The organism is Consotaella salsifontis (genome assembly GCF_900167365.1).
In the GTDB taxonomy this organism is placed as follows: domain Bacteria; phylum Pseudomonadota; class Alphaproteobacteria; order Rhizobiales; family Rhizobiaceae; genus Consotaella; species Consotaella salsifontis.
This window is the reverse complement of sequence record NZ_FUXL01000002.1, coordinates 56,012-111,277: the sequence shown is the minus strand read 5'-3', so window position 1 is coordinate 111,277 and position 55,266 is coordinate 56,012. Positions and strand designations below refer to the sequence as shown.

The following is a 55,266-nucleotide window of genomic DNA, read 5'->3' as shown; positions in this document are numbered from 1 at the left end:
CCGGCGATGAAGCCGAGCACATGGTCCATGATCTCCTTCTGCTCGTCATGGCTCATGGTGATGTTTTCGCCGGTGCTGCCGCAGATTGACAGGCACTGTGCGCCCTGCTCGAGCAGCCAGCGGAGATACTTCTCCATCTTCGGCTTGGAGTAGCTCTGATCGCTGTTCCAGATGGTCATGCACGCGGGCATGAGGCCGACGGCCTTTTTCATTTCAACATTCTCCTCGAAGTTTAAGGTTGCTTCACGGGGGCGGAGGGAAGCCGTCACCATGAAGATTGGAGGGGAACGCAGTGTCCATTTCGATCCTCGAAGAAGAAATTCGAAAGCCTTCAGTGGACACTACGTTCCCGTCGCGGCAACGAAAGCTGCCGCGAGAAGCTGGTGATATCGTCGAGTGTGGCGGGTGACGGACCTCTCCCCCGGAAACCCTGTCTTCCGGGGGAGCCCTGCCGGTCTTTACTTGCCGGCGCCCGCACCAAGGCCGAGAGCGTTCATGACCTCTTTGGTCTGCGCCTCGTGTTGATGGAGAAAGGCGGAGAAATCCTCGGCTCCCATGTATTGGGTGCCAAAACCGCGATCGCTCATGCCCTTCTGAAAACTCTCTGTTTCATAAGCCTGATGAATACGCCCCTCGATCTGGGAGACCAGCGCGGGGTCCATACCCGCCGGCCCCGCGATGCCGCGCCATGTGCCGCCGGTCACGTCCTTGCCAGTCAGCTCCTTGGCGGTCGGCACGTCGGGATAGCGCTTGAGACGCTCGTCTGCGAGGACGGCGACCGTCTTCACCATGCCGGCGGCGGTCAGCGCATCCGTCTCGGGAACCGAGCAAAGCACCACGTCGACGCCGCCCGAGGCGAGCTCCTGAAGGCCGGCCGCAGACCCCTGCGCCGGAATGAGATTGACCTTGGCGACGTCTATGCCCTCGGCCATCATCAGCGAGATGAACGGGATGTCCCAGCTCGCGCTGCAGGTTCCGCCGCAGGAAATCTTGAGGCTGGCCGGATCCTTCTTGAGAGCGGCGACAATATCATCAAGCGACTGAAGCTTGGAATCCGCCGCAACGTGAATGGCCGAAGGATCGACGTTGACGAGAGCGATGGGCGTGAAGCTGTCGGCGGTGAAATCGGCCTGCCCGAGAATCTTGAACTGCGCGAACGGGGAGAGTTGTCCAAGCGTATAGCCGTCGGGCTTTGCGGTCGTATAGGTTGTGTATCCGACGATGCCGCCGCCCTGGGCCTGGTTGATGACGTTGATCGGCTGGCCGCCGCTCGTCTCCAGCTCTCTCGCGATCAGACGCATGGTGTAGTCGCTGCCGCCGCCGGCGCCCGCCACGACAATGAGATTGACTGGCTGCTCAGGCCAGTCGGCGAGTGCATCCGCCGCGAGGAGCGCATTCGCCGCGACTGCGCCGATGAGGGCTCCGGCGATCCTGGATGTGGTTTTCATTGATGCAGCCTCCCTGTAGTTTGGTGATAATACTTGTTAATACGAAGTATAATCTAGTAGAATTATAAGTGACAACCGTTAATTCATGTCGATGATTGGAATTCACACCTGATTGGTGTCGGTTTGTAATTCGCCTTCGCGATTTGCCGAGTTGAAAGCCTTGAGAGCGACCGTCAGCGTCCAGATTCCGAGAGTCAGAACTCCGATCGTGCCGCCGATCGGGCGGTTGAAGAAGGCGATGAGATCGCCCTGGGACTTCAGCATGGTCGTCATGAATGTCTGCTCCAGCAAAGGCCCGAGAATGAGCCCGAGGATTGCCGGGGCGAGGGGGATGGAGTTGGCCTCCATCACATATCCAAGCAGACCGAAGACGATGATCAGCCCGACGGCGAAGAGTGTATTCTCGACGGAGAAGGCACCGAGGACGCAGAAGAGAAGAATGACGGGTGAGACGAACTTCGCCGGCATCCGCAGGATCAGGCCGAACGCATGGATGCAGCCGATGCCAAGCGGGATCATCAGAAGGTTTGCGACGAAGAAGATCGCGAAGATCGTGTAGATGACTTCCGGCCGGTTGAGGAACAGCGTCGGGCCGGGATTGATGCCCTTGATGAACATCACGCTGATGACGATGGCGGTGATCGCGTCGCCGGGGATGCCGAACACGGTGGCCGGGATGTAGGCGCCGCCGAGACTGGCATTGTTGGCCGCGCTCGCCGATACGATCCGCTCGACCGCGCCTTCGTCCGTATCGGCCGAGCCGACCTTGGAGAAGCGCCGGCCCATGGCATAGGAGATCCATGCCGCAATATCCGACCCGGCGCCGGGCAGCGCGCCGACGATCGTGCCGATGAAGCTGCCGCGGAAGATGGCCGTCTTGTGCCGAGGAACGACCTCCCCGATGGTGGCGAAGATCGAGCCACTTCGATTGGCCTTCTGCTCGCCGACGAGATCGACATTGGCGTTGCGCAGGAGCTCCGATATGGCGAACAGGCCGATCAGCACCGGGATCAGGCCAAGCCCACCCATCAGGTTGGTCGAACCGAAGGTGAAGCGGGGCATTCCAGACACAGGGTCGAGGCCGACCGTCGCCAGCAGAAGGCCAAGCAGCAGGGACGCCATACCCTTGAGCAACGAGGGGCCGGCGACGAAGGTCGCGCAGGACAGGCCCAGCACCCCGAGCCAGAAATATTCCACGCTGGAGAAGGAGAGGGCGATCCGCGCCAGCCACGGAGCGCAAAGGCTGAGGACGGTTGCGCTGATCAACCCGCCGGCGGCCGAAGCGAACAGCCCCGCGCCGAGGCCCAACGAAGCCTTTCCTTTCCGCGTCAGCCCGTAGGCGTCGTCGGCATAGGCTGCGGAAGCCGGTGTTCCGGGCATTCTCAACAGCGCTCCCGGAATGTCGCCCGCGAAGATCGCCATGGCCGACGCGGAGATGATGGCCGCCACGGCGGGCAGGGGCTTCATGAAGATGATGAAGGGAACGAGCAGCGCTGTCGCCATGAGCGCCGTCAGGCCTGGAATGGCTCCGATGATCAGGCCGTAGCAGGAACAGACGAGGATGACCGCGAGCAGATAAGGATCGGCAAGCTGAGCGAAAATGGCGAGGGGGTCTACCATATGAACCACCCCGAGATCGGCGTCAGAAGCCCCCAGGATAAAGGCACGTGGAGGAAGGACGCGAAGATGATGTTGACGACCATCGCCACCGCCAGAGAAATCCCGATCGCCGGGAGCGGCGACACGTCGTTGACCACCAGGATCATCGCGAGAAGGACGGTTGCCGTGCCGAGGAAGCCAAACGGCCCGATCGCCAGCATGTAGAAGGCGATGCTGAACGGTAGCACCCAGAAGCGAAGGAACGCCTTGCGCGAAGCCAGCCAGTCCGGCGCGACCAGAAAGGGCGTGGCACGAAGGCCGCGCCAGCTCTGGATCACGATGCCGCCGCCGACCAAGGCAAGGCCGCATCCCACGAGAAACGGGAAGAAACCCGGACCATAAGCAAGATGACGGGGAGGAACCAGCGTCCTCGCATAGATGACGACAGCAATCCCGATGCAAAGGAAGATCGCGCCGATGATGGCATCGTGGATTTTCATGACTGGATTCCGCGAATGACTATTTCTGGTAGCCGAGGGCGGTCATGACGCGCTGCGTCTCTTCCTCGTGCGTATGCATGAGGGCAGCGAGTTCTTCAGCGCTCATCCACTTCACGCCGAAATTGGCGGTGGCCATGGCCTGCTGAAATTCATCGGATTCAACGGCCGCCCTGATCGCGGCTTCCCAGGTCGCGGCGGTGTCTTCGGGAATACCGGCCGGCCCACCGATGGCCCGCCACGTTCCGCCGTCGACCGGGTGGCCAACTGTATCGCCGGCCAGTGACACGTCTTCGAAGCCCGGAACCTTTTTCGGACTGAGGACGGCCAGCGGCCGCACGACGCCCGCCTTCATGAGAGACGATGCCTCGGGCAGCGAGACCGTCTGGAAGTCCACCCCGCCGGACGCCAGCTCGGTGAGGCCGGTGGCAGCGCCTTGGCCGGGAATCCAGCTGATCTTGTCGACGGCGATGCCATAGTCGAGCATCATGGCCGCAACAGGCACGTCCCAGACGCTGCCGCAGCCGCCGCTGCAATGGATCTTGTATTCGGACGGCGATGCCTTCAGCGCGTCGAGCGCTTCCTTCAGCGACTTGAACGGTGAGCCGGAGGCGACGACGATGGACGATGAGTCGCCGTTAAAGTTGGCGATGGGCGTGAAGTCTGACGCAGAAAAATCCGCCTGCCCGGTAAATCGGTATCCCGCATAAGGGAATAAAAGGCCAACCGTATAGCCGTCAGGTGTCGCGTTCTTGATCGACGTCAGTCCGACGACGCCACCTCCCTGGCCCTGGTTGATGATGGTGATCGGTTGTCCGAGCTGACCTTCGAGACTGCGAGCGAGGAGACGCGTCGTCGTATCCCCGCCACCGCCGGCTGCAGCCGGTACGATGATCGTTACCGGCCGCTGTGGGAATTCAGCGGCGAGCGATCCTCCCGCACTCGCTGACCCAGCCAGAAGAACGGCAACGACGGATTTCATCAGCCTCATCGGTAGCCTCCCAACTCCTTTGATGGGAAGGGACTAAAACTATTGCCTCAGGCTGTCAATCCCATAATTCGGAACTAGCATCGAAAATCGGGCGCTAATTCCTACAGGTTGTTCCACCCCAACCGCAGCGAGATTTCATCGGCTGTGCGGATGACCGCAGGTGCCAAGCCGTGAATCCTGCTCAAAGGCATTCGTGCACTGGTACCGGATACGCTGATGGAGGCGAAGACTCGCCCCCTGGAGTCGCGGATCGGCGCGCCGACGCAGCGGATGCCAAGCTGGTTTTCTTCATCATCAATCGAAAAACCCCGGTCCCTGATCTGGGCAAGGTCGGCCTGTAGCGTCTCAAGCGTCGCCAGCGTGTGGGCCGTGCGCGCCTTGAGCCCTTCTTCGACTGCGATGCGAGCGATGAGATCGCTGTCCTGGAAGGCGAGGAACGCCTTGCCGACCGCGGTGCAATAGGTTGGCGCCGCCTCCATGGTGGTCAGCGTCGTCAGGCGTGTTTCGTCCATTTCCTCGCGTTCGATGCACACCATCTGGCTGCCATCGAAAATATGGAGATGGACGACTTCTCCGGTGAGCTGATGCAATTCCAGAATATGTTGGTGTGCGTGGCGGTTTAAGTCCAGATTCGCGATCACCACGTTGCCGAAATAGAACATCTTCAGGCCCAGACGATATGTCTGGCGTCGCCCGTCCTGATCCAGGAGGCCAATGTCTCGCAAGGATGCAACGATCCGGTGGACCGTCGTCCGCGGCAGACTTGTCTCATCCATGATTTCTGAAATGGAAAGCTGCCCCCGTGCCCGAGTGAAACAGTCGAGAACCGCAGCCATCTTGTAGAAGAGCTTTGCGCCGCTGTCGCCGCCGTTCTCCGCGTTATCTGCTTCAGCCGAGCCTGTTGCTGTCATTGATTTGAAAAGTGGATCTGCCATTCGTGTAAATCCCAAATGCCGCAGCCGCGGAAGCGGCTGAGGCTGGCGGCTCCCTTCGCGACCTCCCATACGGATCGCCACGCGCTCGCCAACTGCCATACCATACTGCTTAATCCGCAAGGCGGAATAAAGCAAGCCGGAGAGCGGTGGCTTCCCTGGTTGATCCTGTATCAGTCTTGCCCTGGCTCGGCTTGGAGCAGGATCCAACCTTCCGGGGTCCTGAGGGGTGCCGCCGATTCACCTTCCCGCTCCATCTGCGTGGAGAGGCCGGAAAGCCTCTCCACTTTTCACGGAGCGCCCTAACCGGCGAGATTGGGATCGATGGTCGCCAGATCAATCTCGACGCGGCAGATTTGCGGATCGTTCTCGTCGACATGCCGGCTGAAGCCAAGCCGCCCGGCGAGGTCGATCATCCCGCGATTCTCATAGAGCACGTCGCCGAAGACCCGCTTGAGCCCCCGCGCCTTGCCGTAGACGAGGAGATGGCGCATCAGCGCCGAGCCGATCCCGTGGCCCTTCATGTCGGAGCGAACCATGATGCCATATTCCGCCGCCTCGTTGTCCGGATCGGCGATGATGCGCGCCGCGCCGAGGATCGGCGCTTCCATCGACGCGTCCGGCTTGATCACGAAAGCCATCTCCCGTTCGTAGTCGATCTGGGTCAGACGCGCGACGAAGCTGTGATCGATCCTCTTCACCGGCGCGAAAAAGCGCAGCACCAGATCCTCAGGCGAGGATCGCTCCAGCATCTCGATGAGCGCCGGCTCGTCCTCGGGGCGGATGGGGCGGATGTGATAGCCTGCCCCGGCGCGCAGCGTGATGTCGCGCTCGAGCTCTTCGGGATAGGGGCGAATGGCGAAGCGGGCGGTGCCCGCCGCCGGCTTCGGGCGCACCACGACGCGCCCGTCCAGGGCGATGACCCCCGAATGGTCGGCGAGAAGCGGGTTGATGTCCAGCTCAGCGATTTCGGCGAAGTCGGCCGCCATCTGGGAGAGCTTCACGAGCGTGTGCGCGATGGCGTCCATATCGGCGGCGGGCCGCTCGCGATATCCCCTGAGAAGCCGCGAGACACGCGTTCTTGCGATCATGTCGTGGGCGAGAACCATGTTGAGAGGCGGCAAGCCAACTGCGCGGTCCGCGATGACCTCGGCGGCTGTTCCGCCCTGGCCGACGAGCACAACGGGGCCGAAGTTCGGGTCTTCGGCAATGCCCACCAGGAGTTCGTGGGCGTGCGCCCGCACGATCATCTGCTGGACGGTGAACCCGTCGACCTGTGCCTTCGGTTTGCGCTGGCGAACCAGATCGAGCATGTCGCTCGCCGCGATGCGCACCGCCTCGGGCGAATCGAGCTCCAGTTGGACTCCGCCGACCTCCGACTTGTGGGAAATGTCGCGTGACAGGATCTTGAGGGCGACCGGGTATCCGATCTCCTCGGCCGCGGCCGCCGCCTCCTGCGGGGTCGTGACGATCCGGGTGTCGACCACGGGAATCTCGTAGGCTGCCAGCAACTGCTTGGCCTCAGGCTCGGTCAGGACATCGCGTCCCTCGCGGAGTGCCTCCTCGACGAGCACCCTGGCGGTCTCCCGGTGAGCCGGATTGACCTTGAGGGGCGGTGGCGTCTGCATCAAGAGGTCCTGATTGCGCCGGTACTCGACGAGGTGCATGAACGCGCGAACTGCGCCGTCGGGGGTCTCGTAGGTCGGCACGGCCCTCTCCGCGAACAGGCGGCGCGCCGGCTCGGCCGTGCTCGCGCCCATCCAGCAGGTGAGAATCGGCACGCGACGGGTGCTGCCCAGCGCCGCGACAGTGGCCCTCGCCGCATCAAGCCCGTCGGTCGTCGCTGTCGGGCAGTTCATGACGAGAACCGCGTCCTGTTCATGGTCTGGAAGGATGGCCTTAAGAGCCTTTTCATAGCGCTCGCCGGTCGCTTCCCGCAGGATTTCAACCGGGTTGCCATGCGACCAGTCGGCGGGCAGAAGCGCTTCGAGCTGTGACAACGTCTCTGGCGCGAGCGCGGCGAGGGTGGCTCCATGATCCTCCAGCGCGTCCGTCGCCAGCACGCCCGCTCCGCCGCTGTTGGTCAGAATCGCAAGCCGGTTTCCCCGAGGGCGCACCTGGCAGGCCAAGGTGCCGACAGCCTCGAACAGCTCGCGCAGTGAGGCGACGCGCAGCATGCCGGCACGCCTGAAGGCGGCATCGCAGACCGCGTCGGAACCGGCGAGGACGCCGGTGTGTGACATGGCGGCCCGCGCGCCAGCCTCGGTGCGCCCGCTCTTGATGATGACCACCGGCTTGATGCGCGCCGCGATCCGCGCCGCCGACATGAACTTGCGCGCCCCCGTGATCGACTCGGCATAAAGCAGAATGGCGCGCGTGCGCCCGTCCTGGGCAAGGTGGTCGAGAAGATCGCCGATATCGACATCGCTCATGTCGCCGATCGACAGGAGATGGGAAAAGCCGACGCCATGGGCGTCTGCCCAATCCAGGACGGCAAGCGCCAAGGGGCCGGACTGGGAGACGAAGGCGAGATCACCGGCGCGTGGCGTGATATGCGCGATGGAAGCGTTGATGCCGCGCTGCGGCGACACGAAGCCGACGCAGCTTGGCCCGACGATGCGCATGAGGTGGGGGCGGGCGGCGGCGAGAAGCTCGTCGCGCAAGGAAGGGCTGAAGCCGGAGGAGATGACCACGGCCGCTCGGCACCCCCGCTCGCCCAGCTCCGCGACAAGTGCGGGAACCGATGCGGCGGGTGTTGCGATGACGGCCAGATCGGGGTCAAGCGGCAGATCCGCCACCGAGCGATAATTGACCGTCGAGCCGATGACCTCCTCGTGGGGATTGATGGGCATCACCGGCCCCTGGAAGCCTGCCCGGAACAGGTTGCGTGCGAGCACTGAGCCCACTGTGCCGGGGCGGTTGCTCGCCCCGATCAGCGCAATGGACTTGGGAGCAAACAGAGCGTCGAGGTTTCTGACGGTCATGGCGCTTCACGGTCCTCCCATGGTTCGTTCCGGCAATCCGCTTGACGATCTTATGAGAGCGTTTAAGCGGAAGGCGTCCCTGTGCGGGGATGATACCGCGATGTGAGGCGACGTCGAGCGCAACCATCGCTTGCCGCGACGTCAGGGCGCATCATGCGCCGGCGAGGCGCGAGGTGCCGCGGCGATGGGCGCGACGGACGAAGCGGCTGTTGAGGCTCTTTCCGCTTGGTCGCGAGTTCCCCTCGCGGGAGGATTGGTCGCGATCCCGACCGTCAAGCCAGGCGAGCGCGCGGCTCGTCGCGATGTGTCGATTGACGTCGTAGGCGGGATGGCCGCTTCGCGCGAGGCGCAACAGGCGCGCCATCTCGGCGACTACCGCCTGGCGCAGACGAGCCGCGAGGGCGGAATCGATTCCGCTCGCCAGGACGGGCCAACCATGCGCCGGGGGAGGATATCCCAACCGGGCGAGCGCGGACGCTATGTATTGGCCGTATTCCGCCTGGCGCTGGGAAGTGCGCAGATTCTCGATGTAGCTGCGAGCCGCAGCGCGCAGTGCCTGCTCCATCCCCGCCAACGCTGTTTCCTGGGTCACATTCGCTCTCCTGCCTTGGACGTCGACAATGATGGGCAGCTGTGCGGGGAGGGGAGGAAAATAAACGCATGGCTCATTGATGGTGGAGGTATGAGCCCTGCATCCTAAGGGATTTTGGCAGAAGTATGCGCTAGCAGATGGAAGGAAGTTATTCCTATATCCTCAGGGTTGCGCTAGACAGGAGGCATCGCTGACAAAAGGTGAAGTCATGCAGCCGAGCCCCGTGAGTACCCCCCAACACTCTTTCCAACGCCGCGAGGCGCCACTTCCGAGGCCCGCGATGCCGCCTCGCGCGGCAGGCCTTCGATGTGTCATGGCCCAGGAAATCGTCAGCGCCTGTCTCGATGTGCCGGTGGCGGAGATCGTCCAGCCGCAACGCAGTCTCGCCGAAATATGTCTGGCGCGGCATGTGGCGATGTATCTGGCCCACGTCATATTCCAGGTGCCGCTCGCCTCGATCGCTCCGAACTTCGGCCGTGACAGAAGCAGCATCGGCCATGCCGTGCGCCGGATCGAGGATCAGCGCGAGGACCGTGACTTCGACGCTCTTCTCAGCCGTTTGGAGCGACTGGCGACGTCCTGCGCCGAACTCATGCCACCGCCCGCTCAGGACCTCGACGGAGATCCGCGATGACCGCGCTCCGGCAGACCTTCAATCAGGAAGAATCGCCGCTCTACCGTCTTGCCACTCGTGCCGCGCGCGATGGCCGACCATTTCTTGCGCCAAGCGAGGCGATGGCCGGCGAGCGCTTGCGCGCCGATTTCACCCGCGCCGGATTGACGCCCGCTGTCAGTCAGCGATGGGATTTTGGCGCGAAGGCGAGCGAGGGATGGCGCGGCGCGAGCGACCTCTCCGAGACGGCCTTGGACGCCAAGGCCCGCGTCAATTCGGCGATCGCCTCGGTTGGCCCGGAACTGTCGGGCGTGCTTTTGGACGTGTGTTGTTTCCTGAAAGGGCTGGAGACGGTCGAGCATGAGCGCTGCTGGCCGGCCCGGTCCGCGAAGCTTCTCTTGAAGGCGGGACTCGGCATGCTGGCGCGCCATTACGGATTCGACCGCGAGGCAGGCTCGGGCAAGAGCGGACATATCCGGCGATGGGGCGCTGCCGATTATCGCCCGACCATCACCGGAGCGGACCGCGATGCGGCGGGCAACGGCTGATCCGGCCGCCCGAAAACCTCAGACCGCTTCGAGAGCGTGACGAGCATCTTCCTTGATGCGCGTGACCATGGCCCTCAGGCCGTTCGAGCGCTGCGGTGTCAGATGCTCCTTGAGGCCGAGCCTTGCGAAGGCGGCCTCGGCGTCGATCTCCAGGATCTCCGGCGCGGTCTTGCCCGAGAAGAGCGTCAAGGCGATGGCGACAAGGCCGCGCACGATATGGGCGTCGGACTCGCCTTCATAGGTCAGGTGGGGCGGCATGGCGCCGTCTTTGTGGCTGATCAACCAGACCTGACTGACGCAGCCGCGCACCTTGTTGGTATCGTTCTGCGCCTCGGGCGGCATCTCCGGAAGCTGCCGGCCCAGCTCGATCAGGTAGCGGTAGCGATCCTCCCACTCATCGAGAAACTCAAACTCGGCAGCGATATCTTCGAACGTCGGCATGATGCATCCGCTTCCAGAATAGCGTGGAGCACCGGATGGGCATCCGATGCTCCTATTGCCGATATAGTAGGATTGAGGGCCGGTGTCAGGTCCGAGGCGGATTCTGGGGCACAGGAATACGCTTGGGCATGAGCGGTACGGTGGCCGGGCTCGCGGGAATGGCAGCACTTTGCTGCGCGATTATCGGGCGTCGGTATTCGGTCGGCGGCGCAATCTGCGGCGTTTCGACGATGGGGCTCTCGTCGACGGCGTCGATCATCTTGCCGATCGGATCGACGGCTGGGGGCTCGCTCTGGATGGCCGAGGTCATGTAGGGATCGACCACCCGTTCCTCGCCCGATCCGTCCCGCATCATCCGATAGGCGAGGCGGGCGCCGTCGCTGATGCGATCGCCTGCGAAAATGGCAACGCTCTGCCCCATGGCGCACGCATCCGGCGCTCGCTCGCAGAAGCCCGAGAGGTCGGCCACGGCCTGCTGAAGCCCCTGAAGGCCCTGATAGAGGTTGAAGCTCGATGCTGCGTCCGGGCCTTCGCCTTGCCTCGGCGACATGAAGAAGGCGACCAATCCAAGCAAGAATGCCGTTTTGATAATGAACCGCATGACGTTCCCTGTCTGCCGTTTGCTTGGGGCTCGCCTCGTTGATTGGGCGGCACCTCTTTTCGACACGACGACCATAGAACTGATGCTCAAAGGCCGCGTTTCAGCCATTGCCGGCATTCGATTCAAGTTGTAACGATACCTGTCTCGGCAAGGGGGCGATATGGCCCCGCGGGTTTTGAATCGCCTTCAAAGCCGGCTGCCAACCGGACGTTAACCATGATCGCATCCTTGCGGACCGCCGATTGTGGAACAGCCCGGATTGCCGGGAAACGCCATTGGCTTGCAAGCCGGGCTTATGCCTTCCTTAAAGTGTTAAGCGCATCGTTCGATCGATCGCCGCCGAACGTCGTCCGCCTGCGGATGTCTCGTCTGTCGGCCGCGGAACTATCGGTGGAAGTGGCAATGAAGCAACGAGACGAGCACTGGGCGGGGCGGCAATCGATCGACGCCCGGAGTCTCATTGCTCTCGCGAGGATGCGGTTCTCCGGCTTCGTCTGCCCGGCGGTCACGGCTCGCGAGGAGCGCGAGACTCAGGCCCGCGCCATTGGTGCACTTGTCGTCGGCGGCCTCCTCGTGGCTCTTGCCGCACCTCTTTTCGCCGTTGCAGGCGGAGGATCGCTGGTTGCCACCGTCCCTCTATTTGTCGCCGGCCTTCTGCTTGGCACCGCAGCCGCACTGGCGGTAACCGGATGCTTCGATGTGGTGGTCGGCGGTCTTTTCGTTGTGATCATCCTTGGCATCGGCGCTGTCGTCTCGGGCGGCGAGGGATGGCATTCGCCGCTTTTCTGGCTGATCAGCCTACCCATCGCCGAAGCGATCGCGCTGAAGCGGCGCCCCGTTCTGGTGGCGAGCCTCACGAGCGCTGTGCTCGTCGTCGTCGGCCTTCTGTTTTTTGCGAAATCGCCCGCTCTCGTGGAAACCGGCGGAGCTGATCGCTCGACCATGATCTCGGCGCTCGTCTTCGGGCTTTATTCTCTTGCCCTTGCCGCGCGGCGCGCGGCCGGCCGCCAACCGGATACGGCGCCTTCGACCCTCGATGAAGCCGAGACGGCCGCGATCGAGTCGGCGACAGACCGAATCGTGCTGCGCTTCAACGGCGCCGGCCGCCTGACCGGTTCTTCCGAGGCGCTGCGGGTTCGGCTAGGCTCTTCCTCCACGATCGCCTCCGAGGCCGATCTTCTTCAGCGCATCCATGTCACCGATCGGGTCGCCTACCTGAAGACGTTGAGCGACATGGCGGCCGGGCGCGACGAGGCGGATGTCGGTCTCAAGATGCGGGTCGCCGAGGACAAGTTCGCGCCGTTTTCCATGAAGCTCATCGGTCTCGACGCCGAAGACGGACAGCGCCGGGAAATTCTGGGCGTGCTCTCAGAGGAGCGGCCGCATGACCGTGACGAGCTCGAGGCGGCACTCGATGAGGCTCGTCACGCCTCGGCGGCGAAAAGCCATTTCCTTGCTGCGGTTAGCCACGAGTTGAGAACGCCGCTCAACGCCATCATTGGCTTTTCCGATATTCTGGAAATGGAATATTTCGGGCGTCTCCAGAATCCCCAGCAGAAGGAATATGTCGGCCTGATCCGCCAGTCGGGACAGCACCTGCTTTCTGTGGTGAACAGTCTCCTCGACATGTCGAAGATCGAGGCGGGGCGCTACGAGCTTTCGCCCGAATCCTTCACGCTGTCGGAGGTCATGACGGCGACCGCCGACATGATCCGCCCCGAGGCGGAAAAGAAGGGCATCACCCTCGATCTTCGCCCTGGCTGCGGCGACACGGCCATCGTCGCCGATAAGCGCGCATGCCAGCAGATGCTGATCAACCTTCTGGCCAATGCCGTGAAGTTCACCGACAAGGGGATCGTCACGCTGGAGAGCCGGATCGAATCGGCCGGCATAGCGATTACCGTGACCGACACGGGCATCGGCATTGCCGAGGCCGATCTCGCCCGGGTTGGAAAGCCCTTCACCCAGCTTTCCACCGGGGTCGCCCGGCAGTATCCTGGAACGGGGCTCGGCCTGTCCCTGGTCAAAGGTTTCTGCAATCTCCATCATGGTACGATGAAGATCAGTAGCCAGACCGGGGTGGGCACGGCCGTGACCCTCCGCCTACCTTTCGACTGCACCGCCATCGGCGAAACCGCCGAGGCTTCCGAGGAAAAGATCGTACCGCTGACCGATGCCCGCAAGAAGACCAGCTCCCGCCCGCACGACATCGAACAGAAGCGCGCATCGGCCTAAAGGCCTGATCCGCGCCGGCCAGTTGGCGGTTGTCGTCCTGCGTCCTGCCGCCGGCTTTGTGCTTCGCAATCCCAAGCCCACGGCAATCGCCGCAGGGCTGGCGACGCTGTTTGCCGTCGTCGCCGGCAACGCCTTCTATGGTCAGCCGGGGCGTCATCCTCATCCCATGCTGGTGACGCGCGCCGAGACCGGCGCTTCGACCACGGGCAGCCAGCTTCGGGTTGCGACGAATGATCCGACGCTGGCTCCGGTGCCTCTCGTTCGCGAACTCCAGGAGGCGTTGGCCGAAGCTGGATATTACGCCTCGCCCGTCGACGGCCGGCCAGGACCGGCGACCGAGGCGGCCATCAAGTCGTTTCAGAGCGATAACGGACTGAGGGTCGACGGCGAGCCATCACCCGCGCTGCTCTCGCGGCTGCACCAGGATATGGCGAGTGCGGCGCCCGTGCCGCAGGCCCGATCCTCCGCCGCTGGTCGTGGAGGACGCGTGGCGCAGTCGCCAACAGAGGAGACGACCGGCGCCATCGCGGCCGTCGTGCCTTCCTCTCGTGAGACCCAGCCCGCTCCGGCGGCCTCTTCCACTGCCGAGAACCTTTCGGAGAAGGAGCTGGTACGGCGCATCCAGGAAGGGCTGTCGGCGGCTCAGGTCGCTTCTCTCGATGCCGACGGCATCGCGGGCGACCAGACGCGCGCCGCCATCGCTACCTTCGAGGCGCTGGAAGGGCTCGAGGTGACCGGTGCGCCGCGCCCGCAGATCCTGAAGCGGCTCATCGAAATCGGCGCCGTGCATTGACGAGGCACCGGTGACAGCCCGCATCACCAGTGCGCTGTTCGTGGCGCAGCTCACGCGTCGCGTCTTCGCGGACGGAAGCTTCGCGGCCGTCGAGCGCAAGGGAGCGGAAGCCGCCGGCGCGATTTTCATCGTGACGCGCACAAGGATGGGCGAGGTGAAGCTGTTCTCGCCCGCCATTCAGGCCCTCGCGGGCGATGATGGCGAGCGTCGCTTCATGGCCGAAATCATCGCGGACGACGCCACGCTTTCCTTGCGATGGGAACGGGAGGCGCGGTTCGATCCTGATTTCTGGGTTGTGGAGATCGAGACGGATGCGCCCGAGCGCTATCTTCTGATCGCCGAGGACTGAGGCTGAACGGTCAGGCGCGGCCTGTGCCTGTGCCCGGCTTCTGCTGCGGCGCGATCCTGCGGCGCCCGAAGGCCGGACGCGGTGCCCCGTGCGAAGGGCGGGCGGCATCCTCGACCTGCGCCTGATAGCCGGTGCGCCGGGCCGCCGGCCCTGCCACAAGACGGCGGCAGTCGTCGCGCGAAAGAGCGCGGTAGAACGTCTCCATCTGTGCGAAGGTCTTCGCCGTCCGGCCGATCCGGGGCTTCAAGAGAACGAGAATTGACATGGCTTCGGCCGGCGTGGTGCCGAGGGCCTTCAGCGCGACCGCAAGACGCTCGCCCTGCTCGTCCTCTTCCACAAGCGCCATCATCGAGGGGTCTGCGTCCAGTGCCTCACCCAACCGGCGGTAGCAGGTCTCGAAGTGACCATCCATCGCCAGCTCGATCATCATGCCCGCGCTGAACGGCTCGGTTCGGCCGCGTACGCCGGGAAGTCCGCGCATGACCAGCCGCTCCAACGTGCGCCGCGCCTGTGCGGCCCCCGTCGTGGGGGGCGGAACCGCCACGGGAGGGGCTTCCGGAACGAGCTCGGGCGCCAGGGGAGGTGCCTGGAGTTTGGGGCGAGCGAAATCTTGAGGCGTTGTCTCATTCTCCGCACGAGGCGCGACTTCAGGGTCGCCTTGTTGTGTCGGCTTGGCGGGTGGTGCTGGCTGGGGCGAAGGCGACGCCTCGGCCGAGCGAAGCGCCTGACGCTGCCTCAACAGCCGATCGATGCCGGTCTCGCCCCGCGCCGCGAGCGCGGCAAGATCATCCGCCTTGAGTGTCGGGCTTGCGACGAGGAACGGTGCGGCAACTTCGATGGGCGCCGCCAGGAACGCCTTCACCAGTGCGCGCGGGACGAGCGGCGAGCGGCTGAGCGCCGCGGCGGTTGCGCGGCGGGTATCTGAAGACAGCTTTTCCCACGCCGCCATCACCAGCCGATTCAGGTCTTCGGCTTGTCGTTCCGAGGGGGCGCGCAAGGCGGCATAGGTGGCGACGGCCGCCGACACTGCCGCGTCGAGGCCGCCGCTGCCTCGGGCATACTCCAGATCCCGAAAGATGCGGGGGGCGGCGTCCTTCATTGCCAGTGTCCAAACACTCACTGCGAATTTCAGTCAGAGGCAAGGATGCGCCGATAAGAGTTAGAAACCTATTAACCTTGACCAATCTCAAATGCGCGGCGGAAGGGAGAGCATAGACCTCCTCGGTGCCCAAGGCCCTGAGGAGGAGGCGAAGACCATGGCAGTCATTGTCGCATTCCCAAGGCGTGGCGCGTCGAGCGCGTCGATAAAGCGAGAGGGCCATGATGAGGATCGCCACGGCTTTGGCGAGATCATCATTCTGCCTTGCGTTCGACGGGAAAGGCTTGATGAGCAGCGTTGTGAGTTGGAGGATCTCCGGCCACAAGGCCAGCTGTTGACGTCACGCTGACGAGCAGATCCTGACTGCTGGCGGGCGGAAATGCCCGCTGGCGCGTCGGCGCACACTCGTCGCCATTCACACATTTAGCCGTTGAGCGGCTCGCAATGCATCGACCGCGAAAAGGCGTTCACGCTTGCCCGTTCGCTCTCATGTTCGATCAGCGCGCGCAGGATGACGTACCCTTCACTGAAATCCGCTTCGACAGGGATCTGCGTCTCGTCCTGATCCGCAGAGTTTACCCTGCTTTCCAGAAGCTGGTCAGGCGTACCGACAATGAGGTCGAAGGCGCCGCCGACCGCGGAACGGTCGCTGATGCTGTAGCGGTTGTTGCCCTGGCGATCATAGACAGATGCCGACCAGAAGTCTGTTTTCTCCGGCGAATAGAGATGCGCCGGGCCGTCCCCCAGGGCAAACCGGCAGCTGGCGATCGCGAAGGCGGGGTCGAGGAAGGCAAAATGCTCCGGTCCTTCCCGCACGCCGGCGACAGTGCCCGTCGCGCCGTCGATCTGAATCACCTTCCACAGGTCGCCCAGGCCGGAAAGACGGCCCCAGGCGTCGCGTTCGGCGACATGGGGGATGGTGAGAATAACGGCAATGTGGACGATGGCGGCACCAACCAGACCAACGAGGATCGCATAAAGCAGCTTAGCCACGGCCCCGGCCTTCCTCGATGCAGGTTTCGCGCACGATGTCGGGAAGCTGCAACCGTCCGAGGCCGGTGGTCGAACTTGCCGGGGTGTCATAAAGCGTCAGCACCAGGGTAAAGCGGCCTTCGCCGCTCACCGAGAGCCAGTTCCCTGCGCGGGCCCTCGGGCTGACGGCGACCTCGAAGCTGTTGTCCTCGTGTCGCATCAGCGTGGACGACACCAGCCATCCCGGCCGACCGGCCCCGGGGGAGACGAGACGGCCACGCGCGTCGTAGGCGGCCAGCGACCAAACGCGCGCCAGGGGCGTAGACCCGGAGAGGCGATAGGCGCAGGAACGGGATAACGGGGCGCCCGCGGCGTCATGTGCCGCATGAAAGGAGATGCCTTCGCCAATGCCCAAGGTGAGATTGCCCGTGCGTGCCAACAACGCCTTGGCATAGGGATCGGCATCGGGCGAACCGGCATCGGGGTCGGCCATCCAGACGCCGACCGTGACACTGCCGCCTCCGGCCTTCGCATCGAGCGCTTGCTCGGCGGACCATCCGCCGAGGCCGAAGGCAATGGCAAGCGCAATCACGAGAAGAAGAACAAACCGCATGGAGGACGCTGCTTACCGGGTCGCCGGAAGATCGGTCGCCGCGCGGGAGGCGAAGACCTTCTCGGGATCGAGCGGAGGCGCCTCCGCAAGAAGGGTAGCGATGGCCGACAGAACCTTCTGCGCATCGCCGGTCAGGGTGGCGGGGCGCTTGGGCAGCGCCGGGCCATCCTTGTCGTTGGCGGCGATGGACGGGTCCGGCTTGGGCAGCGGCGTGTCCAGATAGGGCAGGGGCTTCAACTCGATGCCCTGGTGAGCCGCCTCCATAAAGCGCTGCCATGTCATGGTGGGCAGATTGCCGCCCGCGACCTTGTTGGTCGGCTGGTAGCTGTCGTTGCCGAACCAGACGGCGGCTGCGAAATTGCCGGTGATGCCGCAGAACCAACCGTCGCGATAGCTCTGGGTGGTTCCTGTCTTGCCCGCCGCAAGCGTCATGGAAAGCTGCGCCTTGCGCCCCGTGCCTCGTTCGACCACCGCCCGCATGATCTGGATCATCGAGCGGGACGCGTCCTCCGACAAGACGCGATGCCGGGGCGGCATATCGCGCTTGGCATCCCACATCACCTCGCCATCCGGCCCCATGAGCTGAAGAATCCCGTGTCGATGCGCATCCATTCCGCCGGCAGCCAACGTCGCGTAGCCAGTCGCCTGATCGAGCACCGTCACCTCGGACGTGCCGAGCGCCATCGTCTTGTCGCCCCGCAGCGGAGACTCGATGCCCATCGCCTTGGCGATGGCCGTCACCTTGTCCATGCCCACCTGCTGGCTGAGGCGCACCGCCGGGACGTTGAGCGACTGGGCAAAGGCGCTTTCCAATGTCACTCGCCCATGGAAGGAGCGGCCGTAGTTCTGCGGCGACCAGCGGCCAATGGTGATTGGCGCATCGAGAACCGTGTCCGACGGCTTCATGCCCGCTTCCATCGCCGCCGAGTAGACATAAGCCTTGAAGGACGAGCCCGGCTGGCGCAGCGCCTTGGTGGCGCGATTGAACTGCGACAGGCCATAGTCGCGCCCGCCGACCATCGCCCGGACCCCGCCTTCGTCGTCGAGGACAACCATGGCGCCTTGCCCCACGCGATAGGTCTTGCCGAACTGGCGCAGATGATACTCGACCGACTCCTCGGCGAGCTGCTGCAGGCCCATGTCGATGCTGGTGCGTGCCACAAAGGTGCGCTGCGGCAGGTCGGCCGCGATCCTCTGGACCTCGCCGAATGCCCAATCGAGGAAGAAATCCGGCGAGTTAATGGTGGACCGATCGACCGCCGTCGCCGGATGGCGGCGGGCCGCCACCACCTGCCCTTCAGTCATGAAGCCGGCCTGCACCATGTTGGTCAGCACCTCGTTGGCGCGGGCACGGGCGGCCGGAAGATTGATGTGCGGGGCATATTTCGCCGGCGCCTTGAACAGGCCGGCGAGCATCGCCGCCTCGCTGAGCGAGACGTTGCGCAGGTCCTTGTCGAAATAGAAGCGCGCCGCCGCCGCCGCGCCGAACGTGCCGCCGCCCATATAGGCGCGGTCGAGATAGGTCTGGAGGATCTGCCGCTTGCTGAGATGGGCCTCCAGCCAGAGCGAAATGAACGCTTCCTTGATCTTGCGGTCGATGGTGCGCTCGTTGGAGAGGAACAGGTTCTTGGCAAGCTGCTGGGTCAGCGTCGAGCCGCCCTGGACGACGCCGCCGGCCTGGGCATTCACCGCAATGGCGCGGAAGAGGCCGAAGAAGTCGATGCCGACATGCTCGAAGAAGCGCCGGTCCTCGGTGGCCAGGACCGCCTTGATGAACGGGTCCGGCATCTCCTCGATCGGCACCTCCTGCGAGCGCAGCACACCGCGCCGGCCGATCTCATTGCCGTGACGGTCCAGAAACAGAACCGAATAGTCGGACTGGCGGGGAAGTCCGTGGGCCGTCACCTTCATCGCCGGCTGGGCGAGGGCGAGGAGCAGCACAAAGCCGGCGAGCCCGAGCGTCAGCCCCTCGCAGGTTAGCTCGACGACCAGCTTAGTGAAACCTCGCGCGCGAAACCGGCGCGAGAAAATGGTCAGGCTTTCCCAAAAGGCGGAAAACCCGTGAAACGCACGCCAAAGGCTGCTGTCGATCCAGGCATCGACCTCGATCAGGCGGGAAGGCGCCCTGCGTTTACGTCTCTCGCTCAACGACTTGTGCCCGCTCGAATCATTGACTTGAATCCCTGCACCGCACACTTGACGAAGCAGGTGGTTCCGGCCGACTGGCGCCCTTCCAAGGGCCAACCGTGTGTGCGATCTATGCCAGCATAACAAGAAATGCAGGGTGAAGGGCGATAGACTTTTCCGTGATGCGTGATTTCGGCAACAAGCCCTTTTGGCAGACCAAAACCCTCGAGGAAATGACCGCCGGGGAGTGGGAATCGCTGTGCGACGGCTGCGGCCGCTGCTGCCTCAACAAGCTCGAGGACTGGGACACCGGTGAGATCGCCTGGACGAACGTCCATTGCCGGCTTCTCGACGCCGGCACCTGCCGCTGCTCCGACTACGAGAACCGGCAGGCGAGCGTGCCGGACTGCTTGCCGCTCGATCCGCACTCCGTGCGCACACTGACCTGGCTGCCGCCAACCTGCGGCTACCGCCTCGTCGCCGAGGGCCACGACCTCTACTGGTGGCACCCGCTCGTCTCTGGCGATCCCGACACCGTCCACGCCGCCGGCATCTCCGTGCGCGGCAGGGTGATCAGCGAGGAGGGCATGGAGCCCGAGGACCTGGAAGACCACCTCGCCGACTGGCCGGGCGAGAACCCGGAGGAGGAGTGAGGCATGTCCATCCATCGAAAAACGGACGCGCAGGCGTTTGGCCCTGGTTCAAGGGGAAACAGTAGGATGTAACGCCAAAATCCGTTTCAGCCGTCCAGACCCGGATGGGCCTCGGAGCCAGAACGGCGGCAGAGGTATCCACGCCAAGAACAATACATGCGTGGCGGTTTCAATTTCTAAACTTTCCCAGACGTAAAGTTGCACGAACGTACAAAAGGGCTGCAACGTGCGACACGGGGCAATAGCGCGATTTCTCGGCGCTTCTGAAGGCAACATTCCCATCCTGACCGCAGCGTTGCTGGTCCCGATGATGTTGATCGCGGGAGGAGCTATCGATCTCGTTGCCTACCAGACCAAAAAGATCACGCTTCAGGATGCCTTGGATCGCGGCGTTCTTGCTGCTGCGGCACTTTCACAGACAAAAGACAGCAAAGACACCGTCATCGAATACCTTAAGGCATCGTCCTTAAGCAATGCCGCGGTCTCGGTCGAAGACGATCACTCAACCAACGCCAAGGCAGTCAACGCCACGGCGCGCTTGATCTATAATACGACCTTTTTGAAGATCGCCGGTATAGACAAGATGAATATCGTCGCGCAGGCCTCGGCGGAGGAGCAGCGCAAAAACATCGAAATCTCATTGCTGCTCGATATTTCCGGCTCGATGCTCGATAACGGCGGAATCTACCAATTGAAGCCGGCGGCCAAGGAATTCATCAACACGATCCTAAAGGAGGACGTGCGGGCGATGACCTCGGTCAACCTCGTCCCTTATGCAGGGGAAGTCAATGTTGGCCATGACATGTGGAATTTTCTCGCCGGTGGTAGCTATAAAAGGGCTCACGCATACCCGTCCTCGTGCTTCGAGTTCCTCAACGGTGACTTCAAGATCGGCGTCACCGAGCTTTCGAAGCGGGACCAGGTTCCGCATTTCACCTACTACAACTATAAGAAGTCCGGAAAAGAACCTTGGTGGTGCCCGACCGACGACACTCCCATTACCTATTTGTCCAACGATCCCCAAGTGCTCGGCACAGCGATTGATAATCTCAAGGTTTTTGACGGGACGGGAACAGCCTACGCAATGAAATGGGCGACGATGCTCCTCGATCCGGCCATGAGGCCCACGTTGAACGCAGCTTCTTACAACGGATTGATATCATCGAGCTTTCCTGACCGGCCCGCGGACTATGGCGACCAAGAGACGATGAAGGTCATTGTCTTGATGACGGACGGGCAGATCGGCTTCCAGCAACGCCCCACGAACAACCGCACCTTCCTTTATGAGCCGCAGAACGCCAGCAATTTCAAGGAACTGTTTAGTCAGTCAAAGGCACAGGCCCAACTTGACTCATTGTGCACGGACGCAAAAGGCAAGGGCATCAGGATCTTCACGATTGGCTTCAAGCTGACCAACTCAGTTGCCGCGAAGCTCGCTACCTGTGCAAGCAGTGCCAGTGACGCCTATCGGGCGGACGGCGTCGATATCGCGGATGCCTTCAAGTCGATCGCCACATCCATTCAGAAGCTTAAGCTGACAAAGTGACAATGAGTGTGCGGAGTCGCATCAAGGGGGTCGGGCGCGATCGGGGGGGAGCAGCGGCCCTTGAGTTTGCTCTCGTCGCTCCGATTTTCTTCGCGCTCGTCTTCTCCATTTTCGAGGCCGGCTGGCTGATGACGCAGTCGATGATGCTGGATCAGGCCGTTGAAGGAACCGTGCGGCTTCTTCGTTTGGGGAAGCTGGGAAACCCCTCACAGAAGAGCGTCAAAAAAGGAGATATGCGACGAAGCCCGGATCCTTCTTGACTGCGAAGGCTCGCTCCTCGTCGAACTGATTCCAGTCGACACTCCAAGCGATTTTCCCGACGACAACGCCAAGTGCGTCGATCGAGGAACCAAGATCAGCCCCACCATCAGCTTTGACGCTGGAGCACGTGCGGAAGTCGTATTTCTCCGCGCCTGCATCGTGGTCGACCCATTTACGCCGCTGATCGGATTTGCCGCCACGTTGCCGAAGGACTCGACAGGGGGAACATTCCTCGTCGCGACGTCCGCCTTCATGAACGAACCAGAATAGGCCACCATGTCGAAGGTCCTTCAAACGACCAGGCGATCTTTCGCAAACGACGATGGAGGGGTTTCGGCTATCGAGTTCTCTTTCATCGCGCCGGTCCTGATCCTGCTCTTTCTAGGAAGCGCAACGCTCTTTTTCTCCTTCCAATCGGCGCAGAAATGCGAAAAGGGCATCTTCACCGTGGCCGACATCATCTCACGTCGCAGCGAAGTCAACGATGACTTCCTCAAGAAGATGTATGCCATGTTCGAGCACATGATTCCGCCCACCAAGGAGCCTGTGAAGCTGCGAGTTACGAGCGTCTCAAAGGCTTCGGGAAAATACAAGGTGGACTGGTCGTATGCGGTCGCGCCCTGGCCGAAGCTTGCCACCGCGGCTATCCCACCGGGCGCCTTGCCGGAAATTGCCGATGGAGACTCCGTCGTTCTCATAGAGACCGAGGCCGTGATCTCGCTCCCCTCGGCCATTTTCGGCAGTGGCGAAATCAAGCGGGAAAACCAGACTGCGGTCCGCCCCCGTTTCGTCTCGGCTATCGCGAAAACAGGATAGGAAGAAAGTCCTTGACACCGTCGCGGTGATCGGGTAGGGTTCAGCTACAGTCGAGAAAGTGCGGGCGGCGGGGCGATGGGCTTCGCCGCTTTTTTGTTGGCTGCGGGCGGATTGGAAGCAAGGCGAATAGGTTCTTTAACGTCGCGGCTCAACCGGCTGAATCATTTCCTGCAAAGATCTTGTTAACCATATGGATGAGCGGCGCTTATCGCGGGCGATCAGGCAGACTGCCTGATCGGATCGGCGGTTGCGGTTGCCGTCCCATGTTTCGGAGGCGGGCGGCATGGACGAGGGCACTCCTCAGAAAATGGATGAAGCTCTCCTTGCCGATCGCCTGCTTGCCGTCCTGAGGATCGAAATGCGGCAGCTTGAATCACTTTATGAGGACTTTTGTCCTGATGGCATGAGCGACGACGCTGACGAGCCGCCCGCCGCTTCTGTCGCGGAGGACGCCCCGGCAACCACCGCGAAGGGCGTCAGGCGCGGCTCGGCAAAGACCAAGAGAGCGGCTCCCTCCACCGTGGCCGAAGGACCCGTGAAGGCGGCTTCGGCGCGCACCGTGCGCCGGCCGGCAGGGGGCGACCTAAAGGGGCGCATCGAGGCCATCGGCCAGATGACCCGGACGCTGGAAAAGCTCCTGGAGCTGAAGCAGCTAGAGGCCCTGACGATGCGTGGCGGAGGAGCGGAGGACGACGCCGAGACGGTGCGCCTCCGCGAAGAGATGATGAAGCGGCTGAAGGCGATCGATGCCCGACGCGCCGTGGGGTCGAGCCTCTTTGCCGAAGTGGCTGGCGAACCGGCCGCCGGCATCTGAATGGCGATGGAGGGACAAGAGGACAGGCTGGACGAGGCGGCGGCATGGCGCGCCATCGAGGCCGAGATCGCCGGGCAGGCATCCGGCGTGCTTCGCGGCGCGATGCCCCCATGGCAGCGTCTGGCGCGGCCTTCCCAACTGCCGCCGCCGGGAGACTGGCGGCAATGGCTGCTGATCGGCGGGCGCGGCTCCGGCAAGACGCGGGCGGGCGCGGAATGGGTGCGGGCCATGGCGCTGGGGCTCGCGCCTTTCGCCCGCCGCCCGCACGGACGCATCGCCCTGGTGACGGAAACGCTGGCCGACGCCCGCGAGGTAATGATCGAGGGCGAAAGCGGCCTCAAGGCCATCGAGTTCGGCGCCAAGCCGGTGTTCGAGGCGAGCCGCCGCCGCCTGACCTTTTCCAACGGAGCGGTGGCGCAGACCTTCTCTTCGGAAGACCCGGACGCGCTGCGCGGCTATCAGTTCGACGCCGCCTGGGGAGACGAACTCGGCAAGTGGACCTATGCCGAGGAGACGTTCGACAATTTGCAGCTGGCGCTACGGCTGGGCGAGCGGCCGCGCGCGCTCTTCACCACCACGCCGCGCCCGCTGCCGCTGCTGAAGCGGCTGATGAGCGAGGGCGGGACAGCGGTCACGCATATGCGCAGCCAGGAGAACGCCGCGAACCTTGCGGCCGGCTTCATGGAGGCAATGGCAGCGCGCTACGGCGGCTCGCGGCTGGGGCGTCAGGAACTCGACGGCGTGATGATCGAGGAGCGCGAGGACGCGCTGTTCGAACGCGCGGCGATCGACCGGGCAAGGGTGCGCGCCGCGCCGGAAATGCGCCGTATCGTCGTCGCCGTCGATCCGCCGGCGACCTCCACCCACCGCTCCGACGCCTGCGGCATCGTGGCGGCGGGGCTCGGGGGGGATGGCACGATCTACGTTCTCGCCGATGCCAGCCGGCAGGGCGCGAAACCGCCCGAGTGGGCGCGCGCCGCCGTCAGCCTTTACGAGCGCCTGGAGGCCGACCGCATCGTGGCGGAGGTGAACCAGGGCGGCGACATGGTCGAGGCCGTGATTCGCGCTGTCGCGCCCGACGTGCCGGTCAAGCCGGTGCGGGCAAGCCGGGGAAAATGGCTGAGGGCCGAGCCCGTGGCGGCGCTCTATGAACAGGGCAGGGTGCGCCACGCCGGCAGCTTTGCCGAGCTGGAAGACGAGATGTGTGATTTCGGGCCGGACGGATTGTCGGGAGGGCGCTCTCCCGACCGCCTCGACGCCCTGGTCTGGGCGGTGACGGCGCTGGCGAGCCCGCAACGCGAACCCAGGGTGCGCGGCCTTTAGGGCCGGCGGCCACTTCCTTTTCAAAAGTCAGGAGACTTTCATGGGACTGCGAACACAGCTCGCGGCCGTCCTTGGCGTGGCCACGGGGAGGGGTGCGGCACCGGGGGAGGCCAAGGCCGCCCCCTTGGCGGGAGGTGCGTTCCTGTTTTCCAACGGGGACCACGGCGCGCCCTGGAGCGAGCGTTCCTATTCCGGGCTGTCGCGGACCGGCTTCATGCAGAATCCGATCGTCTACCGCTCGGTTCGCCTGGTTTCGGAAGCCGCGGCGGCGATCCCCTTGCTGCTTTATGACAAGAGCCGGGAGATCGAGGACCATCCCATCCTGGCGCTGCTGCGCCGGCCGAACGGCGCCGACGCGACGGCCCTCTTGGAAACCCTGTGCGGACATCTTCTGCTCTCGGGCAATGCCTATCTGGAGGCGGCGCTTCTGGACGGGCAACCGCGCGCGCTCTACGCGCTTCGACCCGACCGAATGCGGATCGTCGAGGGGGCGGACGGTTGGCCGGAAGCCTACGAGTACCGCGTGGGCGGCGCCGTCAAGCGCATCGCCGTGGAGACGGGACCGGACGAGACGAGCCCTCTGCTCCACATCCGCCTGTTCCACCCCTTGAGCGACGGGGAGGGCTACGCCCCGCTTTCAGCCGCGCAAGGGGCGCTCGATCTTCACAATGCGGCGGCGCGCTGGAACAAGGCGCTGCTCGATAATTCGGCCCGGCCCTCCGGCGCGCTCGTCTATTCACCCGGCGACGGCGGCAACCTTTCCGCCGACGCCTTCGACCGCCTGAAGGCGGAACTGGAATCCGGCTATACGGGCGCGGCGCGCGCCGGGCGGCCCATGCTGCTCGAGGGCGGGCTCGACTGGAAGGCCATGGCGCTCTCGCCCAAGGACATGGACTTCATTGAGGCGAAGAACCAGGCGGCACGCGAGATCGCGCTCGCCTTCGGCGTGCCGCCGATGCTGCTCGGCATTCCGGGCGACAACACCTATGCCAACTACGCCGAGGCCAACCGTGCCTTCTTCCGTCTGACGGTGCTGCCGCTGATGGGCCGCCTGACGGGCGCCATCGGCGGCTGGCTCGCCGCTCATTTCGGCGAGCCAGGCCTGAGGCTTGGATTCGACGCTGATGGCATCGAGGGGCTGGCCGAGGAGCGCGCGGCTCTCTGGAGACGGATCGGCGCCGCGTCCTTCCTGACGGACAACGAAAAACGCGAGGCCGTCGGCTATGGGCCGAGAACGGTGGCGGCCGGGGCCGCCGCGCGCGGCTGACACCAACCAATCGACGAGGACAGCCATGAACGAGGGACGTTTGACGATCCAGCGATCGGGAAGGGTGCGCCATGACTGACCAGGGATCCGCCGCCGCGCTGGCGATCTGGAGCGCCAAGCTGGCCGGAGCCGCCGCGGGGTCGGCCATCTCCGTCGCCTATCTTCTTCCTCAGGGTCGGCGCGAGGCGGCGCTGCGCTTTTCCATCGGCCTGACGACCGGGCTCGTGTTCGGCGCGCCCGGCGGTCTGCTCATCGCCCAGCATCTCGGCATCGAGGAGATGCTGTCCAAGAGCGAGCTCGCCATGATGGGCTCGGCGGCGGCGAGCCTCTGCGCCTGGTGGGCGCTCGGCATTCTCTCGCGCTTCGCCGAGCAGCTGTTCCGCGCACCGATGAGGACCGGGCGCGGGGAGGGCAGGCGATGAAGGGCGCCCTTGATCGCGCCGAGCCGCCGGCACCGATAGGTGTTGTGCGTGGCTATGCCAGCCTCTTCGGGCGAACCGACATGGCCGGCGACCGCATCGAGCGCGGCGCCTTTCTCGCTTCGCTCGCGCGGCGCGGCGCCGCCGGTGTCAGAATGCTCTGGCAGCACGACCCGGCGCAACCCATCGGCCGGTGGACGGCGCTGCGCGAGGACGCGAACGGCCTCTTCGTCGAGGGGCGGCTCGCCATGGCCAGCGGCCGGGCGAGGGAGGTTGCCGCGCTGATCGCCGCCAAGGCCGTCGACGGTCTCTCCATCGGCTTCCGCACCCGCCGCGCGCGCCGCTCCACCGGCGAAACCAAGAGGGTGCTCACTGAGATCGACCTTTGGGAGATCTCCGTCGTCACCTTCCCCATGCAGGCCGAGGCGAGGCTCTCAGGCTTCTGATCCTCAGCCGCTCCCCCCAGTCACTGATCACACCCAAGGAGGCATCATGCCCGAGATCAACCTCGCCGCGCCCGAAACCAAGGCTCCCCAGACCGCGCAGTCGGTGGAGGCCGATGCGGCGTTAGATCGCTTCGCCGGGATGCTGGAGAGCTTCCGCGAGGCGAACGACCAGCGTCTTTCCGAGATCGAGCGCCGCATGAGCGCCGACCCGCTGACCGAGGAAAAGGTCGAGCGGATCGGCCGCGCCCTCGACGAGCAGGAGCGCCGCATCGAGCGCCTCGTGCTGAAGGGCATGCGCCCGCCGCTGGAAACCGGCAGAGGCCGCGCCGCCGAACCGAGCGAACATCGCTCTGCCTTCGATGCCTATGTCCGCGCCGGAGACGAGCAGCGCCTGCGCCGCATCGAGGAAAAGGCGATGAGCGGGCTCGTCGGTGCCGATGGCGGCTTCCTTGTTCCCGCCGAGACGGAAAGCGAGATCGGCCGGCGGCTCTCGGCCATTTCGCCCATTCGCTCCATCGCCGCCGTGCGAACCGTCTCAGCGGCCGTGCTCAAGAAGCCCTTCGCTATCACCGGCGCCCAGACCGGCTGGGTGGGACAGGCGGATGCGCGGCCGCAGACCTCCGCGCCCCAGCTCGCCGAGCTCTCGTTTCCAACCATGGAGCTCTATGCCATGCCGGCGGCGACGAACGCGCTTCTCGACGATGCCGCCGTCGATATCGACGCCTGGCTCGGCGACGAAGTCGAACAGGCGTTCGCGGCACAGGAAGGGGCGGCCTTCATCAACGGTGACGGCGTCAACAAGCCGAAGGGCTTCATGACCTATCCGACGGTGGACGAGAGCGCCTGGAGCTGGGGCTCGGTCGGCACCGTGGCGAGCGGCGCGGACAGCAGCTTTCGCGCCGGCGGCGCGGCCGACGCCCTGATCGATCTCGTCTATGCGCTGAAGGCGGGCTATCGACAGAACGCGAGCTTTGTCATGAACCGCCGCACGCAAGGGGCGGTTCGCAAGCTCAAGGACGGCGACGGCAACTATCTCTGGCAGGCGCCCGTCAGCGCCGGCGGGCGGGCGAGCCTGATGGGCTTTCCCGTGGTCGAGGCGGAGGACATGCCGGACATCACCGCCGGCTCGAAGGCTATCGCCTTTGGCGACTTCTCGCGCTTCTACCTCGTCGTGGATCGCCAGGGCGTACGGGTGCTGCGCGATCCCTATTCGGCCAAACCCTACGTGCTCTTCTACACGACCAAGCGGGTCGGCGGCGGCGTCCAGGACTTCGATGCGGCGAAGTTCCTCGACTTCTCGGCCTGACGGGACCGCGAGATGACAATTCGGGCCGGGCGGCAACGTCCGGCCCTTTTCATATCCATGGAAGGGCCATCCGATGACGATCATCGATCTTTCCCCAGGTCTCGATGGGCCATTGACGCTCGCCGAGATCAAGAGCTGGTGCCGTATCGATCGCGACGACGAGGACGAGCTGCTTTCGTGTCTTGCCAGAGCCGCGCGCGAGACGGTGGAGGCGATGACCGGCTCTGTCCTGGCGAGGCGCACCTTTCGTCTCTGTCTCGACGCCCTGCCAACCGATGGCTGGATCGAGGTCAAGCGTCGGCCGCTCGCCGCCGTGACCGCGGTCACGGCCTATGACGCAAAAGGGCGCGCGATCGCCTTCGAACCCGCGGACGCCGTGATCGAGCGGGAACTGGGCATTGAGGCGATCCGGCTCTCGCCGGCGGTGCGCGCGGCGGCGGTCAATGGAGCCGAGGTGGAGTTCGAGGCCGGGTATGAGGAAGGCGTGGCGCCCGACGGATTGCGCCTCGCGCTGCTTAAGATCGTGGCCGCATCCTATGAGGTCCGAGGCGCGGTGGCGGCGGAGATGCAACCGGCGCTGATCCCGCCCTCGGCGCGAGCCTTGATCGACGCCGCACGGCCGGCGCGCCTCTGATGGCCCCGCTCTTTCTCGATCCGGGCCTGCTGCGCAAACGCGCATTGCTCCAGCGCAAGCTCATCGGCAGCGACGGCATGGGCGGCGCCGAGGAAAGTTGGAGCGAGGTTGCGGAGCTCTCCGTCCATGTCGAGCCGGTAACGATGGCGCCCGGCGAGCGCTTGGACCAGCACGAGGCGATCCTGACGCATCGCGTCATCTGCCGGGCGCGTGGCGATATCGAACGCGGCATGGCGTTCGCCGTCGGATCGCGGCGGCTGACGATCCTCTCCGTTCACGACCCAGACGAAAGCGGACGCTATCTCGTTTGCCGCTGCACGGAGGAAACATGAACATCGTCGTGCGGGCGGACTTCAGCCTCCAGAATCTGCGCCGCGCCCCCCGCGAGATCGCCGAGCGTTTTGTCGCGAATCGGTCGTTGCGAGCCGAGTCTGAAATCGACGGCGTGCTCTCGAGATTGCCGCGAACTTCCGGCTGGTGGAGCCGGCCTTCGCGCGGCTCGAGCTTCAAGCTGAACGATAACGATGCCTGACAAAGAGAATTGATCAGTGCGACCGGCCCAAATGCTTAATTCGGCGGTGACACGATCGTCGGATCGCACTACCTTACTTCGGTACACACAGCGTGACTGACCTCACGGTGAAAGGACGGCACCCATGGCCCATCCCAGCGCTGAACTGCAGACGAGCATTTTCCAGGCCCTGACCACGGACCCGGCAGTGATCTCGCTTCTGGGCGGACCCAAGGTTTTCGACCGCACTCCGGAGCGCGCGAACTTTCCCTATCTGACGCTCGGGCGAACGGCGGTCGTGGATTGGTCCACCGGAACCGAGGACGGTTCCGAGCATATCCTGACCCTTCATGTTTGGGCGAAAGGCGGTGGGAAGAAGGAAACCTATGAGATCATGGACAAGGTTTCCGAAAAGCTTCACGACGCGCATCTTCCGCTGGAGGGGCATAATCTCGTGAACCTTCAGCTCCAATACGCCGAGGCGCGGCAGGAACCTGATTCGCCAGCCTATCATGGCATCTTGCGCTTTCGGGCGGTGACTGAACCCATAGCCTGACGCGGGCGGCAACGCCCCCAACATGCAAATCGCCAAAGGCGGTCCTCCCCGGGCCGCCTTTTTCTTTGTCCGTCTCACAAGGAAATCCCGATGGCTGCCCAAAGAGGCAAAGACCTTCTGCTGAAGCTCGACCCCGACGGTGGGTCGAACTTCATCACGGTCGCCGGACTCAGGACCCGCCGCATCGCCTTCAACGCCGAGCCCGTCGACGTCACCGACGCTGAAAGCGCCGGGCGCTGGCGCGAGTTGCTTGGCGGAGCGGGTGTTCAGCGGGCCTCGCTCTCCGGCAGCGGCATCTTCAAGGATGCGGCGTCCGACGCGGCGATGCGCCAGTTGTTTTTCGAGGGGCGGCTCGGCACCTTCCAGGCTGTGATCCCCGATTTCGGCTCGATCACCGGGCCGTTTCAGGTGACGGCGCTGGAATTCGCCGGCGAGCATAACGGCGAAGTGACGTTCGAAATGACGCTGGAATCGGCCGGCGCGCTGGAGTTTGTGGCGCAATGAAGCCGGCGGTGAACCGGCGCCGGGGCGAGGTCGGCGCCATGATCGACGGCAAGGCCATGACGCTCTGCCTGACGCTGGGAGCGCTCGCGGAACTGGAGGACGCCTTTGCCAGCGAAGACCTCTCGAGGCTGGCGGCGCGCTTTTCCGCAGGCCGGCTCTCGGCGCACGACCTCGTGCGTATCCTCGGCGCGGGACTGCGCGGAGCAGGCGAACCGGTGAGCGATGCCGAGGTCGCGGCCATGAGGATCGAGGACGGTGCGGCTGGCGCCGCGAAAATCGCTGCGGAGCTTCTGTCCGCGGCGTTCGGAGAAGCCGTGCCCGAGCCAACGTCCCGCCCTTGAAAGCCGTGCCGGCGGTCGATGCGCCCGGCGCCGGCACGGCCTTTCCCTGGGACGAGGCGCTCGGCGCCGGATTGGGCCTGCTGCATCTCGCGCCAGCCGAGTTCTGGGCGATGACGCCGCAAGAGCTTGCTGCCGCGCTCGGCTTCCTTCTGCCGAAGCCGGGACAAACCCTTAGCCGACCGGCACTGGACGCGTTGATGGCACGCTTTCCCGATGGCCACCGCTGACCGGCTCGCAAATCTCCCCACCACAACGAAGGTCAGACGATGGAAACGGACGACACGATGACGGTGTCGATCAAGGCGGATACGTCCGCCTTCGACAAGGCGATCGGAGATCTGACGAACCGGGCAAACAGCTTCGGTTCGGTCATGGGAAGCGCTTTCAAGGGGGCCGTGAGCGGCGGCAAATCGTTCGACACCGTGCTGCAGCAGCTTTCGCTGCGCCTTTCCTCGCTCGCTCTCAACGCCGCGCTGAAACCGCTTGACAACCTGTTCGGCAACCTCGTTCAGGGAATACTCGGCAACGTCGGCCTATCGCCGGGAGGCGGGGCCGGCGCCACCGTGCTCCCCTTCGCCCAGGGCGGCGTCGTCGCATCCCCCAGCTACTTCCCGGCAGGCAACCGAATCGGCCTCATGGGTGAGGCGGGGGCGGAGGCGATATTGCCATTGAAGCGTGGCGCGGACGGCTCGCTCGGCGTTGCCGCCGCATCCGGCGGGCAGGCCGCACCCTCGATCATCTTCAACGTGACGGCAACCGACGCGGCGAGCTTCAAGAGGTCGGAGGCCCAGATCCAAACGATGCTGGCGCGTGCCGTCTCGCGCGGACGGCGGGGGCTTTGATGGCGATCGCATCGTTCAGCGAGGAGCGCTTTCCGCTGCGCCTCGCGCTTGGAACCAGCGGCGGACCGGAGCGACGCACCGACATTGTGCGTCTCTCCACCGGCTATGAGAACCGCAACCAGCGCCATCGCCATTCCTCGCGCCACTATGACGCCGGCTCGGGCGTGAAGAGCCTCGCGGACCTTGCCGCCGTTCTCGAATTCTTCGAGGCACGGCGGGGCAAGCTGACGGGATTCCGCTTTCGCGATCCGTTCGACCACGGTTCCACGCGCTTCGGCAAGGCGGTGACGCCTTTCGATCAGACGATCGCGACGGGAGACGGGAGCACATCTGCTTTTGCTCTATCGAAGGCCTATGGCCATGGCGAGGGCGCCTATCGCCGGCCGATCGAGAAGCCCGTCGCGGGCAGCATTCGCGTTGCCGTGGATGGCATCGAGCAAACGCAAGGCTTTGCAGTTGACGCGAAGACGGGCCTTCTCGCCTTCGATACCGCGCCGGCGGCCGGCGCGGTCATTTCCGCCGGGTTCGAGTTCGACGTGCCGGTGCGCTTCGATCTCGACCAGCTCGTCATCAACCTCGCCGCCTTCGAGGCCGGCGAAATTCCCTCGATCCCGCTGGTGGAGATTCGCCCTTGAGGAACGTTCCCGACGGCTTGAAAGCCCATTGCGCGGGCGTCGCGACGACGCTTGCCACCTGCTGGCGGCTCACCCGAAAGGATGGCGCCGTCCTCGGCTTCACCGATCACGACGAACCGCTTTCATTCGGCGGAACCCGGTTCGAGGCAGCAACCGGGCTTTCTGCCGGTGACGTGGAAAGTGAGGTCGGCTTCTCGGCCGGTACGCAGGAGGTGAAGGGGGCGCTGTCCTCGCTTTCGATCGACGAGGCTGATATCCGCGCCGGCCGCTACGACAGTGCCCGCATCGAGACCTATGTCGTCAATTGGCAGAAGCCGGAGGATCGCGTCCTCAAGGCCGTTTCCATCCTCGGCGAGGTCAAGCGCGGCGGACATGCCTTCGCCGCCGAGCTCCGCGACATTACATCGAGCCTCGATCAGCCGAAGGGGCGCATCTATCGCCGCCGCTGTGATGCCGCTTTCGGCGACGACCGCTGCAGGATGGATCTCTCCGCGCCAAACCTTTTTGCAGTCGGCGTCGTGGCCGAGACAAAGGGGTCTTGGTTCAGGCTGAAGGGACTTCCGCCGCTCGACCCCGCGAACTTCAATCACGGACGTCTTTCCTTGACGGGAGGTGCGGCCAGCGGATTGAGCGCCGACATTCGCAGCTTTCGCGCGGGCACCAGGACAGGCGAAGCAGAGATCACCGTGATCGAGGCGCTGGACGCAGATGTCGCGGCGGGCGACGCGGTGAGGCTCTTCGCCGGATGCGACCGTAGCTTCTCCACCTGCCGCGACCGCTTTGCCAACAGCCTCAATTTTCGCGGCTTTCCCCATATTCCCGGAACCGACGCGGCGCTCGGGATCGCCAAGAAGGACGGCGTCCATGATGGCTCGCCGGTGGTGCCATGAGCGATCCGATACGCGTTCGCGCGCTCGCGGCGGCGTGCTTCTTCCTCGGCACGCCCTACCGCCACCAGGGCAGCAGAAAGGGCGTCGGCTGCGACTGCGTCGGTCTCGTTCGCGGCGTCTGGCGCGAACTTTACGGCGAGGAGCCGGAGCGGCCGGGTCCTTACTCGCCCGATTGGGCGGAAACCGGAACGGCAGACCGTCTGATCGAGGCGGCACGCCGATATCTGGTGGAGCGCCCCTTGGAAACGGCGGAACCGGGCGACGTGGCCATCTTCCGGTGGAAGCGCTACGCGCTGGCCAAGCATTGCGGCATTCTCGACGAGGGTGGACGGCTGATCCATGCCTATGAGGGCGCGGCCGTCGTGTCGTCTCCGCTGTCTCCCGGTTGGGCGAAGTGTATCGCCGCGGTCTTCTCCTTTCCCGACAATGAGGTCTGAGCGATGGCGACTATCCTCCTTCAGGCAGCCGGCGGCATCGTCGGTGGGCTGATCGGCGGCCCGTTCGGCGCGATGGCGGGAAGGGCGCTCGGTGCCCTCGGCGGATATGCCGTCGACTCGATGCTGTTTTCGAAAACCGGCCGCGCCGAGGCGGGGCGGTTGACCGCCAGCCGCATCATGGAGGCAGACGAGGGGGCTGGCATCCCGAGGCTCTTCGGCACGGCGAGGATCGCGGGGCAGGTGATCTGGACGACGCGCTTCGAGGAGACGAGCACCAGCGAGCGACAGGGCGGCAAGGGCGGCAGCGGTGGCGGAACGGTCGTCACTTCCTACAGCTACTTCGGCAACGTCGCGATCGGGCTCAGCGAAGGGCCGATCGCGGGAATCCGGCGCGTATGGGCTGACGGAGAGGAACTCGATCTTTCCGGTGTGACCTGGCGGCTGTATCGCGGCGACGAAGAGCAGATGCCCGACCCGCTGATCGAATCGCGACAGGGGCGGGGCAACACGCCCGCCTATCGCGGCCTCGCCTATCTCGTCTTCGAACGACTGCCGCTGGAAAGCTGGGGCAACCGCATCCCGCAGATTTCAGTGGAAGTGATCCGCTCTGTGGGGCAGCTCGAAGGGAACCTGAGGGCTGTGGCGTTGCTGCCGGGAGCGACCGAGCATGGGCTCGATCCGCAACCCGTGCGCGAGACGCTTTCCGCCGGCGAGGACCGGGTCGTCAACCGGGCGATTCTCTACGGCGAGACCGACATCGAAGCCTCGCTGGACGAGCTTCAGGCGCTGGCGCCGGAACTGTCCCGCGTTGCTCTGGTGGTCTCGTGGTTCGGAACAGATCTCCGCGCCGGCGAGTGCCGCATCATGCCGGGCGTCGAGGTTCGCCAGCGCGACGAAACCGAGAAATGGTGCGCTGGTGGCGTCTCTCGGGCCGGCGCCTACCTCGTTTCCAGGGCCGGTGGTGGCGCGGCCTTTGGCGGAACGCCGTCCGATGCGGGCGTGATGCGGGCCATCCGGGAGATCAAGGCGCGCGGCCTGAAGGTCACACACTATCCGTTCCTGCTCATGGATATTCGCGCCGGCAACGGTTTGCCTGATCCTTATGGGGACGGTGAGCAGGCCGCCTATCCCTGGCGCGGGCGCATCACGCTCGACATTGAGGTCGGACGCCCGGGCTCGCCCGACGGAACGGCCGCCGCCGACGCGGCGATCACGGCTTTCGTTGGGACCGCCAAGCCCTCCGACTTTTTGATCTCCGGTGCTTCCGTGACCTATCGTGGCCCGGCGGAGTGGTCCTACCGCCGCATGGTGCTGCACCAGGCCCATCTCGCAAAAGCGGCTGGCGGCGTCGCGGCTTTCGTCATCGGCTCTGAGCTTCGTGGCCTGACGCGGGTGCGCGGCGCGGCGGGCACTTTCCCCTTTGTCGATGCCCTCGTCCGGCTGGCCGCTGACGTGAAGTCCATCTTGCCGGGTACGATCGTCACCTATGCTGCCGACTGGAGCGAGTATTCCGGATATCGGCCGCAGGACGGTTCGGGGGACCTCTTCTACAATCTCGACAGCCTTTGGGCATCGCCCGCCATCGATGTGGTCGGCATCGACAACTATCTGCCGGCGGCCGACTGGCGCGCCACCGACTGGGCTGATGGCGGTCCGGACGCGATCGCTTCGCCCTATGACCGAGACGGCATCAAATGGCATATCAGAGGGGGCGAGGACTACGACTGGTACTATGCCAGCGAAGCGGATCGGAATGGGCGCATCCGCACGCCGATCACCGACGGGGCGGCCGGAAAGCCATGGGTATGGCGGGCCAAGGACATCTGGAGTTGGTGGGCCAACGCCCATATCGAACGGCAGGGCGGCCATGAGGTCGGAGGTCGCAGCCCATGGGTGCCGATGGGCAAACCCGTCTGGTTCACCGAGCTTGGCTGCCCCGCCGTAGACAAGGGGGCCAATCAGCCGAACGTGTTCGTGGACCCCAAATCGGCCGAAAGTGGCCTTCCGCATTTCTCTTCCGGCGCCAGCGATCCGGCGATCCAGCGGCGCTTTCTCGAAGCCCAGCTGTCCTTCTGGAACCCCGAGGCGGAGGGCTTCATCGAGGCAAATAATCCGGTGTCGCCGATCTATGGAGGGCGGATGGTCGAGCCGGACGGCATCCATGTCTGGGCATGGGACGCGAGACCCTATCCCGCGTTTCCAGAGCGCATGGATTTGTGGAGCGATGGCGCCAACTGGCTGCGCGGCCACTGGCTGACCGGCCGCCTTGGTCGCGCTCCCCTCGACGGCCTCATCGCCGGTCTCCTGACGGCACACGGCTTCTCTGATTTCGATGTTTCAGCCGTCGACGGGGAGGTTGGCGGCTATGTGATCGACGGGCCGGTTTCGGCGCGCTCGGCGCTCGAGGAACTGCTTTCGCTGACGGGTGTCGTGGCCTGTCCGACCGGGCAAGGCCTTATCTTTCGGTCACTGAGGCGCTGGCAACCGGAGGTCGTCCTGTCGACGTTCGTCGACGAGAAGGATGGGCCGCTGGTCGAGTATCGGCGTGCGCAGGCGGATGAGATGCCGCAGGAATTGATCGTCGGATATTCCGACCCCTCGCGCGCCTACCAGACGGCCGCGGCGGAGGCGGGGCTCGCCTGTGGCGATGGACTGCGTCAGGAAACAGTGCAGTTGCCTGTCACGTTGGCCGAGCATGAAGCGCGGGCATTTGCCGCTGCCGGCCTCGCCAGCCGCCTTGGCGCTCGCGAAACCGCGTTGCTCGCCGTGTCGCCAGCCGAACTGGCAATCGAAAGCGGCGACGCCGCCATTCTCGATGGCCGGACGGGGGACTGGCTGGTGACGCGCATTGAGGCCGGGGCCTCACGCCGGATCGAGCTCCGTCTGCTTCCCGACCGTGTGGGGGAGGAGCCGGATTTCGCTGGCGTTTCGACCGCACCTGTGGCGCGAGCACCGGTCGTCGCGTCACGGCCACTGGTGCATTTTCTCGATCTTCCGCTCGGAAGCAACGGCGAGGCCGGGAGTGCACCGCGCCTTGCCGTCTATGCCAAACCCTTCGTGCCGTACCTCGTTGAAAGTTCCGCGACGGGCGAAGGATACGCCGCCCGTTTCGTCGCGAGCCGGCCGGCGACCATCGGCATCCTTGCCCAGACACTGGGTGCAGGACCTGAAGGCCTGATCGACCATGGCAACCAGATTGTGGTCGACCTGAAACGCGGAGCGCTGTTCAGCGTCACGCGTGCCGCTCTGCTGGCGGGGAGCAACCTCGCCGCAATCCTCTGTGGCAACGGAGACTGGGAGGTGCTCCAGTTCGAAGCCGCAGAGGAGGTTGCGCCCATGCGCTTTCTCCTCAGGGGGCTGCTGCGGGCCCAGGGGGGCACCGAGGACGCGATGGCGGCCGGTGCGGCGGCGGGAAACCCATTCGTGCTTCTCGACGAGGCGACCAGTTCATTGCAGCTGAGGCCCGGTGAGATTGGCGGTGAAAACCACTGGCGCATCTCTCCGACCGGCCGCCCTCTCGATCCCGCAACGCGCGTCGAGGCGGTTGCCGCGCTCGGCTTGCGAGCGATGCGCCCCCTCTCGCCCGTCCATCTTCGCGCGACATTCGAGACGGATGGCGGTCTGGCGCTCGCTTGGGTGAGGCGGACGCGCACCGATGGCGACCGATGGGACGGGATCGAGGTGCCTCTCGGAGAGACGGGGGAGCTCTATCGCATCACCCTTGCGGGCGAAGATGGCCGGAGCCTTGTTCTGGAGAGCACGACGCCGATGGTTACAGTCGGCGCGGCAAGCCAGTTGGAGGCTTTCGGTCGCCTGCCTCCCCGCCTCAGCGCGAGCGTATGCCAGGTGAGCATGGAATTCGGCGCCGGGACCGCGCGCGAGGCGTGGTTTGAGCGGGCGGCTTGAAGCAATCATCATCGAGACGAAAGGAGAAGACGCGTGGACAGCAAGAAGTGGTACGAGTCCAAGACGATATGGGGATCGATCGTGGCGCTCAGGGCAAGCGCGGTCGGCCTGTTCGGGCTTCACATCGATCCCGCAGCAGGCGATGCCCTGGCCCTGGCGCTCGCCAACGGCGCGGCGGCAGTCGGCGCGATCGTGGCCATCCTCGGTCGCATTGGCGCCACTCGCCAGATCAATTAGCCTTCCGTTGATGCTGGCCGCTCTCGCCGTTCATTCGACATTCAGTGAGAGCGGCCTAAAAAGTTCGGGACTTTGAATCGGAAGTACCATGACGAACTTTCTTCAATTGGCGGCGATCGGGATCGCGAGCGTGCTGCTTCTTGCGGACGCCGGGCTCGTCGAGGCCGCGCCGCGCCACGGCACACCGATCGCGGCATCGGCGCTGACGGTCCTTTCCTCGACGTCGATCGCCGAGTATTCACCGCGCGATGCGGGGAAACCGATTCGGGTAGCGGAGGGCGGCAATTGCTCCCGCGCGGCTGCTCAGGCTCAGGCACAGACGGGAGGAGAAGTTCTTTCCGTGGCGAGCCGCCAGCAGGGCGGCCGAACAGTTTGCGTCATCACGCTTCTGGTGCCGAGTTCCGATGGCGGGCGCCCACGCAAGACCACGATAACCATTCCGCAATAGGAGTGGCGCGGCCGCGGTGCTTCACTGAGCGGGCAGCGCGAAGCCGCTGAGGCGGCGCTCGACGCAATCGCTCCCGAGGAGGAACAACAGTCATGCGCATCCTCGTCGTCGAAGACGACCAGAACCTCAACCGGCAGCTCTGCGAAGCGCTGGAAGGGGCGGGGTATGTCGTCGATCGCGCCTATGACGGCGAGGAGGGGCATTTTCTGGGCGACACCGAACCCTATGACGCGGTGATCCTGGACGTGGGCCTTCCGGAGATGGACGGCATCAGCGTTTTGGAGCGTTGGCGGCGGGACGGACGGCTGATGCCGGTGCTCATCCTCACGGCCCGCGACCGATGGAGCGACAAGGTTGCCGGTATAGACGCCGGCGCTGACGACTACGTCGCCAAACCGTTTCACATGGAAGAGGTCCTGGCCAGGGTGCGGGCGCTGATCCGCCGTGCCGCCGGCCATGCCTCTTCGGAAATCCTCTGCGGACCGCTGCGCCTCGACACCCGCTCATCCCGGGCCTTCGTCGACGGCAACCCCCTAAAACTCACCTCGCACGAATATCGCCTGCTCGCCTATCTCATGCATCACGCCGGCGAGATCGTCTCTCGAACCGAACTGATCGAGCACCTTTACGACCAGGATTTCGACCGCGATTCCAATACGATCGAGGTTTTCGTCGGGCGTTTGCGCAAAAAGATCGGCGTCGATCTCATCGAAACCGTCAGGGGACTGGGCTACAGGCTGCACGATGCGGATCCGGCAGGCTGACTCGCTCACCGTTCGTGTCGTCGGCCTGTCGACCCTTTGGGCGGTGGCCGCCTTCATCGTCATCGGCGGATTGATCTCGACGCTCTATCGGGACTCGGCTTCTCGCGCCTTCCAGGATCTCCTGGTCGCCCAGCTCTACAATCTGGTCAATAGCGTGCAGGCCTCTCCAACCGGCGAGCTCGAAGGCGCGCCGGAACTGGGCGACCTGCGTTATCTCCAGCCGCTCTCCGGCTGGTACTGGGAGGTCCTACCCGCGTCGGACAACACGAGCGGGCGCTTGGCATCGCGCTCGTTGGGCGCCGAGAACATCCCCTCTATGCCGTTGTCGCAAGTGCCGTTCGGCGAGCAGTACCGGCGGCAATACCAGACCGAGGGCCCACAGGGACAGCTGCTTCAAATCGTCGAAACCGAGGTTCTTCTGGATACCGAGAACCATGTCGCGCGCTTTCGCGTCATGGGAGACACCGGGGCGTTCGGCGCGGACGTCGAGGAGTTCAGCCGGAGCCTTGCGATCTATCTCGGCATCTTCGGACTGGGCTCGATCCTGATCAACGCGCTTGCCATCCTTTTCGGCCTTCGCCCCCTGCGCCGGGTGCGGCGCTCTCTCGCCAACGTTCGGGCTGGGCGGGCTGAACGTCTGGAAGGGAGCTTTCCGGCCGAGATCCAGCCGCTCGCGACAGAGCTCAACGCCCTGGTCGAAAACAACCGGCGGATCATCGAACGCGCCCGCACGCGGGTCGGCAACCTCGCCCACTCGCTGAAAACCCCGATCGCGGTTCTGATGAACGAGGCGAAGGCCGTGGGCGGTGAACATGGACGGCTGATCGCTGACCAGAGTGAGGCGATGCGCGTCCAGGTCCAGCATCATCTCGACCGTGCCCGCATGGCGGCGCAGTCCGAGGGCTCGGTGTTCCGCACTCCCGTGCGGCCAGTGCTGGAGCGTCTTCTGCGCGTCATCGCCAAGCTCAATCCTCGGCTAGCGGTGGAGCTCGACTTCAACGGAGGCGAAGATCTCGTCTTTGCCGGCGAACAGCAGGATCTGGAGGAAATCATCGGCAATCTCATGGACAACGCGGCCAAATGGGGCCGCGCCACCGTGCGCGTCGCCGCGCGCGCCGTCGATGACCGGAGCTTCGAAATCTTGGTTCAGGACGATGGCAAAGGATTGACGGAGGTGGAAATCGCCGAGGCGATGAAGCGTGGCCGGCGCCTTGACGAGGCCCGTCCGGGAAGCGGTCTCGGCCTTTCCATTGTTTCGGACATCGTCGCCGAATATCGCGGCACGCTTTCACTCTCGCGATCGTCGCTCGGTGGCCTTAGCGCGACGGTGAGGTTGCCAAGAGCCCTTGGCGCGAGCGTCTCGTGAGGTATTATTTCTGTGCGTCGAGGCGTAGTGCCGGCATGGCAGACGCGAGCGAGGGACGGCGTTGGGGTGTTGAATCGAGGGGCGATGCGTAGGTTTTTCAACGCGGCTGCGCCGGCACTGCTGGCCTTGGCTCTGGGGGGCTGCTTGACCCAGGGCGGGGTCACGAGTCCGTTCGCCGAAGGAGCGAAAGATCTTGGCGCCGGACTGGTCGGCCAGATCAAAGGCGTGAGGCTGTCCGGTGAGGCCAGGGACAATGCGCTCCTGGCTGAGTTCCAGGCGCTTCAGTTCGCTCCAGCCGGCGAGGCCGTGGCCTGGAAGGCCGGCTCCGTCCAGGGGCAGGTCGTGCCGACCCAACTTTATCGGATCGGAACGCAAGATTGCCGGGGATACAAGCAGACCGTGGTCAATCGCTCCGGGACCTTCGAGCAAACCGGCACCGCCTGCCGCACCGAGCGCGGCACTTGGCAGGTCGTCGTATGATCCAGGTCATAACGATTTCAGGGACATCGGCCTACCTGTCGAGAAATTGAATCGCCTCGGCATCCGGGATTCTGGTAAGGGCCGGGCGAAATCCTTCTGGCTGTCGGACCGGCAACAATGGTCGGCAACTGGATGGGCGTGAGGGTTAGCGGCCGTTTCCGTCGCCCGAAATTGCGAGCGTCATGTTGTTCTGGATTCTGGCCGCCGGCCTCACAGCGCTGTTCACCCTTCTTGTTCTGTGGCCGTTGTTCCGGCCCGAAGCGGGGCTTCAGCCCTCCAACGCCGAGCACGATGTCGAGGTCTACGGCGCGCAGCTCGCGGAACTCGAGGGCGATGTCGCCCGCGGCACCATAACGCCGGAGGAGGCGGAGACCGCGAAGGCGGAAATCGGACGGCGGTTGCTCAGGGCCGCCAAGCGCGCCGGCGCTACGTCGCCGTCGCGTCAGTCCATCACCTCTAATGTCGCCATCTTCGCGGTCCTCGTCGCGCTCTTCGTTCCAGGCGTAGCCTTCGGCCTTTATTCCACCATCGGTTCGCCCGGCACACCCGACCTGCCGCTCGCCGCACGGCGCATGGCGCCTCAGGATTCCAGCACCGAGGCGCTGATCGCCCACGTCGAGCAGCGGCTCAAGGATGCTCCGGACGACGGCCGGGGGTGGGATGTCATCGCGCCGGTCTATCTGAGGCTCAACCGTCCCGAAGACGCGGCCAAGGCTTTCCGCAACGCGATCCGCCTGCTCGGCACCTCGCCGATGCGCGAATCGGGCCTTGGGGAAGCACTGACGCGTATCGCGGGCGGTGAAGTCACCGACGAAGCGCGTGCCGCCTTCGATCGCGCCGTCAGCCAGGACAAGAGTTTCCTGCCCGCCCGCTTCTTCGTCGCGCTCGACGACAGCCAGGAAGAGGACTACGCGGCCGCCGAGCGCGCTTGGAGCGCGCTGATCGCCGACAGCACGCCCGACGCGCCCTGGATGAAGATCGCCCAGGAGGGGCTCTCCGATGCGCGCTCGCATCTCGGAAAGAGCGGCGATGCAACAGCCGAGGCGAATGCGTCCTCCTCCAGCCCTCCAGCGAGCGCGACCGCGCCATCAATGCCGGGCCCTACGGGCGCCGATATGGAAGCTGCGGCCTCGCTCTCGCCAGGCGATCGTCAGGAGATGATCCAGGGCATGGTTTCGCGGCTGGCGGAGAGGCTGCGGCAGACGCCGGAGGATGCCGACGGATGGCGGACGCTGATCCGCTCCTATGCCGTCCTTGGAGAGCGGGATAAGGCACGCCAAGCGCTTGCGGACGCCGAAAAGCTGTTCGCGCCGGAGACGCCTGAGCGGACCGCGATCAATGCGTTGAGCACCGAACTGGGGCTCGATTCTGAGAGCAATGGGGCGCCGCCCCCTGATCGATCGGCTTCGGCCGCGCAGGCCATGCCGGAACCGAGCGCTGCCGACATGGCCGCCGCCGCGGAACTCTCGGCAACAGACCGGCAGGCGATGATCAAGGGCATGGTCGCGCAGCTCGCCGAAAAGCTAGACACACAGCCGAACGACGTGGAAGGCTGGAAAAGACTGATCCGATCCTATGCCGTTCTGAATGATCGCGACAGCGCGCGCTTGGCGTTTCAGAAGGCCGAGAAGGCTTTTGCCGACGGAACGCCGGAGCGCCAGGACATCGCCGTATTGGCGCGCCAGCTTGGGCTGGCCGCCGAAGGGGAGACGAAGACACCATGACACGCAAGCAAAAGCGCCTGTTTTCCATCGGCGGTGTGATGATGGTCCTGGCGGTGGCGGCAGGGCTGGTGCTGACGGCGCTTTCCGACTCCATCGCCTTCTTCATGTCTCCCACCGACATCGCGGAAAAGGCGCCGTCGCCGAGCCAGCGCGTGCGCCTCGGTGGTCTCGTCGAGGAAGGCTCCGTCGAGCGCGGCGCCTCGCAGACTGTCCGTTTCCGCATCACCGATACGGTGCAGTCCGTCCCGGTCACGTTCACAGGCCTCCTGCCGGACCTTTTCCGCGAGGGGCAGGGCGTCGTGGCGGAGGGAACGCTCAGCCCGGATCATGTCTTCGTCGCGGACTCCGTCCTCGCCAAGCACGACGAAAATTACATGCCCAAGGAAGTCGAGGACGATCTCAAGGCGCGTGGCCTTTGGCAGCATACGGGAGAGCCAACGGCTTCGGCTCCCGCAACGCCCGCGCCGCACGTCGGAGCGGGCGCATGATCGTAGAGACCGGCCATTACGCCCTTATCCTGGCGCTCGGAATCGCTCTGGTGCAGTCGGTGCTGCCGCTTTGGGGCGCCCGGACCGGCGACACGCGCCTAATGGCCGTCGGGATAAGCGCCGCGCTCGGCACATTCCTCTTGATTGCTCTGGCGTTCGGTGGGCTCGTGGCGGCCTATGTGACCTCGGACTTTTCGGTCCTCAACGTCTTCGAGAATTCCCATTCGCAGCAGCCGCTGATCTATAAGTTCACGAGCGCCTGGGGCAATCACGAAGGCTCGATGCTCCTTTGGGTTCTGATCCTCGGCCTCTTCGGCGCGCTTGTCGCGCTGCTCGGGCATGACCTGCCGCCCTCGCTCAAGGCCACCGTCCTGTCGGTTCAGGCGTGGGTCACGGTCGCCTTTCTCCTCTTCATCCTGACCACGTCCAACCCGTTCATCCGCCTGATGCCGCCCCCGATCGAGGGGCAGGACCTCAACCCGATCCTCCAGGACCTGGGGCTCGCGATCCATCCGCCGCTCCTCTATCTCGGCTATGTCGGCTTCTCGATCGCCTTCTCCTTCGCCGTGGCGGCGCTCATCGACGGGCGGGTGGATGCCGCCTGGGCCCGCTGGGTGCGGCCGTGGACCCTGGCGGCCTGGGTGTTCCTGACGCTCGGCATCGCGATGGGGTCCTACTGGGCCTATTACGAGCTCGGCTGGGGCGGCTGGTGGTATTGGGACCCGGTGGAAAACGCCTCTTTCATGCCGTGGCTCGCGGGCACGGCGCTGCTTCATTCCGCCCTGGTGATGGAGAAGCGCGCGGCGTTGAAGATCTGGACCATCCTCCTCGCCATCCTGACCTTCTCTCTGTCGTTGATGGGCACGTTCCTGGTGCGCTCGGGCGTCTTGACCTCGGTGCACGCCTTTGCCACCGATCCGACGCGCGGCGTCTTCGTCCTGGCCATTCTGGTCGTCTTCATCGGCGGTTCGCTGGCGCTGTTCGCGGCCCGTGCCGGAACGCTGGAGGCGGGCGGGCTCTTCGCTCCGATCTCGCGGGAAGGCGCTCTCGTCTTCAACAATCTCTTCCTGACCACGGCGACGGCGACCGTGCTCGTCGGCACGTTGTATCCGCTGCTTTTAGAGGTACTGAACGGCGCCAAGATCTCCGTCGGCGCGCCCTTCTTCGATCTCACATTCGCGCCGCTCATGGTGCCGCTCCTCATCGCCGTGCCCTTCGGCCCGCTGCTGGCGTGGAAGCGCGGCGATCTGTGGGCCGCGACGCAGCGGCTCTACGTCTCGGCGGGCGTGGCGCTTGCTGTCATCATCGTGGTGCTCGCGCTGGAGGGCGGGGCGCGCGTACTGTCTGCATTCGGCTTCGGCCTCGCCGCCTTTCTCATGCTCGGCAGTCTCACGGACCTGTTCTTCAGGGCCGGCTTGCCACGCGCGGGGCCTTCGGTCGCGTGGCTGCGCTTTATTGGCCTGCCGCGCTCGGCCTTCGGCACGGCCATTGCGCATTTCGGTCTCGGCATGACGGTGCTCGGGATCGTCGCGGCCAGCGCCTTCCAGACCGAACTCGTCACGACGGTGAAGCCGGGCGACGTGCTGCGCTCCGGCGGCTACGAAATCCGCTTCGAGGGAATGTCGAAGCGGGAGGGGCCGAACTACAGCGAGGAGGTGGCTCATTTCGCGCTTTCCCGCGGCGGAGTGGCAGCGGGGACGTTGGAGCCGACCAAACGCGCCTATCCGGCCCGCCAGATGCCGACGACCGAATCGGCGATCCACACGCGGCTCATGTCCCAGCTCTATCTCGCGCTGGGGGATTCCGATTCGAACGGCGGCGCGGTGGTGGTTCGCGTCTGGTGGAAGCCGTTGGTGACGCTGATCTGGCTCGGCGCCGTGGTGATGGGTTTCGGCGGCATGGTCTCGCTGGCGGACCGGCGGCTGCGGGTCGGCGCGCCCGCGCGTCGCAAGGCCGCCAAGCCTGCCAGGACGGAGGTTGGGGCATGAGGCGGTTCATTGCGCTCTTCCTCTTGACGACCTTCGCATGGTTCGCCCTGCCGAATGCGAAAGTTGGCTTCGGTCCTTCTCCCGCCATGGCCGTCCAGCCCGACGAGATGCTCGCCGACCCGGCGCTGGAAGCGCGCGCCCGTCAGATTTCAGAGGGGCTGCGCTGCCTCGTCTGCCAGAACCAGTCCATCGACGATTCCAACGCCGATCTCGCCAAGGATCTCCGCGTTCTCGTGCGCCAGCGGCTGATGGCGGGCGACAGTGACGAAGACGTCCGGGACTATCTCGTCTCGCGCTATGGCGAGTTCGTGTTGCTGAAGCCGCGCCTCGAATGGAAGACGGTCGCGCTTTGGGGGATGCCGGTCGTCGTGCTCATCATCGGAGGCCTGTTCCTCGCGTCCGGTGCGCGAAGGCGGCGGCCGGCCGCGCCGACCGCGCTGACTGCGGATGAAGAAGCGGCGATCGCCGATCTCCTGGCTCAGCGGAAGGAAAGCTGAACTTCGGGGTAAGGGGGCGCGGCGCCAAGTCGCGGCGAATTGTCGAGTTTTATTTCCCTCTTATCGTCCGGGCGGCCTAGTATGATTCGTCGCCCAACGATGGGAGGGAGTGATGCGACTGACGCGCCACACCAACTACGCCATCCGGATCTTGATGTACTGCGCTGCCAATGACGATGGTCGTCTGAGCCGCGTCGGCGACATCGCCAAATCCTATGGCGTTTCGGATCTTTTCCTTTTCAAGATCCTCCAGCCTTTGGTGGAAGCCGGAATGGTCTCGACCCTGAGGGGACGCAAGGGCGGGATCAAGCTTGCCCGCCCGGCGAGCGAGATTACACTGCGAGCCGTCGTCGAGTTGACCGAAGAAAGCTTTGGTCTGTCGGAGTGCTTCGAGACGGGAGCCGCCGATTGCCCGCTGATCGATAGCTGTGGTCTCAGCGCGGCGCTTCATGCGGCGCTGAACGCGTTCCTTTCCACCCTCGAAAGCTACACGATCGCCGATCTGGTGGAAGAGAAGAGCAGTGTGCGCAGTCGGCTGGGACTTGGCGAATCCGCTCCGGTCGCGCCACACGAGCCGCCTTTGGAGGGCGCGGCGGCTCTCTGAGGATATCGCTCCGTTCGGAGTCTGTTGATCGAGCATCCGATGCCCTTGACGGTTTGACGCCAACGGTGGCGGTCAAGCTTGGCCGAGTCGGCTGTCGGGTCTCAAGGCGTGGCGCCTCTCGGGCGGGAGGTGCGGTTGAAGGGTTCGCGCGAGCGCACCTCTACTTTCTCCTTTCCCATCTTCAGAAAAGCTTAGCGAAGGTTGCGGCGCTTGGTTTCCGGCGCCCTCCATTCGCTCGTCCTGCACTCGAGTCGACATTCCTTGTTAACGTTCTTTTCACTTTGACGGGGACAGCGCGGCATTGAGGGATGCCTCGCGACGGCACCGACGTTAATCTTCAATTAACGGTGGCGGCGTGGCCGGCCCGCTGACGTCGGCGCGAACCTCATGTGTCGTCGTCGCTGGCGGCTCGCGGCGCCTGCCATGTCTGTCCAATCGAGACGGAGGCCAGAGCGAATGGGCGTGGCGCATTCCTCGACATTGCGCGGGCAGCTTTCCCGCCTCGACAGCACGACGCGGGCAACGCTGGCCGTCCTTTCCATGGCGAGCGGCGTCTACACCTATCTCGGTGTGCGCGAGCTGCTCGACGGCTCGCCGACCGTCGTCCTCCTTGGCGCCATCATTTATGCCTCGGCGGTATCCGTCGGGATCTACGCCTTTTGGTCGTATCTCATGCGCTTTATGCCGCATGTGCGCCAATCGTCGAGCCGGGGCCTCCTCTACATCGCCATGGCGTTGGGCGCAGCGATGATCATGGCCATGTCCTCCTGGCTCAACGCGGCTGCGCTGGCAGGGTCGGCAGCGCTGGAGCAGCATCTCGCCATCACCACCGAAAGCTACCAGGACAAGCTCAACGGGGCGCACGAGAATGCGCTCGCCGCGCAGAGCCTTCTGCCCGATATCCAGCTCGCCTCCGAGCGCTTTGCGCGCCTAGCCGAGGAGGAGCGTTCGTCTGGCGCGCTGACGGGCACGTCGGGCTCCGGCACCGTGGTTCAGCTCCTTAGCCAGATGTCGAGCCAGCTATCCGGTCTTCAGGGTGAGATCGAGGGCTCTCGCGAGGCGGTCAAGGGCCTGTTCCAGCAGGGCGGCGAGCGGCTTGCCGCCATGCGCCGCCTCGTGTCGGGGCAGGGGCCGATCGATGAGCGGGCCAACGCCTACGCGGAAGAAGCGGTGCGGCTTTCCGGCATCATCACCGCGCTGGAGCAGACGTCCGTTGCGCCGGCGGTGCGTCGGGCGGCGGAGGACCTCGGCCGCACCTTCATCGCCCCCGTCGCGGACGGGGGGAACGCCGATCTCCAGAACCGACAGAGCGAGGTGGTCGGCAAGGTCGAGAACGCGGTCCAGGCGCAGAGCAAGGCGCTGGCTTCCGCCGCCGATGAGATCCTCGCGCGGCCTGCCGTGGAGGATCTTCGCTTCACTCCGCTGTCGGCGCCGGAAGCGGTCATTCGCTATGCGCGCGACTTCCTGCCGTCGTGGGCGGGCGCGATCTCCATCGACCTTCTGCCGGCTGTTCTGATCTTCATTCTCTGCATCGTTCAGGATGCGATCCGCCGCGAGGAGGGCGAAGAGAGCGAAACCGGTGATATGAGCGCCGCCGAACTGATGCGGGCGCTCAAGATTCAGCGCAAGCTGAAGTCGGCCGAGATGGAGGAGGGGGCTTCGCAGGACGGGGCTGTGCTGGACAGCGTGATCGTCGAGCGCGAAGCCCGTAGACCCGAGCCGCACGTCTTTCCGAAGGCCGTTCGATGACCGTCAGTCGCTTCGATCCTTCGCCAAGTTTTTGGGAACAAGTGCGGCAGGCGCTGCCGGAGGTTCTCGACCTGCGGACGGTGTTCTACCTGCTGCTGGGTCTGGCTGCCGCAATGGTGGCACTGGACTACCGCGAGCTTGCGCAGGTCGCCGCCAGCCGTGCGGGCTTGGCGCGTACGGGGCCGCTTCCGCTCGATCCGCCTACGGCTGGTGATCAGGTTCGCCCCTATCTGCCGAAGTCCTTCCCTGTCGGGCCGGACCGGGGAGAACCGACCTTGCCCGGCTATTCGGGTCCCCTGGACCCTTCGGCCATCGCCGAGCCGATGAAGTTCGTCCTGGCGGGTGAGGACCTTTCCGCCGTTGGTCGCATCGAGGTCGGCACGGCGGAGAATTTCCGCTCCATCGTCGAGGAATACGGACAGCGCATCAAGACGCTTCATATCCATTCTCCGGGCGGATCGGTGACGGACGCCATCGAAATGGCGCGGCTGGTGCGCGAGAAGGGGCTGGCGACGGCTGTTCCCGACGACGGCTATTGCGCTTCTGCCTGCCCGCTTCTCTTTTCCGGCGGCGTCACCAGAACGGCGGGCGCCCACGCGTGGATCGGTGTCCATCAGGTCTATTCGGTGGTGCCGTCTGAAGAGGGCGCCGGCACCCCAATGGATCTGGACCGCTCGATCTCGCAGGTGCAGGACCTGATCGCCGAATGCCAGCAGCTTCTGGTCGATATGGGAATCGAGCCCGCCCTGTGGATCAAGGCGATGCGCACACCGCCGGAGGCGCTCTATGTGCTGACACCCGAGGAGCTCAGCGCCTTCTCCGTTACCACTGCGGATACGGCGGCGCCGCTTTCGGCCGCCGTGCGCCGCTAACCGGTGTCAGCAGCGGTCGTCCTGGTCGGCGTCGTCCTGGTCGGCATTGGTCTTTTTCAGCCATTTGTGCTCGATCCATTTGACGCCGCGCAGGACGAGCATGGTGCTGATCACAGCGATCACCGCCAGCAGATATTCCCCAAGGCCACACGCGAGGCCCGAGACGCCGGCGATCCACAGCGAGCCGCCCGTGGTCAGTCCGCGAACCCGCCCTCTCGCCTGAATGATTGCCCCGGCGGCGAGAAAAGCGACGCCGGACGTGACCGCCTCGATCACCCGCACGGGGTCAATGCGGATCGATTCCCCGGAGAACTGGCTCGTCATGCGGATCATGAGGAGCGTCACCAGACAGGCGCCGACGCTCACCACCATGTGTGTCCGCAGCCCGGCGGTGTGGCCTCCGATCTCCCGGTCAAGGCCGATGATGCCGGCCAGCACGAGCGCCAGAACGATCCGCAGCGTCGCGCGCAGCGTGTTCGGGTCCATCTGGTCCGCGAAAAACTCGATCATCGCCTCCGGTCGTCGTGCAAGAGCGCGCGGAGGAGCCGTCTGCTCCTATGGAACGTGAAATAGGTCAGCGCCTTTCCGGCGCTACTCCGTCGAGCCATGCGATTAGATCGGCCAAGGCCGTCTCGCGAACGGCGGGCACCTCCTTCAACGTCTCGTGACGGGCACCGCGCGCGACGGTCTTGGTCACTCGTCGGCAACCCGCACGGAATAGGCCGAGCCTCAGCGTTTCCGTGTCTTCTCCGAAACGGGTTACGGGATCCTCGCCGCCGCCCAAAAGATGAATTGGCAGATCCGCCGGCAGGTTCGGCAAATCCCGTGCGACGGTCTCTTCCATCGTCACGATGTCTCGCCAGAGCGAAATCGTTGGAGACCAGCCGCAGAGCGGATCGGCGACATAGGCATCGACCTCTGCCTCGTCATGCGACAGCCAGTCGAAATCGGTGCGCCGGGCCTCGATCTGCCGAGCCCAGGCATCGACGGTGGCCTGCGCCATGATGCCGCTCGCGACGTCGGACCCTTTGAGCGCGGTCTCCGCGCCGAGTGCCAGACGAGCGGCAAAACGCTCGCGGCGGCGCATCAGCGGCATGTTCCACAGTGCGAGTCCGGCAAGTGGATCGCCCCGCCGCAGCGCGTGGCAGAGCGCGATCAAGGCGCCCATCGAGTGGCCGAAGAGAATGACTGGCCGGCCCTGCGCGTCCTTCCGGGCCTCATCGACCACTGCGCCAATATCTTGCATGACGCGGCGTGCGCCGTTCCGTCGCGCGAACCGCCGGAGCGGTGCATCGGGTGCGCAGGTCGCGCCATGTCCACGATGATCGAAGGCAAACACCGCGAAGCCGGCAGCGGCGAGCGCTCCGGCGAAGGCGCCATAGCGGCCGGAATGTTCGGCAAGGCCGTGGCTGATGACGATGTTGCCACGCGAGGATCCGACAGGCCGCAGCTCGCGCAGGGCCAGCGTCGCGCCGCTGGGGCTCTCGAATGGGCGAATGGTTTCGAACACGAGGAGCATCGTTCGCCGAAAGTGACGCGGATTGCAATGCCGAATGCTGGATTGGCGCGCGCCGACGGTCCCGTCAGCACCGATGGCGAGGGATCATCCTTTTCTTGTCGCGCCGGGAAGCTAGATCGAGCGCATGACGACGCTTCGCAACGCCCTCTTCGCCCTTCTGCTGGCCTTCACCGCCGCGCCCGCCGCAGCGGAAGTGCCGATGGTGGGGCGTTTTGCCGCCGAGGCTCGCTGCCCCGCCTTTCAGTCGCTTCGCCAGGAAACCAATCCGGGCAATGTGCTGGTGGAGCCCGGCAAGAGTTACCAGCTTCTGGCGCGCAATGCCGATCCGGCGAGCCATTACTACATCGTTGTGCCGGGCGCCGAGCCGGAGCGGCGCTGGGTGCCGATCGGCTGCGGCCGTGTCAGCGACGGAAGTCAGCAGGCCGACGCAGACCTTCTGCGGCCGGCGAGTGCACCCGGATCGGATGAGCGCCCCGCGCTCTATGTCTTTGCAGTGACGTGGGGGCCGGCCTTCTGTGAAGGCAAGCCGAGCGCGCCTGAGTGCGCTGGCGGGGGAAAGGGAGATCGCTTTTCCCTGCATGGCCTTTGGCCGCAGGCATCCGAATATTGCGGCACGGCGGCGAACCTGCGGGACCGCCCATGGAGCCGGCTCCCCGAACCGGCGATGAGTGCCACAACGCGCCGGTCCCTCGATCAAGCGATGCCGGGCACCCGATCCTATCTCCACCGCCATGAATGGGCGCGTCACGGCAGCTGCTACGGCACCGATGCCGACCGCTATTTCTCCGATTCCATGAAGCTTCTTGGCGCGCTCAACGGCTCGGCCCTGCGCCCACTTTTCGTGGAGCGGGCGGGCAAGACGCTGACACTGCGCGACGTGCGAGCCGCGGCCGACCGGTCTTTCGGCGAGGGGGTCGGTTGGCGCGTCTCCCTTCATTGCGAGAGGGACGGGCGCCGCCGCATCATCACCGAGATGACGATCGCGCTTGCGGGCAAGATCACGCCCTCAGCAAATTTTAGCGATCTCATGGCGGCGGCACCGCCGGTGCGAAGCGACTGCAACTCCGGTATCGTTGACCCGCCAGGGTTGCAGTGACCAGACGAACGCCCGCATGATTCTACGTGGCCTTTGTTGCTCGCCGGCACATAATCGAATAACACCGGCGCCACTTTCTCCCTGATCGCTAATTTCGGAGATGCGCGCGTCATGGCACGCCAGTTCATCTATCACATGTCGGGCCTGACCAAGGCCTATGGCAACAAGAAGGTTCTGGAGAACATCAATCTCTCCTTCTACCCCGACGCCAAGATCGGCATTCTTGGTCCCAACGGCTCGGGTAAATCGACGCTTCTGAAGATCATGGCCGGGATAGACACCGAGTTTACCGGTGAAGCCTGGGCCGCCGAGGGCGCCAAGGTCGGATATCTTCCGCAGGAGCCCCAGCTCGATGCCTCCAAGACAGTCTTCGAGAACGTCATGGAGGGCGTCGCCGAAAAGAAGGCGATTCTCGATCGCTACAACGACCTGATGATGAACTACTCGGACGAGACCGCCGAGGAGGGGGCCAAGCTCCAGGACATCATCGATTCCCAGAATCTTTGGGATCTGGAAAGCCAGGTCGAGATGGCCATGGAGGCACTGCGCTGCCCACCCGCCGGATCTTCCGTCGAAAACCTCTCGGGTGGTGAGAAGCGCCGCGTCGCGCTCTGCAAGCTTCTGCTTTCGCAGCCCGACCTTCTGCTGCTCGACGAGCCGACCAACCACCTCGATGCCGAGACGATTGCCTGGCTGGAAAAGCACCTGCGCGAGTTTCCCGGCTCGGTGCTGATGGTCACGCACGATCGTTACTTCCTGGACAACGTCACCGGCTGGATCCTGGAGCTGGATCGCGGTCGCGGCATGCCCTACGAGGGCAACTACACGGTCTATCTTGAGAAGAAGGCCAAGCGCATGGCCCAGGAGGGCCGCGAGGATGATGCCCGTGCCCGTGCCATCGCCCGCGAGCGCGAGTGGATTCAGCAGGGCGCCAAGGCGCGTCAGACCAAGTCGAAGGCCCGTATCCAGGCCTACCAGGAACTGGTGGAGCGCGCCGAGCAGCGTCGTCCGGCGGATGGGCGCATCGTCATCCCGGCCGGCGAACGCCTCGGCCAGCAGGTGATCGAGGTCGAGGGGCTGACCAAGGCCTATGGCGACCGTGTGCTGATCGACAATCTGTCGTTCAAGCTGCCGGCCGGCGGCATCGTCGGCATTATCGGCCCCAACGGCGCGGGCAAGACCACGCTCTTCCGCATGCTTACCGGTCAGGAACAGCCGGACGAGGGCTCGGTCAAGATCGGGGACACCGTCCATCTCGGCTATGTCGATCAGAGCCGTGACTCGCTCGATGGTTCCAAGAATGTGTGGGAAGAGATTTCCGGCGGCGTCGACATCATCAAGCTCGGCAAATACGACGTGAATTCGCGCGCCTATGTCGGCAATTTCAACTTCAAGGGAACGGACCAGCAGCAGAAGGTCGGGACGCTCTCGGGCGGACAGCGCAACCGCGTTCACCTCGCCAAGATGCTGAAGTCGGGCGCCAACGTCATCCTTCTCGACGAACCGACCAACGATCTCGACACCGAGACCCTGTCGGCGCTGGAGGACGCGCTGGAGGATTTCGGCGGCTGCGCGGTCGTTATCAGCCACGATCGCATGTTCCTCGATCGCCTCGCGACCCACATCCTCGCTTTCGAGGGAGACAGCCACGTCGAATGGTTCGAAGGAAACTTCGAGGACTATGAGGAAGACAAGATTCGGCGCCTGGGGCCCGAATCCGTCAATCCAAGACGCGTCACCTACAAGCCGCTCACCCGCTAAACCACCGGGCCGCGTTCCCGCCGGCATGTCCGGCGGGGACAACTTTTCGTTGACGACGTCTCGCGGGTTGATCGCCAGCTATCCGGTCGCTAGCTTGGTCTTCCTGCGGTTCGCAGCGTGTTTCGGCACAACCCGTCTGGGAGAAGCGGCTGGCGCCAAGTGTGGCGCGGTCCGCGTTCTCGCGGCAACGGCGGTGCGGATTTACGTTGACGCAAAGTTCCGCTTTTTCGGCCCCGTGATTTCCGGCGCTGCCGCTCTATAACCGGAGCGGGTTCCTTCACCGATCGAATCCTCAAAGAGCAGCGACCAGAATGAATCGTCTCGATTTCCAGGGATTGTTTGCAGCGCTCTCGAGCCCGCACATGATCGTGGATCATGACTGCAGTTTCGTGGCCGTGAACGAAGCCTACGAGACCGCGACCAACCATAGTCGCGAGCTGCTGCTCGGCCGAAACCTGTTCGATGTTTTCCCCAATGAGGGGGAGCCGGGCCGCCGACTCAGGAATTCAATCGAAAGCGTTTTTGCGACAGGCAAGCGCGACGTTATCGCCTACATTCACTATGAGATCCCCCGGCCGGGAAATCCGGGCGAGTTTGACGACCGGTACTGGTCGGCGGTCCACAGTCCGTTGTTCGACAAGGACGGAAAGGTGATCTTCGTCCTGCAGAACACGGCGGACGTGACGGAGCTCGTCCGCCTCAGGGAAGCGGCCGCCCTGCCGTTCCGCCTGGATCTGGGCGAAATGGAGCTGATCCAGCGTGCGCAGGAGGCGGAGGCGGCCTACAAGGCGACGCTTTCGGCCAGCGCCGACTTTCGCCGTCTGTTCCAACAGGCGCCGGGGCTGATCGCGGTCATGCACGGCCCGGATCATTTTCTCACCTTCGTCAACGACGCCTTCGGCAAGCTGGTCGGCGGCCGCGATCTCATCGGCATGCCTCTTCGCGAAGCGCTTCCTGACCTGGAGAGCCAGGGCTTTTTTGAAATGCTCTCCAGCGTCTACTCCAGCGGCGAAGCCTGGCGAGGGGAAGACGTTCCGCTCGTGCTCGGCGCGACGAGCAGCTCGCTTCAACGCAATCTCTTCGTCGATCTGTCTTTCAGCCCTATCCGCGATGCGGCCGGCGGTATCGTCGGTATCCTGATGCAAGGCGGCGACAAGACCGAGGCCGTCCGCGCCAAGAGACGCCATCGCCTCATGGTCGACGAGCTGAACCACCGGGTGAAGAACACGCTGGCCACGGTGCAGTCGATCGCGCGGCAGAGCTTCCGCAGCGCCAATGCGCCCGAATCGGTCAAGGCGAGCTTCGAGGCGCGGATCGTGGCGCTGTCCGATGCTCATAATCTTCTCAGCCGCCGATATTGGGAGGCGGTCGATCTCTCGGTTCTGCTTGCTCAGGAGCTCTCGGACCTTCCGAGCGAGCGGGTCCGGCTTGTCGGCCGGGCAGTCGACCTCAATCCGAAGTCCGCGATCGCGTTTGCGATGATCTTCCATGAGCTGGCGACAAACGCGTCGCAGTATGGCGCCTTCGCATCGAGCGAGGGCGAGTTGTCGGTGGAGTGGCGCGAGGAGCAAAGCGCCGATGGGCCGAAGCTCGTGCTGGAATGGATCGAGAGTGGCGCAAGCGCCAAACCGGCGATGCCCGCGAGCGGCTTTGGCGCGACGCTGCTGTCTCGCCTGGTCGAAGGCGAGTTGAGCGGCCATTTGCGTATCGAGGTGCGTCCGGATGGCGTGATGTGCTATATCGACGTTCCCGCAGTAATGCTTGAGCCCGGAGCCGACGCCGTTGTCAACTGACGCCAAAGTTCTTCACGGCTTGCGGGTGGTCCTGGTCGAGGATGAAGCCTTGGTTGCCATGCAGCTCGAAGACATGGTCATGGACTTCGGCTGCGAGGTGGTCGGTCTTGCCATGCGCCTCAACCAGGCATTGAAGATGATCGAGACCGCTGCGGCCATCGATGTCGCGATTCTCGATGTCAATCTCGGCGGCGAGCGAGTCTATCCGGCTGCAAGCCTTCTGCGTCAGCGCGGCATCCCCATCATCTTCGCGACGGGTTATGGTCGTTCCGGCGTCGATGAGGAATGGCAGAGCTGCCCGATCCTTCAAAAACCCTACACGGCAAAGCAACTCGCCAA

At 64.6% G+C, this 55,266-nt stretch carries 60 protein-coding genes (2 of these 60 only partly in view); 44 read left to right on the top strand and 16 right to left on the bottom strand.

What is annotated here, in order from left to right; translation table 11 throughout:
* From B5D38_RS02640 to B5D38_RS02605, 8 genes are all read right to left on the bottom strand, one after another.
* A protein-coding gene (locus B5D38_RS02640; protein WP_207552875.1) for a dihydrodipicolinate synthase family protein crosses the window boundary here: on the bottom strand, positions 1–212 show its 5' end (the start). Its footprint begins 685 nt before the window's first position; 212 of the gene's 897 nt are visible here — the first part of the coding sequence; its start codon is at positions 210–212; its stop codon lies beyond the left edge, outside the window.
* 246 nt (positions 213–458) lie between these two features.
* Positions 459–1,448, bottom strand: a complete 990-nt coding sequence (locus tag B5D38_RS02635; RefSeq protein ID WP_078706820.1) for a tripartite tricarboxylate transporter substrate binding protein — start codon at positions 1,446–1,448, stop codon at positions 459–461.
* A 102-nt stretch (positions 1,449–1,550) separates the two neighbouring features.
* Complete coding sequence (locus tag B5D38_RS02630) at positions 1,551–3,068, bottom strand: tripartite tricarboxylate transporter permease (protein ID WP_078706819.1); 1,518 nt, start codon at positions 3,066–3,068, stop codon at positions 1,551–1,553.
* Complete coding sequence (locus B5D38_RS02625) at positions 3,062–3,547, bottom strand: tripartite tricarboxylate transporter TctB family protein (RefSeq protein ID WP_078706818.1); 486 nt, start codon at positions 3,545–3,547, stop codon at positions 3,062–3,064. The genes B5D38_RS02630 and B5D38_RS02625 overlap by 7 nt, the downstream gene beginning before the upstream one ends.
* A 19-nt stretch (positions 3,548–3,566) precedes the next feature.
* A complete protein-coding gene (locus B5D38_RS02620; RefSeq protein WP_207552874.1) occupies positions 3,567–4,535 on the bottom strand; it encodes a Bug family tripartite tricarboxylate transporter substrate binding protein in 969 nt (322 codons plus the stop codon).
* A gap of 101 nt (positions 4,536–4,636) precedes the next feature.
* Positions 4,637–5,470 carry an IclR family transcriptional regulator gene (locus B5D38_RS02615; protein WP_165690768.1) on the bottom strand — a complete coding sequence of 278 codons (834 nt, stop codon included), beginning with the start codon at positions 5,468–5,470 and terminating at the stop codon, positions 4,637–4,639.
* Between the two features lie 299 nt (positions 5,471–5,769).
* Complete coding sequence (locus B5D38_RS02610) at positions 5,770–8,451, bottom strand: bifunctional acetate--CoA ligase family protein/GNAT family N-acetyltransferase (protein WP_078706816.1); 2,682 nt, start codon at positions 8,449–8,451, stop codon at positions 5,770–5,772.
* 151 nt (positions 8,452–8,602) lie between these two features.
* A complete protein-coding gene (locus B5D38_RS02605; protein ID WP_131829853.1) occupies positions 8,603–9,043 on the bottom strand; it encodes a hypothetical protein in 441 nt (146 codons plus the stop codon).
* 313 nt (positions 9,044–9,356) lie between these two features.
* Here B5D38_RS02605 and B5D38_RS02600 point away from each other — a divergent pair, with 313 nt between their 5' ends.
* Both B5D38_RS02600 and B5D38_RS02595 read left to right on the top strand, forming a co-directional pair.
* A complete protein-coding gene (locus B5D38_RS02600; RefSeq protein WP_207552873.1) occupies positions 9,357–9,677 on the top strand; it encodes a helix-turn-helix domain-containing protein in 321 nt (106 codons plus the stop codon).
* On the top strand, positions 9,674–10,204 hold the full coding sequence (locus B5D38_RS02595; RefSeq protein ID WP_078706813.1) for a DUF6456 domain-containing protein: 531 nt from the start codon (positions 9,674–9,676) through the stop codon (positions 10,202–10,204). The genes B5D38_RS02600 and B5D38_RS02595 overlap by 4 nt, the downstream gene beginning before the upstream one ends.
* A gap of 18 nt (positions 10,205–10,222) precedes the next feature.
* Here the strand turns inward: B5D38_RS02595 and B5D38_RS02590 are convergent, their stop codons facing one another.
* Positions 10,223–10,645 carry a SufE family protein gene (locus B5D38_RS02590; protein WP_078706812.1) on the bottom strand — a complete coding sequence of 141 codons (423 nt, stop codon included), beginning with the start codon at positions 10,643–10,645 and terminating at the stop codon, positions 10,223–10,225.
* Positions 10,646–10,730: 85 nt separating this feature from the next.
* Positions 10,731–11,246 (bottom strand): DUF5330 domain-containing protein, encoded by a 516-nt coding sequence (locus tag B5D38_RS02585; RefSeq protein WP_078706811.1) that lies wholly within the window; start codon positions 11,244–11,246, stop codon positions 10,731–10,733.
* A 402-nt stretch (positions 11,247–11,648) separates the two neighbouring features.
* Here B5D38_RS02585 and B5D38_RS02580 point away from each other — a divergent pair, with 402 nt between their 5' ends.
* Genes B5D38_RS02580 through B5D38_RS02570 form a run of 3 tightly spaced genes read left to right on the top strand, consistent with a single transcriptional unit; the run spans position 11,649 to position 14,623 of the window.
* Positions 11,649–13,481, top strand: a complete 1,833-nt coding sequence (locus B5D38_RS02580) for a sensor histidine kinase (RefSeq protein WP_165690767.1) — start codon at positions 11,649–11,651, stop codon at positions 13,479–13,481.
* Positions 13,482–13,503: 22 nt separating this feature from the next.
* A complete protein-coding gene (locus B5D38_RS02575; protein ID WP_165690766.1) occupies positions 13,504–14,274 on the top strand; it encodes a peptidoglycan-binding domain-containing protein in 771 nt (256 codons plus the stop codon).
* A 10-nt stretch (positions 14,275–14,284) separates the two neighbouring features.
* Positions 14,285–14,623 carry a DUF1491 family protein gene (locus B5D38_RS02570; RefSeq protein ID WP_078706808.1) on the top strand — a complete coding sequence of 113 codons (339 nt, stop codon included), beginning with the start codon at positions 14,285–14,287 and terminating at the stop codon, positions 14,621–14,623.
* Positions 14,624–14,633: 10 nt separating this feature from the next.
* Here B5D38_RS02570 and B5D38_RS02565 read toward each other — a convergent pair whose 3' ends face one another.
* The 4 genes from B5D38_RS02565 to B5D38_RS02545 form a co-directional block, all read right to left on the bottom strand.
* Entirely contained in the window at positions 14,634–15,722 is a 1,089-nt protein-coding gene (locus B5D38_RS02565; protein ID WP_078706807.1) for a hypothetical protein, read from the bottom strand.
* A 423-nt stretch (positions 15,723–16,145) separates the two neighbouring features.
* The gene (locus B5D38_RS02555) at positions 16,146–16,715 is read right to left on the bottom strand and encodes a DUF1254 domain-containing protein (RefSeq protein ID WP_165690765.1); all 570 of its coding nucleotides are present in this window, start codon (positions 16,713–16,715) and stop codon (positions 16,146–16,148) included.
* A complete protein-coding gene (locus tag B5D38_RS02550) occupies positions 16,708–17,307 on the bottom strand; it encodes a DUF1214 domain-containing protein (protein ID WP_078706804.1) in 600 nt (199 codons plus the stop codon). The genes B5D38_RS02555 and B5D38_RS02550 overlap by 8 nt, the downstream gene beginning before the upstream one ends.
* Before the next feature lie 12 nt (positions 17,308–17,319).
* Positions 17,320–19,455 (bottom strand): transglycosylase domain-containing protein, encoded by a 2,136-nt coding sequence (locus B5D38_RS02545; RefSeq protein ID WP_245318745.1) that lies wholly within the window; start codon positions 19,453–19,455, stop codon positions 17,320–17,322.
* Positions 19,456–19,616: 161 nt separating this feature from the next.
* On the opposite strand from B5D38_RS02545, the gene B5D38_RS02540 reads away from it, so the two are divergent.
* The 35 genes from B5D38_RS02540 to B5D38_RS02375 all read left to right on the top strand — a co-directional run bounded on the left by B5D38_RS02540 (position 19,617) and on the right by B5D38_RS02375 (position 48,758).
* A complete protein-coding gene (locus B5D38_RS02540) occupies positions 19,617–20,087 on the top strand; it encodes a YcgN family cysteine cluster protein (protein ID WP_078706802.1) in 471 nt (156 codons plus the stop codon).
* 226 nt (positions 20,088–20,313) lie between these two features.
* The gene (locus B5D38_RS02535; protein ID WP_131829852.1) at positions 20,314–21,633 is read left to right on the top strand and encodes a TadE/TadG family type IV pilus assembly protein; all 1,320 of its coding nucleotides are present in this window, start codon (positions 20,314–20,316) and stop codon (positions 21,631–21,633) included.
* A 2-nt stretch (positions 21,634–21,635) separates the two neighbouring features.
* Complete coding sequence (locus B5D38_RS02530) at positions 21,636–21,893, top strand: TadE/TadG family type IV pilus assembly protein (RefSeq protein ID WP_078706800.1); 258 nt, start codon at positions 21,636–21,638, stop codon at positions 21,891–21,893.
* Positions 21,793–22,164, top strand: coding sequence for a hypothetical protein (locus tag B5D38_RS22150; protein WP_165690759.1), 372 nt, complete (start codon positions 21,793–21,795; stop codon positions 22,162–22,164). The genes B5D38_RS02530 and B5D38_RS22150 overlap by 101 nt, the downstream gene beginning before the upstream one ends.
* A 6-nt stretch (positions 22,165–22,170) precedes the next feature.
* The gene (locus B5D38_RS02525) at positions 22,171–22,710 is read left to right on the top strand and encodes a TadE/TadG family type IV pilus assembly protein (RefSeq protein ID WP_078706799.1); all 540 of its coding nucleotides are present in this window, start codon (positions 22,171–22,173) and stop codon (positions 22,708–22,710) included.
* A gap of 283 nt (positions 22,711–22,993) precedes the next feature.
* On the top strand, positions 22,994–23,524 hold the full coding sequence (locus tag B5D38_RS02520; RefSeq protein ID WP_165690764.1) for a hypothetical protein: 531 nt from the start codon (positions 22,994–22,996) through the stop codon (positions 23,522–23,524).
* Positions 23,525–23,626: 102 nt separating this feature from the next.
* Positions 23,627–24,847, top strand: coding sequence for a DNA-packaging protein (locus B5D38_RS02515; RefSeq protein WP_078707080.1), 1,221 nt, complete (start codon positions 23,627–23,629; stop codon positions 24,845–24,847).
* A 40-nt stretch (positions 24,848–24,887) separates the two neighbouring features.
* Positions 24,888–26,114: a phage portal protein gene (locus tag B5D38_RS02510; protein WP_078706797.1), complete on the top strand. Its 1,227-nt coding sequence runs from the start codon at positions 24,888–24,890 to the stop codon at positions 26,112–26,114.
* A gap of 71 nt (positions 26,115–26,185) precedes the next feature.
* Positions 26,186–26,536 carry a DUF6107 family protein gene (locus tag B5D38_RS02505; RefSeq protein ID WP_078706796.1) on the top strand — a complete coding sequence of 117 codons (351 nt, stop codon included), beginning with the start codon at positions 26,186–26,188 and terminating at the stop codon, positions 26,534–26,536.
* Complete coding sequence (locus tag B5D38_RS02500) at positions 26,533–26,979, top strand: HK97 family phage prohead protease (RefSeq protein ID WP_078706795.1); 447 nt, start codon at positions 26,533–26,535, stop codon at positions 26,977–26,979. The genes B5D38_RS02505 and B5D38_RS02500 overlap by 4 nt, the downstream gene beginning before the upstream one ends.
* Positions 26,980–27,025: 46 nt before the next feature.
* Positions 27,026–28,285 carry a phage major capsid protein gene (locus B5D38_RS02495; RefSeq protein WP_078706794.1) on the top strand — a complete coding sequence of 420 codons (1,260 nt, stop codon included), beginning with the start codon at positions 27,026–27,028 and terminating at the stop codon, positions 28,283–28,285.
* A gap of 73 nt (positions 28,286–28,358) precedes the next feature.
* Positions 28,359–28,919 (top strand): head-tail connector protein, encoded by a 561-nt coding sequence (locus B5D38_RS02490; RefSeq protein ID WP_078706793.1) that lies wholly within the window; start codon positions 28,359–28,361, stop codon positions 28,917–28,919.
* Entirely contained in the window at positions 28,919–29,251 is a 333-nt protein-coding gene (locus tag B5D38_RS02485; RefSeq protein ID WP_078706792.1) for a phage head closure protein, read from the top strand. Before B5D38_RS02490 ends, B5D38_RS02485 begins: the two co-directional genes overlap by 1 nt.
* A complete protein-coding gene (locus B5D38_RS02480) occupies positions 29,248–29,451 on the top strand; it encodes a hypothetical protein (protein WP_078706791.1) in 204 nt (67 codons plus the stop codon). Before B5D38_RS02485 ends, B5D38_RS02480 begins: the two co-directional genes overlap by 4 nt.
* Before the next feature lie 124 nt (positions 29,452–29,575).
* Positions 29,576–29,986 carry a DUF3168 domain-containing protein gene (locus B5D38_RS02475; protein ID WP_078706790.1) on the top strand — a complete coding sequence of 137 codons (411 nt, stop codon included), beginning with the start codon at positions 29,576–29,578 and terminating at the stop codon, positions 29,984–29,986.
* Positions 29,987–30,076: 90 nt separating this feature from the next.
* Entirely contained in the window at positions 30,077–30,490 is a 414-nt protein-coding gene (locus B5D38_RS02470) for a phage major tail protein, TP901-1 family (protein ID WP_078706789.1), read from the top strand.
* On the top strand, positions 30,487–30,831 hold the full coding sequence (locus B5D38_RS02465; RefSeq protein ID WP_078706788.1) for a gene transfer agent family protein: 345 nt from the start codon (positions 30,487–30,489) through the stop codon (positions 30,829–30,831). Before B5D38_RS02470 ends, B5D38_RS02465 begins: the two co-directional genes overlap by 4 nt.
* 5 nt (positions 30,832–30,836) lie before the next feature.
* Entirely contained in the window at positions 30,837–31,058 is a 222-nt protein-coding gene (locus B5D38_RS02460; protein ID WP_078707079.1) for a rcc01693 family protein, read from the top strand.
* A gap of 39 nt (positions 31,059–31,097) precedes the next feature.
* Complete coding sequence (locus B5D38_RS02455; RefSeq protein WP_078706787.1) at positions 31,098–31,673, top strand: phage tail tape measure protein; 576 nt, start codon at positions 31,098–31,100, stop codon at positions 31,671–31,673.
* The gene (locus tag B5D38_RS02450; RefSeq protein WP_078706786.1) at positions 31,673–32,308 is read left to right on the top strand and encodes a DUF2460 domain-containing protein; all 636 of its coding nucleotides are present in this window, start codon (positions 31,673–31,675) and stop codon (positions 32,306–32,308) included. Before B5D38_RS02455 ends, B5D38_RS02450 begins: the two co-directional genes overlap by 1 nt.
* Positions 32,305–33,198 carry a DUF2163 domain-containing protein gene (locus B5D38_RS02445; protein WP_078706785.1) on the top strand — a complete coding sequence of 298 codons (894 nt, stop codon included), beginning with the start codon at positions 32,305–32,307 and terminating at the stop codon, positions 33,196–33,198. The genes B5D38_RS02450 and B5D38_RS02445 overlap by 4 nt, the downstream gene beginning before the upstream one ends.
* Complete coding sequence (locus tag B5D38_RS02440; RefSeq protein ID WP_078706784.1) at positions 33,195–33,635, top strand: NlpC/P60 family protein; 441 nt, start codon at positions 33,195–33,197, stop codon at positions 33,633–33,635. Before B5D38_RS02445 ends, B5D38_RS02440 begins: the two co-directional genes overlap by 4 nt.
* A 3-nt stretch (positions 33,636–33,638) precedes the next feature.
* Positions 33,639–37,541 (top strand): baseplate multidomain protein megatron, encoded by a 3,903-nt coding sequence (locus B5D38_RS02435; protein ID WP_078706783.1) that lies wholly within the window; start codon positions 33,639–33,641, stop codon positions 37,539–37,541.
* A gap of 33 nt (positions 37,542–37,574) precedes the next feature.
* Entirely contained in the window at positions 37,575–37,778 is a 204-nt protein-coding gene (locus tag B5D38_RS02430; protein WP_078706782.1) for a hypothetical protein, read from the top strand.
* Positions 37,779–37,866: 88 nt separating this feature from the next.
* Positions 37,867–38,226: a hypothetical protein gene (locus B5D38_RS02425; RefSeq protein WP_245318741.1), complete on the top strand. Its 360-nt coding sequence runs from the start codon at positions 37,867–37,869 to the stop codon at positions 38,224–38,226.
* Positions 38,227–38,318: 92 nt separating this feature from the next.
* A complete protein-coding gene (locus B5D38_RS02420) occupies positions 38,319–38,990 on the top strand; it encodes a response regulator transcription factor (RefSeq protein WP_078706781.1) in 672 nt (223 codons plus the stop codon).
* Complete coding sequence (locus tag B5D38_RS02415) at positions 38,971–40,356, top strand: ATP-binding protein (protein WP_078706780.1); 1,386 nt, start codon at positions 38,971–38,973, stop codon at positions 40,354–40,356. The genes B5D38_RS02420 and B5D38_RS02415 overlap by 20 nt, the downstream gene beginning before the upstream one ends.
* A gap of 84 nt (positions 40,357–40,440) precedes the next feature.
* Entirely contained in the window at positions 40,441–40,836 is a 396-nt protein-coding gene (locus B5D38_RS02410) for a hypothetical protein (RefSeq protein WP_078706779.1), read from the top strand.
* A gap of 182 nt (positions 40,837–41,018) precedes the next feature.
* Positions 41,019–42,560 carry a c-type cytochrome biogenesis protein CcmI gene (ccmI, locus tag B5D38_RS02405; RefSeq protein ID WP_078706778.1) on the top strand — a complete coding sequence of 514 codons (1,542 nt, stop codon included), beginning with the start codon at positions 41,019–41,021 and terminating at the stop codon, positions 42,558–42,560.
* A complete protein-coding gene (gene ccmE, locus B5D38_RS02400; RefSeq protein WP_078706777.1) occupies positions 42,557–43,048 on the top strand; it encodes a cytochrome c maturation protein CcmE in 492 nt (163 codons plus the stop codon). Before ccmI ends, ccmE begins: the two co-directional genes overlap by 4 nt.
* On the top strand, positions 43,045–45,036 hold the full coding sequence (locus B5D38_RS02395; protein WP_078706776.1) for a heme lyase CcmF/NrfE family subunit: 1,992 nt from the start codon (positions 43,045–43,047) through the stop codon (positions 45,034–45,036). Before ccmE ends, B5D38_RS02395 begins: the two co-directional genes overlap by 4 nt.
* Complete coding sequence (locus B5D38_RS02390) at positions 45,033–45,533, top strand: cytochrome c-type biogenesis protein (RefSeq protein WP_078706775.1); 501 nt, start codon at positions 45,033–45,035, stop codon at positions 45,531–45,533. The genes B5D38_RS02395 and B5D38_RS02390 overlap by 4 nt, the downstream gene beginning before the upstream one ends.
* A gap of 112 nt (positions 45,534–45,645) precedes the next feature.
* Positions 45,646–46,137 (top strand): iron-responsive transcriptional regulator RirA, encoded by a 492-nt coding sequence (rirA, locus tag B5D38_RS02385; RefSeq protein WP_078706774.1) that lies wholly within the window; start codon positions 45,646–45,648, stop codon positions 46,135–46,137.
* A gap of 456 nt (positions 46,138–46,593) precedes the next feature.
* The gene (locus B5D38_RS02380) at positions 46,594–47,886 is read left to right on the top strand and encodes a hypothetical protein (RefSeq protein ID WP_078706773.1); all 1,293 of its coding nucleotides are present in this window, start codon (positions 46,594–46,596) and stop codon (positions 47,884–47,886) included.
* Positions 47,883–48,758, top strand: coding sequence for a COG3904 family protein (locus B5D38_RS02375; protein ID WP_078706772.1), 876 nt, complete (start codon positions 47,883–47,885; stop codon positions 48,756–48,758). The genes B5D38_RS02380 and B5D38_RS02375 overlap by 4 nt, the downstream gene beginning before the upstream one ends.
* A 6-nt stretch (positions 48,759–48,764) precedes the next feature.
* Here B5D38_RS02375 and B5D38_RS02370 read toward each other — a convergent pair whose 3' ends face one another.
* A complete protein-coding gene (locus B5D38_RS02370) occupies positions 48,765–49,268 on the bottom strand; it encodes an MgtC/SapB family protein (protein WP_078706771.1) in 504 nt (167 codons plus the stop codon).
* 64 nt (positions 49,269–49,332) lie between these two features.
* The gene (locus tag B5D38_RS02365) at positions 49,333–50,268 is read right to left on the bottom strand and encodes an alpha/beta fold hydrolase (RefSeq protein WP_245318740.1); all 936 of its coding nucleotides are present in this window, start codon (positions 50,266–50,268) and stop codon (positions 49,333–49,335) included.
* A gap of 133 nt (positions 50,269–50,401) precedes the next feature.
* Here B5D38_RS02365 and B5D38_RS02360 point away from each other — a divergent pair, with 133 nt between their 5' ends.
* The 4 genes from B5D38_RS02360 to B5D38_RS02340 form a co-directional block, all read left to right on the top strand.
* A complete protein-coding gene (locus B5D38_RS02360; protein WP_078706769.1) occupies positions 50,402–51,373 on the top strand; it encodes a ribonuclease T2 family protein in 972 nt (323 codons plus the stop codon).
* A 111-nt stretch (positions 51,374–51,484) separates the two neighbouring features.
* Positions 51,485–53,134: an energy-dependent translational throttle protein EttA gene (gene ettA, locus B5D38_RS02355; RefSeq protein WP_078706768.1), complete on the top strand. Its 1,650-nt coding sequence runs from the start codon at positions 51,485–51,487 to the stop codon at positions 53,132–53,134.
* Positions 53,135–53,445: 311 nt separating this feature from the next.
* Positions 53,446–54,927, top strand: coding sequence for an HWE histidine kinase domain-containing protein (locus B5D38_RS02345; RefSeq protein ID WP_078706766.1), 1,482 nt, complete (start codon positions 53,446–53,448; stop codon positions 54,925–54,927).
* Positions 54,917–55,266: the 5' portion of a response regulator gene (locus B5D38_RS02340; RefSeq protein ID WP_078707077.1), read on the top strand. It continues 37 nt past the right edge of the window; only the first 350 of its 387 coding nucleotides appear in the window; its start codon is at positions 54,917–54,919; its stop codon lies off the right edge, out of view. Before B5D38_RS02345 ends, B5D38_RS02340 begins: the two co-directional genes overlap by 11 nt.

Excerpts from the sequence above, each read along its gene's own strand:
- B5D38_RS02620 (WP_207552874.1), bottom strand. The coding sequence starts at position 4,535 with ATGAGGCTGATGAAATCCGTCGTTGCCGTTCTTCTGGCTGGGTCAGCG.
- B5D38_RS02360 (WP_078706769.1), top strand. The coding sequence starts at position 50,402 with ATGACGACGCTTCGCAACGCCCTCTTCGCCCTTCTGCTGGCCTTCACC.
- B5D38_RS02475 (WP_078706790.1), top strand. The coding sequence starts at position 29,576 with ATGGCCCATCCCAGCGCTGAACTGCAGACGAGCATTTTCCAGGCCCTG.
- B5D38_RS02465 (WP_078706788.1), top strand. The coding sequence starts at position 30,487 with ATGAAGCCGGCGGTGAACCGGCGCCGGGGCGAGGTCGGCGCCATGATC.
- B5D38_RS02585 (WP_078706811.1), bottom strand. The coding sequence starts at position 11,246 with ATGCGGTTCATTATCAAAACGGCATTCTTGCTTGGATTGGTCGCCTTC.
- B5D38_RS02370 (WP_078706771.1), bottom strand. The coding sequence starts at position 49,268 with ATGATCGAGTTTTTCGCGGACCAGATGGACCCGAACACGCTGCGCGCG.
- B5D38_RS02515 (WP_078707080.1), top strand. The coding sequence starts at position 23,627 with ATGCCCCCATGGCAGCGTCTGGCGCGGCCTTCCCAACTGCCGCCGCCG.
- ccmI (WP_078706778.1), top strand. The coding sequence starts at position 41,019 with ATGTTGTTCTGGATTCTGGCCGCCGGCCTCACAGCGCTGTTCACCCTT.
- B5D38_RS02510 (WP_078706797.1), top strand. The coding sequence starts at position 24,888 with ATGGGACTGCGAACACAGCTCGCGGCCGTCCTTGGCGTGGCCACGGGG.
- B5D38_RS02435 (WP_078706783.1), top strand. The coding sequence starts at position 33,639 with ATGGCGACTATCCTCCTTCAGGCAGCCGGCGGCATCGTCGGTGGGCTG.
- B5D38_RS02380 (WP_078706773.1), top strand. The coding sequence starts at position 46,594 with ATGGGCGTGGCGCATTCCTCGACATTGCGCGGGCAGCTTTCCCGCCTC.
- B5D38_RS02485 (WP_078706792.1), top strand. The coding sequence starts at position 28,919 with ATGGCCCCGCTCTTTCTCGATCCGGGCCTGCTGCGCAAACGCGCATTG.
- B5D38_RS02480 (WP_078706791.1), top strand. The coding sequence starts at position 29,248 with ATGAACATCGTCGTGCGGGCGGACTTCAGCCTCCAGAATCTGCGCCGC.
- B5D38_RS02595 (WP_078706813.1), top strand. The coding sequence starts at position 9,674 with ATGACCGCGCTCCGGCAGACCTTCAATCAGGAAGAATCGCCGCTCTAC.
- B5D38_RS02395 (WP_078706776.1), top strand. The coding sequence starts at position 43,045 with ATGATCGTAGAGACCGGCCATTACGCCCTTATCCTGGCGCTCGGAATC.
- B5D38_RS02540 (WP_078706802.1), top strand. The coding sequence starts at position 19,617 with ATGCGTGATTTCGGCAACAAGCCCTTTTGGCAGACCAAAACCCTCGAG.
- B5D38_RS02520 (WP_165690764.1), top strand. The coding sequence starts at position 22,994 with ATGGACGAGGGCACTCCTCAGAAAATGGATGAAGCTCTCCTTGCCGAT.
- B5D38_RS02580 (WP_165690767.1), top strand. The coding sequence starts at position 11,649 with ATGAAGCAACGAGACGAGCACTGGGCGGGGCGGCAATCGATCGACGCC.
- B5D38_RS02345 (WP_078706766.1), top strand. The coding sequence starts at position 53,446 with ATGAATCGTCTCGATTTCCAGGGATTGTTTGCAGCGCTCTCGAGCCCG.
- B5D38_RS02375 (WP_078706772.1), top strand. The coding sequence starts at position 47,883 with ATGACCGTCAGTCGCTTCGATCCTTCGCCAAGTTTTTGGGAACAAGTG.
- B5D38_RS02590 (WP_078706812.1), bottom strand. The coding sequence starts at position 10,645 with ATGCCGACGTTCGAAGATATCGCTGCCGAGTTTGAGTTTCTCGATGAG.
- B5D38_RS02500 (WP_078706795.1), top strand. The coding sequence starts at position 26,533 with ATGAAGGGCGCCCTTGATCGCGCCGAGCCGCCGGCACCGATAGGTGTT.
- B5D38_RS02420 (WP_078706781.1), top strand. The coding sequence starts at position 38,319 with ATGCGCATCCTCGTCGTCGAAGACGACCAGAACCTCAACCGGCAGCTC.
- B5D38_RS02440 (WP_078706784.1), top strand. The coding sequence starts at position 33,195 with ATGAGCGATCCGATACGCGTTCGCGCGCTCGCGGCGGCGTGCTTCTTC.
- B5D38_RS02610 (WP_078706816.1), bottom strand. The coding sequence starts at position 8,451 with ATGACCGTCAGAAACCTCGACGCTCTGTTTGCTCCCAAGTCCATTGCG.
- ettA (WP_078706768.1), top strand. The coding sequence starts at position 51,485 with ATGGCACGCCAGTTCATCTATCACATGTCGGGCCTGACCAAGGCCTAT.
- B5D38_RS02490 (WP_078706793.1), top strand. The coding sequence starts at position 28,359 with ATGACGATCATCGATCTTTCCCCAGGTCTCGATGGGCCATTGACGCTC.
- B5D38_RS02615 (WP_165690768.1), bottom strand. The coding sequence starts at position 5,470 with ATGGCAGATCCACTTTTCAAATCAATGACAGCAACAGGCTCGGCTGAA.
- B5D38_RS02565 (WP_078706807.1), bottom strand. The coding sequence starts at position 15,722 with ATGAAGGACGCCGCCCCCCGCATCTTTCGGGATCTGGAGTATGCCCGA.
- rirA (WP_078706774.1), top strand. The coding sequence starts at position 45,646 with ATGCGACTGACGCGCCACACCAACTACGCCATCCGGATCTTGATGTAC.
- B5D38_RS02530 (WP_078706800.1), top strand. The coding sequence starts at position 21,636 with ATGAGTGTGCGGAGTCGCATCAAGGGGGTCGGGCGCGATCGGGGGGGA.
- B5D38_RS02390 (WP_078706775.1), top strand. The coding sequence starts at position 45,033 with ATGAGGCGGTTCATTGCGCTCTTCCTCTTGACGACCTTCGCATGGTTC.
- B5D38_RS02415 (WP_078706780.1), top strand. The coding sequence starts at position 38,971 with ATGCGGATCCGGCAGGCTGACTCGCTCACCGTTCGTGTCGTCGGCCTG.
- B5D38_RS02410 (WP_078706779.1), top strand. The coding sequence starts at position 40,441 with ATGCGTAGGTTTTTCAACGCGGCTGCGCCGGCACTGCTGGCCTTGGCT.
- B5D38_RS02470 (WP_078706789.1), top strand. The coding sequence starts at position 30,077 with ATGGCTGCCCAAAGAGGCAAAGACCTTCTGCTGAAGCTCGACCCCGAC.
- B5D38_RS02425 (WP_245318741.1), top strand. The coding sequence starts at position 37,867 with ATGACGAACTTTCTTCAATTGGCGGCGATCGGGATCGCGAGCGTGCTG.
- B5D38_RS02625 (WP_078706818.1), bottom strand. The coding sequence starts at position 3,547 with ATGAAAATCCACGATGCCATCATCGGCGCGATCTTCCTTTGCATCGGG.
- B5D38_RS02635 (WP_078706820.1), bottom strand. The coding sequence starts at position 1,448 with ATGAAAACCACATCCAGGATCGCCGGAGCCCTCATCGGCGCAGTCGCG.
- B5D38_RS02550 (WP_078706804.1), bottom strand. The coding sequence starts at position 17,307 with ATGCGGTTTGTTCTTCTTCTCGTGATTGCGCTTGCCATTGCCTTCGGC.
- ccmE (WP_078706777.1), top strand. The coding sequence starts at position 42,557 with ATGACACGCAAGCAAAAGCGCCTGTTTTCCATCGGCGGTGTGATGATG.
- B5D38_RS02450 (WP_078706786.1), top strand. The coding sequence starts at position 31,673 with ATGGCGATCGCATCGTTCAGCGAGGAGCGCTTTCCGCTGCGCCTCGCG.
- B5D38_RS02600 (WP_207552873.1), top strand. The coding sequence starts at position 9,357 with ATGGCCCAGGAAATCGTCAGCGCCTGTCTCGATGTGCCGGTGGCGGAG.
- B5D38_RS02630 (WP_078706819.1), bottom strand. The coding sequence starts at position 3,068 with ATGGTAGACCCCCTCGCCATTTTCGCTCAGCTTGCCGATCCTTATCTG.
- B5D38_RS02525 (WP_078706799.1), top strand. The coding sequence starts at position 22,171 with ATGTCGAAGGTCCTTCAAACGACCAGGCGATCTTTCGCAAACGACGAT.
- B5D38_RS02455 (WP_078706787.1), top strand. The coding sequence starts at position 31,098 with ATGGAAACGGACGACACGATGACGGTGTCGATCAAGGCGGATACGTCC.
- B5D38_RS02505 (WP_078706796.1), top strand. The coding sequence starts at position 26,186 with ATGACTGACCAGGGATCCGCCGCCGCGCTGGCGATCTGGAGCGCCAAG.
- B5D38_RS02495 (WP_078706794.1), top strand. The coding sequence starts at position 27,026 with ATGCCCGAGATCAACCTCGCCGCGCCCGAAACCAAGGCTCCCCAGACC.